This is a genomic window from Aeromonas eucrenophila (assembly GCF_000819865.1).
Lineage (GTDB): Bacteria > Pseudomonadota > Gammaproteobacteria > Enterobacterales > Aeromonadaceae > Aeromonas > Aeromonas eucrenophila.
Genome location: NZ_CDDF01000001.1, coordinates 418167 through 471774, shown reverse-complemented (window position 1 = coordinate 471774; position 53608 = coordinate 418167). Strand labels below are relative to the sequence as shown.

The window sequence follows — 53608 nt, the reverse complement described above, 5'->3', positions numbered from 1 at the left end:
CTCTCAAGCACAGATACAGTTTCCACAACGAGTTATCACCAGTAGAGTGTGACAAAAAACTTTGAGAGACTCCAAAGCATCTAATTATCTGGGTTTATTTAAACATGACATAAATGGGGCCTCTCAAAGTACCACACTAATTAATATAGAGGTATTAGTACCAGTTAATATTAAAGCATTAGTATTGATTGATGTGGAAGCATTAAGATGTTGTTAATGTGAAAGCACCATCACTAACTAATGTTAAAGCATCCTCGCAAATTGATATTGGTAAGGGCTACAGTTCAGCTAGACTGTTTTAGTGAGATAAAGAATCACATAATGAGAATGTGATGTTGGTGAGATGGATGTTATTCCGTTTTGTAATTAATTTTTTTACATCCTATCTAGTCGGTGCTGAATCAAATGAGATTAAACTTCTCGTAAAACGAACTGATTGAATTTTTGAGGCTTAACCTTCCCGGTCAGGATGGCCTATAAAGGGAGTGAGAAATGAAATTTCTCGGAGCACATAATGAACTCACCACTGCACTGTTCAGTGCTAGGCCAGTGTTTGCAACGTTGATCCTGTTTAGCTGTGTCATCAACTTATTGATGTTTGCCCCTTCGATTTATATGCTGCAAGTTTATGATCGCGTCTTAGCGAGCCAGAATACAACCACTCTTTTTATGCTGACGTTACTGATAATTGGCGTCTATCTCCTTATTGCTATGCTAGAGGGTGTACGCGGTTTGGTGATGATTAGGATCGGCAATCGATTAGAACAACAACTAAATAAACGAGTATTTGGTGCTGCCTTCGAGCGTAACCTTCACCAAGGCCAAGGTACTCCTGCTCAGGCTCTTTCAGACTTGACCAGTGCCCGTCAGTTCTTGGCAGGTAATAGCCTGTTTGCCTTTTTTGATGCCCCCTGGACTCCACTCTATTTAGCCGTTGCCTTCTTGATCCATCCCTTGCTGGGCTGGCTCACATTATTTGGTTCCAGCCTGCTGGTTATTTTGGCCTTGATAACGGAAAACCTCACCAATAAGCCCTTGGCTCAAGCCAATAAATTGTCGATGGCGGGCAGCGCCTTGATTAATAACCAGTTACGTAATAGTGAAGCGATCGAGGCGATGGGAATGTTATCTGCCATGCGCCAACATTGGTTAACCCTGCAGCGTCAGGTGCTGGGTCTACAAACAATGGCTTCGGATCGTGCCGTGTTTGTGAACAGTATTACCCGCTTTGTTCGGGTATTGCTGCAATCCCTCGCATTGGGAGCGGGAGCCTTGCTGGTGATAGAGGGTGAGATCACGCCTGGCATGATGATCGCCTCCTCTATCATTCTTGGTCGCGCCTTAACACCAGTGGAACAGGTAATATCGAGCTGGAAATTGTTGCTGCAATTTAGAGGAACTTGGCATCGCTTGCTGACCCTTCTCAATGACTATCCCGCTCGCCCTGCACAGGTATCCTTACCGCGACCGAATGGGAATCTCTCGGTTGAAGGGGTCTTTGCCACGGCCCCTGGCGGTGGGCCAGCCATCTTGCGTAACTTCAATTTTACTCTTTCTGCAGGTGAGATACTCGGGATCATTGGCCCTTCTGCCTGTGGCAAGTCGACTTTGGCAAGGTTGTTGATGGGGATATGGGCTCCTCAGTCCGGGACGGTTCGGCTTGATGGCGCCGATATTTATCAGTGGGATAAAGCCGAATTAGGCGCATCCCTTGGCTATTTGCCGCAAGAAGTTGAGCTGTTCGACGGCACAGTCGCGCAAAACATTGCTCGTTTCGGAGAATTGAATAGTGAGGCGCTGGTTGCCGCAGCCAAGTTGGCCGGGGTGCATGAGATGATCCTGCGTTTTCCACTTGGATATGAGACCCCTCTGGGCGTCGGTGGTTGCTTGTTGTCAGGCGGGCAGAAACAGAGAATCGGGTTAGCGCGGGCACTCTATGGTGATCCTGCACTGATAGTCCTGGATGAGCCCAATGCTAGCTTGGACGATGTGGGGGAAGCGGCCCTGATCCAAGCGATCCAGAGATTTAAGCAAAAAGGTCACACATTGGTGTTGATCTCTCACCGGCCAACCATTCTGGGCGTCGTGGATAAAGTCTTGCTGCTCAGTGATGGCATGATGAAAGCATTTGGTACTCGCGATGAAGTGTTTGCTGCACTGCGAGAGGCCAGCATGTTGCGATCTGTTCCCGTACAGGGGGCTGATATCACCACGGAGATTACCCAAGCAGAAGTAGACAGCATTAATATTCAGAAAAAAGCTGTACGAACAGGGGAGTCATCATGAAAGAACTCGCGGTAAATGATTCACTGTCGCTGCAAGAGACCTCTTCACCACTTGCAGATTGGCAAGGGGAAGTTGACGTCCAGGTGATGCGGCCACTGCTGATCGGATTATTCGTTATTGTGATAGGGCTGGGTAGCTTCTTATTTTGGGGCGTTATAGCGCCATTGGATGCTGGTGTTGTTGCAAATGCCACTGTCACGATAGCCAACAATAGAAAAACAGTGCAGCACCTTAACGGCGGCACAGTAAGTGATATTTATGTGAAGGAGGGGGATCTGGTTGAACGTGGGCAACCTTTACTGCAATTGGATAAAACCCAAGTGCTTGCACGTCAGAATGCCCTCGAGGCCCAATATCTGGTGGCGAAGACGATCGAAGATCGCTTGTTGGCTGAACGGGATGGCCTTCCTGAGGTGCAATTTGATCCAAAAACTATTGCTCGGTTTAAAGATAATCCACGCTTGGCTGATGCCATCAATTTACAGCAGAAGGTATTTGCAGCACGACGGAATGCAAATGCAGGAGAGGCATCTATTTTGCAAGAAACATTGCAAGGTGCATTGGCACAAAGTAGCGGTCTGAGCCAAGTACAATATTCACGTAAGCGGCAATTAATGTTGATAGAGCGGGAGTTAGACGCGATTAGACGTTTGAGTAAGAATAACTACTACCCCAAAATGCAACTACTCACACTTGAGCGCGAATCTGCAGATATCAGTGGCAAGCTCGCTGAAGATATCGTTAATATTGGTCGTATATACAGTCAGATAAATGAAATAAAGCTTCAGCTATTGCAGAGAGCTAATGAATTCAAGCGTGATGTTGTCACCGAATTGACCGCACAGCAAAAGGAAGTTGCAACATTAGAGGATGAACTCGATTCAGCAGATTATGATGTGGACCATACCACGATCCGTGCTCCTATTGGTGGTGTTGTTTTAGGGTTACACGTGACGACGGTAGGAGGGGTGATCCAAGCTGGAGGAGCCTTACTTGATGTGGTACCTGGCGATCAACCACTACAAGTGGATGCGATGATACCTGTACAATCAATTGATAAAATGGAATCAGGCCTGCCAGTTAGTATTAGTTTTCCTGCATTTAATCATGCCCAGACTCCTATTATCCCAGGTAAAGTCATCACAATATCAGCAGATAGAATGATTGATGAAGCAAGTCACCAACCTTATTATTTAGCTCAGATTGGGGTCACCGATGCGGGAATGAAATTATTAGGAACCCATCAAATAAAGGCTGGTATGCCTGCTAGTATTACCATTAAGACAGGGGAGAGAACACTGCTTAGCTATCTTTTGAAGCCCTTGCTAGAACGATTTGATAAATCATTTAAAGAGCAATGAGATGGAGGTCTGTCAATGACAACGAAAGGTTATATATTTGTCTGGTAACGGAGTTAAACTGATTTTTGCCATCTCAGGCTACTGATTGGATCATTCTAGAGAGGTTAATATGGACTTTTCACATAAAGACATGGAAGATAAAAAATCGCTGACTCCAATTGAATTAGATGGTGGTAATGAGAGACGTGAAGAGCACTCAGTATTAAATCGCTCAGTAACCAGGCGAGAATTATTGCACTCAGCTGGCTTGCTATATGCCACATCGGCATTGGTGAATCATAATCTAGCTCAGGCAGGAAGTGATGATGATGATGTCACGACGGCACCTATTTTACCACCAAGTCCAGCAACTGCTGGGTGGGGGTACACCTTGCCTCGACATATCACCTATTTAAAACCCCGTGATCTTTCTCCTATACCTCAAGAAACAGCTAATATTGCAGGGGGCGAAGCGGGTCGTCTTCCTCATCCATTTTGGGCCCAGGTTACGCATGCACAAAATCTTGCAGATTTTAAGTCTAGATATTATGAATTGTTTGCAGTTCAATTTAATTGGGTATTTCATCCTAACTATCCAGCGCAACCAATATGGGGCTATCAGGATAGCGCTGTATTAACAAAGTCACCGGAGATGCCCAGTGTCATAGTTGCGGCATATTATGGGCATCCTCTTCTTTGTCGGATATGGAATAAATTACCAGCAGGGCATGTCGGTTTCGGTGCACCCTATATATCCACCCACCTGCATAACTTGCATACTGGTTCAGAAAGCGATGGTTTTCCTGGTGATTGGTATAGTTCAACAAAGTACGGGCCAACATTAACCAAGGCCGGTGGTTTTAAAGACCATCTGTATCTCAATCTTAAAGCAGATTTTACTAACACAGTAGATTGGCCACCTTTTGGATCCACTGGGTTGAGCCTTGGAGATCCAACGGAAGCCTTGGGTACTTTATTTTACCATGATCATACTGAAAACTTTACCGGCCCAAACGTCTACCGTGGTTTATCCGGATTCTACTTGTTATTTGATGAGCTGGATTCAGGGAATGAGAAAGATCCTAACAATGACGCTCTCCACCTGCCGAGTGGTGATTATGATTACCCCTTCAACATTTGTGACCGACACTTTGATGATAAAGGAAAGCTCCTGTATGACCAGTTAAATCCAGAAGGAACATTGGGGGATAAAATTGTTATTAATGGTCGCATAAAACCAGTGTGGCGTGTGAGCCCGCGTAAATATAGAATGCGTCTTCTAAATAGTGGACCAAGCCGATTTTATAACTTGGCAGTTGTTAATGCAAAAAATGTAATTCAACCCTTCGTTTATATTGCCAATGATGGCAACCTTTTGCCAAAACCGATCAGGGGTGTAAAGAATGTATCTTTAGGTGTTGCCGAGCGAGCTGATATCGTCATGGACTTTAAAGGATATCCTAACAAGACGGAGCTCTTTTTGGTTAACCGACTAACGCAAACATCGACTCGCAAGCCGGATAAGGTGGTGTTACCTGGTGAACGCATAATGAAAATTGTCATTGATTATGACATGGGCATTGTTGATGACTTTAGTGAAATTAGGGATTATTTAAGACCTCTTCCTGCGGATAAATTTGCATTGTCAGAGGAAGAAATCAAACGGTTGAATATACCAGTGCGGCGTTTCGAATTTGAGCATAAGAGTGGATTATGGGTTATCAATGATAAGATATTTGATGTTACAAAACCCACAGTAAAAGTTAAAAAGGGAACGGCAGAAGTGTGGGAGTTGGTGAATGACTCTGGCGGTTGGGAGCACCCTATTCATATTCACTTTGAAGAGGGTCGAATATTAAGCAAATTTATTGATGGGGTGAAAGTACCCATCCCCCTTCACGAGCAAGGACGTAAAGATGTATATGTATTAGAACCAAACTCGATCACTCGAGTGTATTTAGAATTTCGAGACTGTACCGGAAAATACGTCATGCATTGTCATAATTTGATTCATGAGGATCATGCCATGATGCTTCGTTGGGATATTGTAGAGGGCTCATAGCAGACTATTGTTAACTCAACATAGACCTTTTCAATAAGTAGGGTATACGTATATGGACATCAATGTTAATAATCGTCGGCATTTTATCCTGGGTTTGGGTGCGACAACTGTCGCAGCCACGATCATGGCTAGTTTTCCTGTTGCGGCCAAAAAAGAAAAAAAAGAAGTAGTTGAAGTAGTGCTTGACGTGCCCAAATTTGGTCCAAGCAATATACCTAATGCTCCTCTGTGGACACATGAAGGCAAAGAAATAAAATTTTATGACGATGTAGTGAACAATAAAATTCTTCTCATTAATATGATGTATGCCGACTGTATGGATAGCTGTCCATTAACCACAAGCAATCTGATGCAAGTGCAACGCTTAATTGCTAAAAAAATGCAAGGCATACCAATTCAAATGTGTTCAATAACGCTAAGACCAGAAGAAGATACAGTTACTCATTTATCACATTATGTGAAGCAGCACCATATACCACCAGGTTGGTTATTTCTGACAGGTAAACCTGAGATGATAAAATTGGTACGCTATAGCATGGGGTTCTATGATCCCGATCCTGCCCTTGATGGCCTCAGCACAAGTCATACTGGAATGCTAAGAGTTGGCAATAATAGGCTGTCACGCTGGAGTATGGCACCCGCGCTAGCCAAGCCAGACCAGATACTTAAATTAATAGAGCAGGTGACATAATGACCATCTGTCGGGTTAGAGGAAATGGTATAAAAGTGGGCCCTGTTCCAAAGATCATACAATCAAGGAAATTTTCACGGCTCTTTGATCCAGGTCATCAACCATCAGCGGCAGAGCAGGCAGACCTACATCAGCTCGAACTTGTTATATCTAGGTATTCCTTGGCCCAGATGACTGCCTGCAATCGGTTCTTTACGTTGAGCTTCTTGAAAACATTATAGAGATGAGATTTGATAGTATGTTCGCTGACGTACAATTTACTGGCTATCTCAACATTGGAGGCACCCGTCATCAGGCAGCGAATGATCTCGCACTCGCGGGTTGTGAGCAGATTTTGGTTGGTCTGAGCGAGAACCATTCCCTGCCGATAGTAATTGGTTAGCTCAGATAGCAGGTGGCGCGGGATCCAATACTCACCTTGCACTACCTTTTTGAGGCCTGCAGCTAGGCGATCCAGGGGGTCCTGATGAAAGAAGAGACCGCTGGTATTTGGCCACATGAGCAATAGATCGAGATCCGCGCTGGCCGGTGCATTGAGTAGCACCGTGTTGGTTAACTCAAAGGTGGTGATATGCCGATTCCAGCTAAGCAGCTGGCTGTATTTGAGGTAGTCAAGATCGATCAAAAACAGGCTGCAACCCTCGATCTCCAATAGTTGATTGGGGTGATTGATCAAGCCTATTGGTGTGCCGAGCTGAGCTGCCAGGTACGTAGTTAGGGTCGTCGCCTGAACATTAGCTTCGGTTACCAGTATCAATGGAGTCTCTATTTTCATAGGAATCGTCCTTGAACGGTGTGCCTATCGGTTTAAGTTAGTCTTTCTGGGCTGTTGTGGGCCATAACGTAAACCTCGCACTTATCACTTATGTAGTATGAAAAAGGCATGAGGCATTGTTCAAATCAGCATAGAACAGTATTTCTTGATAATAGAGTAGACGGGGGGATTTGTGAGGACGTTGTTCAGTATGCAAGTATCAACTCGTAATGTAATGATCTTAAACAATTTAATATTTTTTATTGAGGGATTGCACTCACTTGTCCCTCTTAATACGGGTAGAGTAGCTTCCGTATTGCCTCTACTGGGAGAACCTGAACAGCTTCGACTGAGATAGCTGGCATACTACACGACATAGCCATCCATTTCTCCTGGTGATAGAGCCAATTGATGGCAACTACATATTTAATATATTGAGACTGTTTTTATAGCGACAACCAGTTGTCAAGTGACAGTCCCGATTGATAGCTCGCGCGCTACGCCTACAGGAGGGAGTGGTTGAATCGTCTTTCCCGGCGGCCCTACCAGTGATAAGGCGACGCAGGTGGAGCCTCTCGGCAGATCGCTCTCCTTATAAGATAGGAAGTCAATGATTGGTACAGATGTTAATTAATAAAATTAAGGAATATCAGCTGTCTTCATGATATATCACAATGAAAATTCAATTGTTGTTGAGAAGTTATGTTATTCGTATTTGCGCACCATTGCTGTAGTCAATATGAGTGCATTATCTCTGCCTGATATTAAAGTATTAGTGCTTGCTGAGGTGAAAGTATTACCGGTATTTGATAGGAAGGCATTGCCATTAATTAATGATAGATAAGGATATAATACGGCTAAACTATTTATAAGTGTTTCTGTAAATGAGTAGTTAGAGGCTTTCTTGGTTTCTTTTGGTGTGACTTAAGGTAAGTGGCATCAGTCGTTACCAATAATTTAAACGGTGTAGACCGATTGCACTGATACTGTAGTAGTATATTTTTTTAAAAATACTCCTGTCAAGTGACAAAAGGCATCTGTGTATTACACTGTAGTTAGTGTGTATAAAATAGGCTCTAGACTGAAAATAAAAACATACTCACTTGGTTATCTCTTTCTGTATTTTCATTTTTTGAAAAAAATGTAATTTTACCATTACTCGTTGAACGGTTAACTCTCGGTTGTCAATATATGTGACTTTATAATTTTGTGTAGGCTTGTTTGAGTATTGAAAGATTTGCGTGTTATAGAACTTTGAAACTATGAAAATATCGCTCCAGCTGGAGCCAATCATTATGTTGGCAATGAAAGACGATATTTTTGATGGAGTAGGATATGTCGATCATTTTTATATTTTGCATAGAGGTGAAGCTATTTAGAACGGTTGCTTTTATTTCTTGCCTCCATGGTCCCCCTGAGATCTGATTAGTTCTGCCTGAATTGTCCAGTGAGTGACTCATTGTGCGAGCTCCAGGCGTCGATACGGGCTAACGGCTTCATCAATCTCGTATCTGCTATTGCCAAAAGGCTGAACCAACACGCTGCGGAAGTCAGCGCCTGATGGGGTGCGGGCAGGATATTTTGTTGTTCCTTTCCTTCCCCCAGATAGATCAAGGGAAATGAAAATGGCCAACTTCAATATGTCGGATCTGGAATTCATCCTCCAGCAAATCCTTATTGCAGAAGCGCATGCCGACGGCGCTGAACTCAGCGATTTGCTACCCAACAGCCAGGTGCCATTCGGTCTGCGTACCGTTGATGGCAGCTACAACAACTTGGTCGCCGGACAAAGTGAATTTGGCGCTGCGGATAATGATTTCCAGCACTTGCTAGATCCCTCATTTCTAGCGGGCTACGACGCAGCAGGGAATGTGGTTGACCCGCAACCACGGATTATCAGCAACCTGATCGTTGATCAGACCGCTAACAACCCGGCTGCGGTGGCGGCGAATGGCGGTGCTGCGTCAGTGCTTAGCCCGGGGCTGGATGGCGTTTTTGGTACCGCTGACGACAAGCCAGTGTTCTTCATCCCTAACGTATCGGCGGATGTTGGTCTGACGGCAGGTTTCAATCAATGGATGACCTTCTTCGGCCAGTTCTTCGATCACGGCCTCGACTTAGTCACCAAGAGCAACACTGAGACAGTATTTATTCAACTGCAGCCGGATGATCCTCTGTTCGTGCAGGGTAGCCCAACCAACTTCATGGTTCTGTCGCGGGCGGTGCGCACCGCGGGTGCGGACGGTGAAATTGGCACTGCCGATGATGGGCAGACCAACACCACCTCGCCGTTTGTAGACCAAAGCCAGACCTATAGTTCACACCCCTCGCACCAGGTGTTTCTGCGCGAGTATGTCCTTAATGCGGCGGGTGAGCCTGTGGCGACTGGCAGGTTGATCACCAATCACGTTATCAATGCAGATGGAACGCTGGGTGCCGAAATTGGTGGTATGGCCACTTGGGCTGTGGTTAAGGCACAGGCCGAGCATATTCTCGGTATCCACCTGACAGATCAAGATGTGTTCAACGTCCCACTGCTGGCGACCGACGCATACGGTAACTTCCTGAAGGGGGCCAACGGCTTCCCGCAAGTGATGATGACCGATGGCTCTGTTGTCGAAGGCAGCCTCAGTACACCGGTCAGCCTGGCCAACTCCGTACATACCGGCCATGCCTTCCTCGATGATATTGCCCATAATGCTGCGCCCACAGCAGGCCTGGCAGCCGATGGCGACAATGTAGTAAACACTGGCCCATTGGCTGCTGGCACCTATGACAACGAACTGCTCAACGCCCACTACATTGCCGGTGACGGGCGGGTGAATGAGAACATCGGCCTGACCGCCGTGCACCAGGTGTTTCACTCCGAGCATAACCGCCTGATCGAGCAAACCAAGGACACCCTCCTTGCCTCCGGCAATCTGGCCTTCCTCAATGAGTGGCTGGTGGATGACGTGGGCAGCTTCCCAACTACACCCGCCCAAATCGCAGGGTTGGTGTGGGACGGCGAACGGTTATTCCAGGCCGCCAAGTTTGGCACCGAGATGCAATACCAGCACCTGGTGTTCGAAGAGTTCGGGCGGACAGTGCAGCCGCAGATCGACGAATTCCTTGCCCCCAACGGATATGACACCTCAATCAACCCGGCCATCCTCGCCGAGTTCGCCCACGTGGTGTACCGCTTCGGCCACTCAATGTTGACCGAAACAGTCGATCGCTTCGACCCAGACTTCAATCCGCTCCTTACCGACCCGGCTAATGCAGACTCGCAACTTGGCCTGATCGCTGCCTTCCTCAACCCGTTGGCGTTCTCGGGCAGTGGTTCATCACCGGACGAAGCGGCTGGAGCGATCATTCGCGGTGCCACCCGCCAGCTGGGCAACGAGATCGACGAGTTTGTCACCGAAGCATTGCGTAACAATCTGCTCGGTTTGCCGCTTGACTTGCCAGCATTGAACTTGGCACGTGGTCGCGACACCGGCATCCCCACGCTGAACGAGGCTCGCCGGGAATTCTATGCCTCAACCGGGGATAGCCAGCTCAAGCCGTACATCAGCTGGGTAGACCTGATGGACAGCCTCAAGCACCCCGAATCACTGATCAATTTCATTGCAGCCTATGGGATACACGACACTATCACGGCCGCAACCACGTTGGCAGACAAGCGTGCGGCAGCCCTGGCGCTGGTATTGGGGGGGGCGGGGTCACCAGCTGACCGCTTGGACTTCCTCAATAGCACCGGCGACTATGCGATGGTCAATGGTGTCACTACCACAGGGGTGGACGACATAGACTTCTGGGTTGGTGGCTTGGCAGAGGAGAAAATGCCATTTGGTGGCATGCTGGGGTCGACCTTCAACTTCGTGTTCGAAACCCAGATGGAGGCGTTGCAAAATGGCGACCGCTTCTACTATCTGTCACGCACTGCGGGCATGAACTTCGGCACCGAGTTGGAGAACAACTCTTTCGCCAAGTTGATCATGCTCAACAGTAACGTCACCCATTTGTCGAATACAGTGTTCCTGACACCGACCTTTACTCTTGAAGTCGATCAGAGCAAGCAGTTTACGGGTTTGGGGGCGGATGGTCGCGCCGATCCGACGGGTGGCATCATGATCAACGGCGTTGAAATCGTACCGTTGGTGATCCGCGACAACCCCAATACCGGCGGTCCAGATAACAACTACCTGCAGTACACCGGGGAAGACCATATGGTCCTGGGCGGTACCGCTGGCAATGACACCATCATCTCAGGTGACGGCGACGACACAGTGTACGGCGACGCTGGCAATGACCGTCTCGAGGGCGGTGCCGGGAACGATGCCGTACTGGGGGGGGACGGTGATGACATCATCACAGACTCTTTCGGAGATAATCGCCTCGAAGGCAATGCAGGTAACGACGTCATCATTGCCGGCAGCATGTTGGTCGGCGGCGCCGGTAACCTGATCCTCGGCGGCGATGGGCAGGACTTTATTATTACCACCGAAGACATCACTACCACCTTTGGCGGCAGGGGGGATGACTTCATCCTCGGCGCCAAGACCAACCTGCCACCGACCGGCAACGAAGGCGATGACTGGATCGAACATGGCACCCAGGATGGTGCGCCTGGTGACAATGCTGCTCCCTTACTGACTGACGACGTGATTGGCAACGATATCTTTGTCGGCGGTGGTGGTTTCGACGAAATGATAGGAGAGGGGGGGGACGACATCTTTGTTGGTAGCGATGCCCAGGACAAAATGGATGGCATGTCCGGCTTCGACTGGGTGACCTACAAGAACGACAACGTCGGTGTCACCGTCGATTTGTCGTTGGCTGCGCTGGCCCAGCCACACGGCAACGCGCCAAATCAAAATGCCGGGGTGTTCAATCCCGTCGGGGCCTCGCCGGCCTCGATTCTTGACCGCTTCGCCGAGGTGGAAGGTTTGTCTGGTTCGCGGTTTGGCGATGTACTCAAAGGTGATGATGTCGATGCGGCCACTATCGTCAACCACGGTGGGGCCACCGGTAGTGCGTTGACCAATGTGGCGTTGATCCGGGGGCTCATGGAGTTCCTGACTGAGGCAGGCTTGCCGACGACCGGTTTTGCCACCGGGAACATCATTCTTGGCGGTAATGGCAGCGACCTGATTGAGGGGCGCGGCGGCGATGATCTGATCGACGGTGACAAATGGATCAACGTCAGGATCGCCGTTTACGCACCTGGTGACGTTAATCATACCGGCCCTGAAATCGCCAGCTTCGACAGCATGACCGACATGATCCCGGCGATGATCAATGGCACTTACAACCCAGGTCAACTCAAGGCGGTGCGGGAAATCCTGCCCGGCACCTCGACAGGTGGGGCTGCGTATGACACAGCGATTTATTCCGGCGTGCAAACTAATTACACGGTGACGCAGACTCGTGGCGCAGGCACTGCCAACGATGCGACGGATGATGTTTGGACGGTGACCGACAACGTTGGCAATGAAGGTACCGATACCTTGCTGCATATCGAGCGTTTGCAGTTTGCTGATGGCCAGCGGGTGCTGGCGGCCGGGAACGCACAACCGAACGGCTCACCGACCGTCATTGATCGAAACGGTGGGGCGCTCAGAGTGGGTGATACCCTGACAGTGTCGATGCTAGGTGTGCTCGATGTTGACAACGTAGTAGCGGTGACTCCGGGCAATCCAGGTAATCCGACCGGGGCGGTCACCTCGTCGGTGTCCTACTACTGGCAGTTCGAGGCCACTCCAGGTAGCGGGGTGTTTGAGGATATCATTCTGCTGCCAGCCGGTGACTTGGCGTTCCAAAGTGCCGACGGCACCACGTTTAAAGTCTCTCCGGATCTCCTTGGCTTGTCGCTGCGGGTCAAGGCGATCTATCAGGATGCACATGGCACGACTGAGATGCTGTTCTCCGAGCCAACCACTGCCGTCGTTGCCGGTGCGACAGTCGTACCGACTGCGCCGATACCGGTGGTCGATGCCACAGCGGGTGGAGAGGGCCTGAACATGGTTCGCTCCGACCTCAACTTCATTCTCGCTCAGATCAAGATTGCCGAAGCTGAGGCGGCTGGTCAGGATATTCTGTCGCTGATCCCGAATATTCGTGCGCCTCTCGGGCTGCGCCATGTGGATGGTAGCGGTAATAACCTGATGAATCTCAACGGCACCGATAACACCGAGTTTGGTGCTGCCGATAATGTCTTCCCGCGGCTGACCGATCCGGTGTTCAATCAGGCGCAAGGTGCACCTGCCGGTTTCTTTGGTCCTGGCTCGCCAGCCATTCCAGGGTCCTCGTATGCGCAAAACAGCGGCCCCGTGTTTGACTCCGAACCGCGCACCATCAGCAATCTGATCGTTGATCAGACATCGAACAATCCAGCGGCTTATACCGCAGCTTACGACCCGGGTGCAGACGGTGTGCTGAACTTTGGCATCGTGGGGACGGGTAACGATGACGTGCTCAAGGATGGTGTGCGCATAGTGGCCAGCCCAGGCATGGATGGTCAGTTCGGGACTGCCGATGACCGCGATGTGTTCCTGTTTGAGAACACAGCACCTGATGCAGGATTGTCTGCACCATTCAACTCCTTGATGACGTTCTTCGGGCAGTTCTTCGATCATGGTCTGGATCTGGTCACCAAGGGCGGCTCAGGGACGGTATATATTCCGCTGCAACCGGACGATCCGTTATATGTGGTGGGCGGCAATACCAACTTCATGGTGCTGACCCGTGCGACTAACCTGCCGGGACAGGATGGGCTGCTTGGCACGGCCGACGACATTCACGAACACACCAACACGACCACGCCGTTCGTGGACCAAAACCAGACTTACAGTTCGCATCCGTCACATCAGGTGTTTTTGCGTGAGTACAAAATCGGCCCTGACGGTGACCCACATGCGACCGGTCGGTTGATCACCAATCACGAGATCAACGCCAATGGCACGCTGGGTGTCGAAATCGGTGGTATGGCAACCTGGGCGGTGGTTAAAGCGCAGGCTCGTGAAATGCTCGGGATCAACTTGACCGATGCCGATGTCGGAAACGTGCCGCTGCTGGCAACCGACGCCTACGGTAACTTCATCAAGGGACCAAATGGTTTCCCGATGGTGGTCATCCGCACTGGAAATGGTGCGGACGGACTCGCAGGAACGGCCGACGACATCACGACAGAAGTCGAAGGCAATCCAGCCAGTCCGATCAGTCTGACCAACGCGGTACGCACCGGTCATGCCTTCCTCAACGACATAGCACACAATGCGGAAGTGGTGTTCACGCCGGGTCTTGGTGCAGACGGTGTCGCCAACACGGCTGACGATCTTGCTCCTGATGGCGATACGGCTACCGGAAATGCCGTGCCAGTGGGGCCGCAAGGCAACAATCTGGCCTACGACAACGAACTGCTGGATGCGCATTACATTGCGGGTGACGGCCGGGTTAATGAGAATATCGGTCTGACCACGGTGCATGCGATCTTTCACTCCGAGCACAACCGTCTGGTCGCGCAGACCAAAGACACTGTGCTCGACTCGAATGACTTGGACTTCATCAACGAATGGTTGTTGGTCGACGTCGGCTCGGTGAGCGAGGCTCTGGCCAATGCTGCCACTTTGCAGTGGGATGGAGAGCGCTTGTTCCAGGCTGCCAAGTTCGGTACCGAGATGCAGTACCAGCACCTGGTATTTGAAGAGTTTGCACGGACTATCCAGCCCAACGTCGATCTGTTCTTTGCGCCGACTCAGGTCTATGACGTCAACCTCGACCCTTCTATCGTCGCCGAGTTTGCCCACACCGTGTATCGGTTTGGCCACTCCATGCTGACCGAGACTGTCGATCGCTACGACATTGATTTCAATGTGGTCAACGATCCGAACAGTGCAGCTCCTGATCAGCAACTTGGCCTCATCGCAGCCTTCCTCAACCCGCTGGCCTACGTGGCCAGTGGCGATAACCCAGAGGATGCGACCAGTGCGATTATCCGTGGGGCCACTCGCCAAGCTGGCAACGAAATCGATGAGTTCGTCACCGAGGCATTGCGCAATAACTTGCTCGGCCTGCCACTGGATCTGCCGGCGATCAACATTGCTCGCGGCCGCGACGTGGGGATCCCCTCGTTCAATGCGGTGCGTCGTGAGATCTACAGCCAAACCGGTGACACCCAGCTCAAGCCGTACACTAGCTGGGCCGATTTGGTACAGCATCTCAAGCACCCTGCATCGCTGATCAACTTCATTGCGGCCTATGGCATACACGCCGCATTGCAGGCAGCTGATGTCGATACCCTGGAGGAAAAACGCGCCGTTGCCTTGGCTCTGACCGTGGGTGGTAGTGCGGTGATCAATGGAGGGACCCTTACTGAACGTGTGTTCACCGCGACTCCCGCCGATCGCCTCGCATTCCTCAACGGCACCGGTGACTACGCCAGTTTGCCCAATGGTGTGACCGTCACGGGGGTCGACGACATCGATCTGTGGATCGGTGGTCTGGCCGAAGAGAAAAATCCGTTTGGCGGCATGCTCGGCTCCACCTTCAACTTTGTGTTCGAAAACCAGCTGGAAAAACTGCAGGACGGCGACCGCTTCTATTATCTGGAGCGGACTTCCGGTCTGTCGATGAATGCCGAACTGGAAAGCAACTCGTTTGCCAAGTTGATCATGGCCAACAGCTCGGCCACGCACTTGCCGGGTCTGGTGTTCTCCGACCCTGGACTCTATCTGGAAGTGGACAGCACCAAGCAGTTCAACGATGGCTTGGGTAACGCCGATCCGCTGGGTCCAAACGGCGAGCAGGTGGTCTTTCGCGACAACCCACTGACCGCCGGGACGGACACCAACTACATCCGCTACGCCGGCGACCAGCACATTGTGTTGGGCGGTACCAATGGTGCCGATATTCTCATTGCCAGTGAGGGGGATGACACAGTGTGGGGGGATGGTGGCAACGATCGCATCGAAGGCGGTTACGGCAACGACCAGCTGCGCGGTGGGGCGGGTGACGACATCATCACCGACATGGGTGGTGACGATAATATCCAAGGTGGCGACGGCAACGATGTGTTGCACGGAGGCAACGGCGTCAACCTGATCATTGGTGGTTTTGGCAATGACTTCATCATCACCGGTGAGGATGCTTCCGAAGCCATTGGCGGCCAGGGTAATGACTTCATCCTGGGCAGCAAGGCCAACGAACAGGACATGGGCAACGAAGGTGACGACTGGATCGAGAAAGGGACTTCAGACGGCGCACCAGGCGACAACTTCGACCCGCTCGGCAACGATCCGGTGATCGGTAACGATGTGTTCATCGGTGGCAACGAGAACGACAAGTTCAACGGCGAGGGTGGCGACGACATCATGGTCGGCAGCCTTGGTTTCGGTGACCGCTATATCGGTGGTTCGGGCTATGACTGGGCGACCTTCAAGGATCTCACTCAAGGCGTGACCATCGATTACAGCGACCGCTTCTTCGATGTGCCGCCGATGCCGGGGTCAGGTGCTTCGGCATTAGTGCGGTTCGACATCATGGAAGGTCTGTCGGGATCGTCGCATGGAGACTTCTTGCGCGGCGACAACGAAAATGCCACGACGCTTCCCACTGCAGGGGCACAGGGCAGCGTGCTGACCAACATCAGCCTGATCAATGGTTTGGCAGACCTGCTACCAGCAGGGGCGACCTTCTTTGATGGCGGCAACATTATTCTTGGTGGGAGCGGCAGCGACCTCATCGAGGGTCGTGGTGGAGACGACATCATCGATGGTGACAAGTGGCTGAACGTACGCATCAGCGTACGGCAGAACGCGAATGGTACTGGTGAGGAAATCGCTTCCTTCGACAGCATGGAGCCGATGGTACAGTCGATGTTGAACGGTACTTACAACCCGGGCCAACTGGTCATAGTGCGGGAGATCCTGACCGGTAATGATCGCTATGACACTGCGCTGTTCTCTGGTACTGCGGGGGAATACGACGTTGTTCAAGATGGCGATACCATTATCGTGACTGATTCGGTGGCTGGGCGTGATGGCGTTGATCGCTTGACCGGTATAGAGCGCCTGCAGTTCTCAGACTTTGCGATATCGGGATTTGGCACCGCCGTGAACAACGACCCGACGAGTCACCTGGCGATCCTCGATGCTGCCACCGGTGTGCGTAACGATACATCGGTTGCTGGCCAACTGCTGCGGGTCAGTGATCGGGCCGTGCACGATCTGGACAATGTGAGTGGGACCAATCCAACCGGCGCTATTACCGGTGCGGTGTCCTATTACTGGCAGGTTGAGAACGTGGCGGGTTCGGGCGTCTATGAAGACATCACCTTTGTCGCCGCCGGTGAGGTCTCGCGGGCAACCGGTAGTACCTACCGGGTGGCGGATGATGTGGCGGGTCTGAACATCCGCGTCCGTGCTGTGTATCAGGATACCAAGGGCACGCTGGAGATCGTTGATTCGGCGGCGAATACCGCACCGCTAGGGGCGATCATCACCGGGGTGGCTGAGCAGAACCAGCTGCTGACTCTTGACCCGGCGAACATCATCGAACTGGATGGTTTAAGCAATGCTTTGGCCAGCAACGGGTTCAGCTATCAATGGCAGGCCGACAGCGGTGATGGATTTGCCAACATTGTGGGGGCGACAACCAGTAGTTTGGCGCTGTCACAGGCGAATGTTGATCAGTTGATCCGTGTGATTGTCAGCTATGTGGATGATTTCGGTGTGGCGGAAACCGTTGAGTCTGACTTGGTCGGGCCGGTGGCCAACGTCAACGATCTGCCAACGGGGATATTGCGGATCAGTGATACGACGCCAGCGCTGGGGCAACAATTGGTCGCGCTGCCTGCTGACATTGCCGATGTAGACGGACTGGGAACATTCAGCTTCCAGTGGCAGCAAGGTATTGGCAGCACATTCACTGACATCGATGGAGCGACCGCCGAAACCTTCACCACTGGTTTGGCACAGGCAGGTCTGCAGCTACGCGTAGTTGTGAGTTATATCGACGGCTTCGGTGCGCAGGAAACGGTTATTTCTGCGGCAACGGTAGCCGTGTCAGGTGTCGTGCTGACCGGTACAGACGCGCCTAATATCCTGACCGGTACCGCGGGCAATGATGTGCTGATTGGCCTGGGTGGAAATGATGTGCTGAATGGTTTGGCGGGCATTGACCAGCTGTTCGGCGGTGCCGGTGACGACATTCTAGACGGTGGTCTGGGTGCTGACTTGATGGACGGTGGTGCTGGCAATGACACCTTTGTGGTCGATAATGCTGGTGATTCTGTCACCGAGGCGCTGGGCGATGGTACCGATCTGGTACGAACCAGTCTGGCAAGCTACACGCTGGCTGCCAACGTTGAGAACCTGACCTACACCGGGCTAGGGAGTTTCAGCGGCACAGGTAATGCGCTGGCCAACACCATCACCGGTGGGATCGGTAACGACGTCCTCAACGGTGGAGATGGTGATGACACTCTCAACGGTGGTCTGGGCACAGACGTGATGAACGGTGGGACAGGTAACGATACCTATGTCGTCGATGTGGCCACGGACGTGGTGGTCGAGGGGGTGAATAGCGGTACTGATACCGTACGAACCAGCCTGGCGAGCTATGTGCTCGGCGCCAATGTCGAAAACCTGACCTACACCGGGTTAGGCAACTTCAGCGGTACCGGTAATACGCTGGCCAATATCATCACCGGCGGAGCTGGCAACGATGTGCTCAATGGCGGTGCGGGCGCAGACAGGTTGGTCGGTAACGCCGGTAACGACACCTACGTGGTCGACGTGGCCACGGATGTGGTGGTCGAGGGTGTGAATGGCGGTACTGATACCGTGCAGACGGGTCTGGCGAGCTATGTACTCGGCGCCAATGTCGAGAACCTGACCTACACCGGGCTAGGGAGTTTCAGCGGCACCGGTAATGCGCTGGCCAACATCATCACCGGCGGAGCTGGCAACGATGTGCTCAATGGCGGTGCGGGCACAGACAGGTTGGTCGGTAACGCCGGTAACGACACCTACGTGGTTGACGTGGCCACGGACGTGGTGGTCGAGGGTCTGAATGGCGGTACTGATACCGTGCAGGCTGGTTTGGCGAGTTATGTACTCGGCGCCAATGTCGAGAACCTGACCTACACCGGGTTAGGCAACTTCAGCGGTACCGGTAATACGCTGGCTAACATCATCACTGGCGGATCTGGCAACGATGTGCTCAATGGTGGTGTGGGCGCAGACAGGTTGGTCGGTAATGTTGGCAACGACACTTACGTTGTCGATGTGGCCGCGGATGTGGTGGTCGAAGGCGTGAATGGCGGTACTGATACCGTACAGACTAGCCTGGCGAGCTATGTACTCGGCGCCAATGTCGAGAACCTGACCCGTACAGGAGCTGGTAACTTCAGTGGTACCGGTAATGCGCTGGCCAACATCATCACCGGCGGTGCTGGCAACGATGTGCTCAATGGCGGTGCGGGCGCGGACCGGTTGGTTGGTAACGCTGGTAACGACACCTACATCGTTGACGCGGCCACGGACGTGGTGGTCGAGGGCGTAAATGGCGGTATTGATACTGTGCAGACGGGTCTGGCGAGCTATGTACTCGGTGCCAATGTCGAGAACCTGACCCGTACAGGATCTGGCAACTTCAGTGGTACCGGTAATGCGTTGGCCAACATCATCACCGGCGGAGCTGGCAACGATGTGCTCAATGGCGGTGCGGGCGCGGACCGGTTGGTCGGTAACGCAGGTAACGACACCTACGTGGTCGATGTGGCTACGGACGTGGTGGTCGAGGGTGTGAATGGTGGTACTGATACCGTGCGAACCAGTCTGGCGAGCTATGTACTCGGCGCCAACGTCGAAAATCTGACCTACACCGGGTTAGGCAATTTCAACGGCACAGGTAATACACTGGCGAACAGCATCACTGGCGGAGCCGGTAATGACGTCCTCAATGGTGGTGCTGGCAATGATATCCTGAATGGGGGGGCAGGAAATGATACTGTCACTGGTGGCGCGGGTAACGACACTATGGATGCCAGCAGTGGTAATGATATCTTCCTGTTTGCTGCAGGCTTCGGGACCGATAGGATCACTGGTTTTGATGTCAACGCAGCGGGAGGCCAGGATCGGATCAATATTGCCGCGTTGAACATCACAGCGGCGACCTTTGCCAGCAGAGTCACCATCATTGATGCTGGTGCGGATACCTTGCTCAACTTCGGAGGTGCTGATTCTATCCGCCTGGTCGGTGTAGCCGATGCAACAACCGTCACTGCAACAGACTTCCTTCTGTCTTAGTGAGTACTGTTACAGGGAGTGTGAACCACGAAGGGGGAGGGCAGTCGATGCCCTCCCTTTTTATGGCAATTAAGTCATAAGTGGCTAAATTTTATGGAAAATTATGTCGGCTTATGGTGCAAGCGACAATCAATCAGTTATCCCTCCAAGAGCCCTTGATCACCTACTTGATGAGGACGACAGGAGCGCTCGCAATAAATTGCTGCCTCAGTCTTCAAGCCATCGCGTACCAACGTCACCAGGCCTCCCCGTGATCGCCGTAACCATGGCTGATATCTCATTATGCCCGAGACACTCTGACAGCCGTAGCGAGCCATCGCCGCTACCTCGATTACCTCATACCTCACTGCCAGCCAGGATCCCGTCAGGCTCCAAATAGTCAGCGTTCTGACAGCCTTCTTGTTATCAGACAAGCCACAGCTTCCCCTTGCGGATAAACACCAGCGAACTGTCACTCGTCTCGTCACCTCAGCCGAGCGCGGCTCTCCCGTTGGCATGGGCGATGCGTAACTCGTCGGCGCCGAGCAAAAACGCCGGGTTGTCGGTCAGACGTTCGACCGCAAGGTCGATGAAGCGACGCACCCGGGCGGGTTGGGCCGCGCGGCTGCCGTAGTAGAGAAGCAGGCTGTGTACATCTGTCATGTGCTCGAGCAGCAGGGGGACAAGCCTCCCGGCACGGATGTGCGCCGCCGCCGTCGGCCCGGCAATCTGGCCGATGACTTCACCCGCCAGCACAGCCCCCAACTCCACAGTCTCGTCATTGGTGGAGAACGCCGGGCGCACGAGGTGCTCTTGCATACTCTCGCCCATTTTCACATGCCAGGGGATGAGGCGACCGGAGCCGGCGTGCCGAAACAGACTGCAGCGATGCAGGTTGAGATCGTGCAGCGTCAGCGGGACGCCGTGTCTGCGCAGATAGCTGGGGGAGGCGCAGATGATCAGCTGCAACGGGAACAGCCGGCGTGCGATCAAGCCGTCCTGAGGGGAGATGCCGATCCGCAGCCCTACGTCGACCCGCTCCTCCACCCAGTTACCGATGCGATCGTCGAGCTGCACGTCGGGCTGCACCTCGGGATAAAGCCGGCAATATTCGTCTAGTACGGAGCCTATGACCAGCTGAACCACAGAGCGCGGTCCCACTATCCGCAGCGGACCGGCAAAATCCTCTCGCGTCTGCCGCGCCGCCGACAGCGCCTGCTGCAGGGCCAGCAGGGCAGGTTGTGCCGCCTCCAGAAAGCGTTGCCCCTCCTCGGTCAGCGACATGCTGCGGGTGGTGCGATGAAACAACCGCACCCCCAGATAGGTCTCCAGTTGCCGCAGCGCCTTGCTGGCGGCCTGGGGGGAGATCTGCTGGGCCTCGGCCGCCTTGCTGAGGCTGCCCAACTCGACCGTCCGCACGAAGGTGGTGATGGAACGCAATTCGCTGATCATGGTTGTTTGTCACGTATTTACATCGTTTAGTTGTAACTGATTCATCTGTTTGTCGTCTAGTTCGATGTTGGTCACGCCTCTATAGTGCCTTCCATCGAGATGCCACCCGGCATCCACCCTGCGAGGCAGCAAGATGGACAACTTCAGTTTTTACAACCCGACCCGGATCGAATTTGGCACAGATAAAGAGCGGCTCATCGGCGAGATCCTGGCCCAATACGGCATCAAGAAGGTGCTGCTGACCTATGGCAGCGAGCGCATCAAGGCCGACGGCCTGTTTGACGTCGTGAGCGCCAGCCTCGGCAACCACGGCATTCGCTTCGTCGAGTGCGGCGGCATCGTCAGCAACCCGCTGCTGTCCAGGGTCCGCGAGGCCATCGCACTGGCGCGTGAGCACAGTGTCGATGCCATCCTCACTCTGGCGGCGACCGGCAGCGAGATGAACAGCGGGGCCGTGGTCACCAATGACGATACCAGGGAGAAATTTGCCATCAATTCGGTGCATACCTTCCCCAAGCTCTCCATCGTCAACCCGGCGCTGATGCAGACGGTGTCACGCGACTATCTGGTCTACTCCGCGGCCGACATCATAACCCACTCCATCGAGGGCTATTTCACCGCCACCGTACAGCCGGCGATCCAGTCCCGCCTGGTGGAGTCGGTGATCGCGACCGTGCTGGAGACGACCGAGGCCCTGCTGGCGGATCCGACCGATTACAACGCCCGCGCCGAATTCGCCTGGGCGTCGACCCTGGCCCTCAATGGCCTGACCTACGCCGGCACCTCGGGCTTTGGCTACCCCAACCACATGATCGAACACTCGCTCTCCGCGCTGTTCAATGTGCCCCACGGCGCCGGCTTGTCGGTGGTGATGCCCGCCTGGATGAAGTGGTATCAGGGCCAGCATCCGGCTCAGTTCGAGCGCTTCGCCGAGCGGATCTTCGGCCTGCAAGGCGCGGAAGAGGGGATAGCGGCGCTGGAGCAGTGGTTTGACAAGATTGGTACGCCCACCCGGCTGTCCCAGCTCGGTATCACTGAGGCCGAGCTGCCTGCCATCCTCGACAACCTGGCAGGCAATGCCCGCTGGTTTGGCCTGGCCGAGACCTATACCCGGGATGTGCTGACCGAGATCTTGCGCAAGGCGCTGTAGCGTGATGCCGGAATGCGCGTTGGGGCCGGTGCAAGCACAGGCCCCTTTTTCTGACCCCAGAAGGAGAATGCTTCATGAGCCCGACCTCGAGCCTGGGTGCCGACGGCCAGCTGGCCCGCCACCCACACCGGGCAACGCAGTGTGGCAACCCGGTGAGCGCAGCATGAATACCGCCTCCGTTACAGAGCATCGCGGCGCCGTGCTGGCGATCATCATGGCGAGCTACCTGATGATCGTCATCGACATCTCGATCGTGCTGACCGGTCTGCCCCGCATCCAGGCCGCGCTGGGCTTCACCCCGGCGGGCCTGTCGTGGATCCAGAATGCCTATACGCTCGCCTTTGGCGGCTTCCTGCTGCTGGGGGCGCGGGCGGGGGACATCCTCGGCCGGCGGCGCATGTTCATTGTCGGCCTTGGGATCTTCACCCTGTCCTCCCTGGCCATAGGCGCCGCCCAGTCAGCAGAGTGGATAATAGGCTTTCGCGCCGTGCAGGGGGTTGGCGCCGCCGTGCTGGCTCCCTCCACGCTGGCGCTGATCTCGACCCATTTCGAGGAGGGGCACGAGCGCACCCGTGCGCTGGCCTGGTACGCCGCGGCGGCCGGCATAGGTGCCACCGTGGGGCTGGTGCTAGGGGGCCTCCTGGCCGATCTGATCTCGTGGCGCGCGGGTTTTCTGATCAACCTGCCCATCGGCATCCTGCTGATGGTCGGCAGCCTGCGGTATATCCGCGAGACGCCGCTGCACCCTGGCCGCTTCGATCTGAACGGGGCGATCGGCTCCACCCTTGGCATGTGCCTGCTGGTGTTCGGCATCGTCGAGGCGGCCGAGGCGGGGTGGTCCTCTCCGCTGACCTGGGGTTGTATCAGCGCCGGGTTGCTGCTACTGGCAGGCTTTCTGTGGATGGAGAGGCGCGCCGAACAACCCTTGCTGCCCTTGAGTCTGCTCGGGGATGCAAGGCGCAACGGTGCTTACCTGGCGCGCCTGCTGTTTCTGTGTGCCATGGCCGGGTTCTGGTTCTTCAGCGCGCAATACCTGCAGAGGGTGCTGGGCTTCTCGCCCATGCTGGCGGGACTGGCCTTCGTGCCGGTGACCCTGCCCCAGTTTGTCAGCTCCACCTCTGTGCCTGCCGCCGCGCGCCGTGTCGGCCAGCGCACTCTGCTGCTCGGCGGCCTGTCATTGTGTCTCATTGGCGTGTTGTGGCTGGGACTCGCGGCCACCCAGGCTTCCTATCTGGGGGGCGTGCTGCTACCCATGATCCTCATCGGCCTGGGGCAGGGTTGGGTGCTGGGGCCGCTGATGATTGCGGGGGTGGCTGGCGTCGAGCCTCGCCATGCCGGCGCGGCCTCCGGCCTGCTCAACGTGGCGCATCAGCTCGGTGCTTCGCTTGGGCTCGCCATCTTGGTGGTGGTCTATGCCGGTGGCGATGTGCCCCTGCAGGATCCCGCCGGCATGGCGCTGCACACTGGCCTGGCACTGGAGGGCGCCGCCCTGTTCCTCCTCTGCGCCCTGATGGTATCGGCTCGTTACATCCGGTTTGAGGCGCAAGTCTCACCACTCAACGCCCGCTAGCCCCTGAGCCTGCGCGGAGCCCGTGCACGGCGGGAGCCATGATGCTAAAAAGGAGCGATGTTTATGGGAAATCAATCGACGCTTTCACGCCAGACCCCGCCACGCCGGGGCCGGCACTGTCTGTTACTGCTCATGGGAGGCCTGATGGCCGGCATTATCTCGTATGTACTGAAACCGGGCCTGCCCGAGCACGGGGAGTCGCCGCAATACCGCGGTGGCCAGTTCAGCAACCCGGTGGCGCCCCCTGCGCGGGGTTTCTGGGAAGGGGTCGGGCTCTGGCGGGACTTTCTCTTCGGCAAGCCGGCCGATACGGTGCCGGATCGCGCCATTCCGGTGCAAGAGATGAGCCTGGCGGGGTTATTGGCGGCCCCCGACAACAGCGTGTGGCGGCTGGGACATTCCAGCCTGCTGCTCAAGCTGCACGGCAAGTTCTGGCTGACCGATCCCGTGTTCAGCGAGCGCGCCTCGCCGGTGCAGTGGGTCGGCCCCAAGCGCTGGCACGCGCCACCCATTGCCCTCGAGGCGTTGCCACCCATCGAGGCGGTGATCCTCTCCCACGACCATTACGATCATCTGGACCATGCCGCCATCCTGGCGCTGCAAGAGAGGGTCGGGCACTTCATCGTCCCGCTCGGGGTGGGGGCGCGGCTTATCGCCTGGGGAGTACCGACCAACAAGGTCAGGGAGCTGGACTGGTGGCAGCACATGACCCTAGATGGCATCGAGCTGGTCGCGACCCCGGCCCAGCACTTCTCCGGCCGCGGCCTTGGGGACGGCAATCAGACCCTGTGGGCCTCCTGGGTCATTCGCGGCGAGGGCTTCAACCTCTTCTTCAGCGGCGACAGCGGCTATTTCGATGGCTTCAAGGAGATCGGCAAACGCTATGGCCCCTTCGACATGACCTTCCTCGAGACCGGGGCCTACAACCAGCGTTGGGCCTATGTGCATATGTTCCCGGCGCAGACGGCGCAGGCGTTTCACGATCTGCGGGGCAAGTGGCTGTACCCTGTCCACAACGGTACCTTCGATCTTTCCATGCACCGTTGGGATGAGCCTCTCGAGCAGATCAGCCGCCTGGCTAAGGAGCAGAACATAGCGTTGACCACGCCCCTGATGGGAGAACCCCTGAGCTTGCTGGCGCCCCATGGGGGCAGTGCCTGGTGGCGGGATTGACGGGCGCCGGGCACCGGTAATGGCAGACGGGGCCGCTCCATCTGTCTCGTGGCCCCTATGCCCCTCTCTGAGGCTGAATGATGGAGCCCGTTGGCCGGCGGGTTCTCGTAGATTTAGCCCGGTCGCGCCGCCGCCAACAGGTAATCCACGAAGGCGCGTACCCTGGCAGACAGGTGCCGGTTCTGCGGATAGAGCACATAGAAGGGGCGTGAGCGCCCTCCGAAGGGCTGCATGACTTCGATCAGCCTGCCCTGTGCGAGCGCGTCTGCCGCCACGAAATGGTAGATCTGAAACAATCCTCCCCCGGCCACCGCCCACCCCAGGCCAGCCAGCACGTCCTCCAGCACTCGCTGGCGGCTGCTGAGGCTGAGGTCCCGCGACTCTCCACCCTCGTCTCGAAAGATCCAGGGGAAGGGGCGCCCTGAGCTGGGGGCGATGAACTGGATCAGATCGTGCTGCTGCAGCGCGGCCAATGACTGGGGAGGGGGGCGGCGTTTCGCATAGGCTGGGGAGCAGAATACCCCGACGCTGGCGTCCTCCAGCTTGCGGGCGATGAGCGACGAGTCCCGTGGCTCCCCCAGACGAATGGCCAGATCGTAGCCATCCTCCACGAAGTCGATATTTCTGTTCGACACATTGAGCTCCACCTCGACATCCGGGTAGGCCTCCATGAAACCGGGCAGCAGGGGGACGAGGCGGTGGTGGGCATAGACGGTCCCCACGCTGATGCGTAGCAGACCCTTCGGGTAGCGCTGCTGGCCGGTGATGGCCCGCTCGGCTTCGGCAATCTGATCCAGCGCCTGCTGGCACTGCTCTTGGTAGAGCTCCCCGTCCGGGGTGAGCCTCACGTTGCGGGTCGTGCGGTTGAAGAGCCGCACCCCGAGCCGGGTCTCGAGCCGCTTGATGGAGCGACTCACCGAGGCCGGTGTCACCCCCAGCGCCTCCGCCGCCGAAGTGAAACTGCCCAGCTCCGCCGCCTTGCAGAAGAGCTCTATGCTGCCGAGCTGGACGGGTTCGAATGCGTGGGCCATCTGTTCTCTCGTGTAAATAAACAAGTTCATTAGTGTCAGTTTATCCACGTCAAGTGAATGAGTAAATTCCTCAACCAAGGCGGCGCTATGGGTCTCCGCCTGTTTAACCAGAGGAAGTGCAAGATGAAGAAGCTTATCAACACCGTATTGGCGTCGCTCCTGATGACGGCGGCGGTCGCCCAGGCGGCGCCCAAGGGGGAAGTCCTTATTCTGCTCTCGAGCGAGACCGAGCTGCCGCTCAAAGGCGGCAAGCACTTCGACTCCGGCTTCTATCTCAACGAGCTGGGGGTGCCTGCCAAGGCGCTGCTGGACGCGGGCTATGCCCTGACAGTGGTGACGCCGAAGGGCAATCAGCCTAGGCCCGACAAGGGATCCATCGACCCCCAGTATTTTGGAGGGGAGGCGACACAGATGCGGCATATCGCGTCTCTGGTCGAGGGAGTGATTGAGGCCGACAGGGTCAAGTCCCTCGGGGAGGTCTTGCAGGCGGGGCCAGATCGTTATGCTGGTCTGTTCATTCCGGGTGGCCATGCGCCCCTCATCGATCTGGCCAAGGATCCCGAGGTCGGCACCTTGCTCAGGCACTTTCACTCTGAAGGCAAGCCCACGGCGGCGATCTGCCACGGCCCCATCGCGCTGCTGGCGGCGCAAGACAACCCGGCGGGCTTCGAGCAGCGGCTGGTGGCGGGTCAAGCGGCCAGCGCCAGCCACTGGATCTACGCCGGTTACAGGATGACCATCTTCTCCGATGCGGAGGAAGCGGCGTTTGAAGGCTCGCTCAAGGGGGGGAAACTGCGCTACTACCCGGCCAGGGCGATGGCTCAAGCCGGTGGTCAGATGCAGTTTGCCGCCGAATGGACGCCGAAGGTCGTCATCGATCGTGAGCTGATCACCGGCCAGAACCCCTTCTCCGACCATGCACTGGCGAACGCCTTCGTCTCGGCCCTGGATAAGCGCGCCGGGGCGAACTGAACGGTATGTGCGCAGCCCGGACCGCGATGGAAGGGGCTGCCATTCTCTCTTGAGGGGTCGGTCGTCCTGAGGGGATGAGGTGCCGCCAGGCGAGGGAAGGAGACCCCGGTCAGTCAGAGCCTAATATGGGATTCGTTCAGGGTTGAAATTACGCATCACGCCCCCTACACTGCCCGCCCCAAACAGCCTGGTAGAGAGGAGGATAGAAGATGAGAAGAGTGATTCTCACACCCTTGCTGGCCCTTGCCATGAACGGATGCGGTGGTGGAGAGGGCGGGAAAGACGATGCCATTCCCCCCACGACAACAGAGTATTTCGAGGCATCCACCCAGAGCACCCAGGGTGGGCAGTTGAGCCCGGCCAGCCTGCGCCTGAGCGCGGGTGAGCAGGGCAGTTTCACCGTAGCGCCCGACGCAGGCTATGTGTTGGCGCAGATTGCGGGTTGTGAGGGGACGCTGGACGGCCTCACCTATACCACGGGCCCCATGCGCGGGGATTGCCAGATCTCGGCGAGTTTCAGCCAGGAGACGGCCCCCGTCTATTTCGAGGCCAGCACCCAGAGCAGCCAGGGCGGGCTGCTGAGCCCGGCCAGCCTGCGCCTGAGCGCCGGTGAGCGGGGAAGTTTCACCGTAGCGCCCGACGCCGGCTTCGTGCTGGAACACATAGAGGGCTGTGAAGGCACCTTGCAGGGTCACGACTACATCACGGGCCCCATGGGCGCCGATTGCCAGGTGTCGGCCCGCTTCATCAAGCATGCCGCCCATGCCATTGCCCGCGAGGATCACGCCCTCGCCAGCGATGTGGAGCTGATCGCCCATGCCCGTGGCGCCATCGCCGACAGCGAGGCGCGTCGCACCGAGCTGGTTCGCACCCTCTATCAGGGTTTGGGTGCCATCAGCTGGAACCCGAGCCACGACTCCATCACCTTCTCCAGCTTTCAGCCCGAGAGTACCGTGACCCTGCTCCCCTCCAACATCAATGGCAAGGGGGAGAGCGAGATCCGCGGCCTGGTGATGGTCTCCGAGCAAAACGACTATCGCCGGGCTGCCATGGGGGCGAACCTGTTTGCTGTGGATCGCACGCCCCAGAGCGAGGCGCTGCTCAAGGGGCTGATCGGTTGGCTGACCCGAGGAAGGGATAATGATGACGATGGGCTTCGCATCCTGACTGCCCAGGTGCCGAGCCGCGCCGACAGCTGGTATTTCCCCCATAACGAGGGGATCCGGGACTGGCTCAAGGCCATGTATCCGGACGCGCACAGCATCAACCAGGCCGATGAATGCGATTATCAGGCCCTCGGCGCCTGCATCGACCGCATGACGCCGGATCTCATCGTGATAAGCGATCTCGATCGCCAGGGGCTCGGATATCAAGGCATAGCCCAGGCCATCACCAAGGCGAAGGCCGCCGGGATCCCGCTGCTGCTCTCCAACTACCGGCGAGAGGCGAGCCCATTGCTGGCGCCCCTCTATCTGGAGATGGGGCTGGTGACCTGGGGCAACTACTGGTCGAAGCTCAAGGCCAGCAATCTGGCGGCGAGCACCATCATGGCGCCCGATCCTCAGCTGATGGCGGTCGATAGGCTGCTGAGCAACCTCAAGGAGGGGCATTTCAGCACCCAGTGGCTGGACGCCTGCGGCGGCAACTTCCTCAATTGCGGTGGCGTTGATGAGTTCAATGTGCAGTTCAAGAACGGCGCCGACTGGCTCAGAAATGCCGCCATCACCCTGGACAAGGCGGGGAGCAGTCCCTTCGCCCGCGACGGTTTGGCGCTGTTGCCGGCCAGCCTGCTGCTGGCCGACAAATACCGCGCCGCCATCGATTACCCCATCGCCTGGGATGAGCATCAGGCCTGGCAGCGGGCGATGTTTGCCGACTGGCTGGTAAGCTATGCCCGTGTTCGCAACCCGGCCCAGCCCGATCTGGGGGAGTACGTCGTCGATCGCAGCCAGGTGTTCAAGGGAGATCAGGCCCATTATGCCTATCCCGCCGTCATCAGCGACAGCCGCCGCATCTCGGTGCCCTATTCCGGGCAGTGGACCTCGACGGGCTGGTATGCCCTGCCGGGGCAGCGTATCACGCTGAGTCGCACGGATACTGCGGATGTTTCCGCTACCGTTCGGCTCAATTACCACAGACCCAACACCAACAGGGCCTATGAGCAGAAGGTCTATCGGGCGCCGCTGGAGCTGGCCAGCGGGCGGCTTTCTCTGAACAAGGGCGGCAGCGTCAGCTTCACCTCGCCCTATGGGGGGCCTATTTACCTCTATCTGGAGGGGGGAGCCGGGGCGCTGCAAGTGGAGGTGAATGCCACCGGTGTGACTCGCCATCCGGCCATCCTGGACTTCAGTGATGAGCAGCAGATCCGGGACTTCAACGAGCGGCTGGAGCAGACCGAGCTGCCTCATGTCGATCTCAGGGCCGATGGCGCCGAGCAGCATCTGCGTCGGGATCGCTTCACCGGGGCCATCGGGGGCGCCATTGCCGACACCGATGCCCTGTTGGAGAGCATCTCCCGGGATCACATCAACAGTGTCTACACCCTGGCGGGCTTCAAGATCCAGGGCAAGCGCCTGGAGGAGTCGCTGCCCGCCGAGGTCAGGAATGCCTGTGTCGCGCTGCTGGGGGATCAGTGTCTCGATGAGTCGCTGCATACCCGCACCATCATCCAGCATGCCAACTACGACCAGAATGCCCATTGCGGGGTCGGCTGCAGCGGCAACCCCTGGGACTCTTCCGGCAGCATCAGCCCGACCGGTTGGTTGGACAATCACGAGCTGGGACACAACCTGCAAACCCAGCGCCTGAATGTGCACTATGCCGCCGCCAGCGATGCCGACAACTGGAGTGGCTACGGCAGCCGGGCGGGGGAGAACTCCAACAACATCTTCCCCTATGTGGTGAAGTGGCAGGCCCACTATCTGCGCGATGGCAACCAGGCGCCCATCAAAGATGGTCACATGAATCACAAGGATCTGTTCTACGCCTTCATGTCCGACGCAGCCGGGGTGAAGGACAAGAGCGGCAACCGGGTGGTGCTGGGGGCCAATTGCAAGGTGCTGGATGCGGGGGAGAGCCGCTACGAGGCGCCCTGGCAGAGCAATGCCTATGCGGTTCACAACGGCTATCGTATGGCGTTCTATATCCAGATGGCGCTGCGCGCCCACGGCATGACACTGGCGGACGGCACCCGTCTGAGCAACGGCTTCAATATCTTCACCCTGCTTTACCAGTATTCACGGATCTTCGGCGCCGTTGCAGACAACGAGAGCGACTGGCGTGCCAACAGGGACAGACTCGGCTTTGGCCTCTTCCCCTTCCAGGGACATGCCGTCTATGGCGGCAAGCGGGTGCGAGATATACCGGGCAACGACTTCATGCTGGTCGCCCTCGGCAGGCTCACCGGCCTGGACTGGCGCAGCCACTTCGATCTGCTGGGTCTGCGCTACTCGACGCTTGCAGCCGCTCAGGTGGAGGCGAACCAGCCCTCCGGCGTCCTGCCCATGGGGATGTACGTGCTGGAGGACGATCTCCCGCCCGTCACCATGAGCGAGGGGCTGACATTCCTGCCCCTCTCCGAGACGGATGGCAGCACCCTCTGGCCTCGCAACCATGGCTCACCGGCCAGCTGTCCCATTCCCTGATAAAGAAAAAACGCCCTCAGGGGCGTTTTTTTATTGGCCAGCGCAGGCTTGTCGGCCGCAGAAGGCGGGCGGTACTCGCGTTGAACCTGGTAGCCTGCATCAAGGGGTGACTCACTCCTTCAGCAGGCCGAGAAAGGCCTTCATGGCCGGGGTGACGCTGTGCTTGCGGGTGATGAAGGCGGTGGTGCCGGCCGTCACGTCGGTGAGGGGCTGGCAGGGCACCCTGAACAGTTGGTGGGCGGTGGCCGCGATGCCGGCGCTGACCACGGCGGTGCCCAGACCATGGCGCACCGCGTTGACCAGGTGGAACAGGGAGTCGGTCTCGAGCACGACCCTCAGGCTCAGTTGCTGGCGGGCGACGGCCTCGTCGAAGTGGTGGCGAAACTGCATGGTCTTGCTCGGCAGGATCAGGGGCAGGGGCTGTAGATCCGCCAGTCGCAGTGGCTCGCCAGTCTGCGGCCCCGTGCCCAGCACCGCCATGGCGTTGGGGTGAGAGAAGTGCAGCGCGAGGGAGCGGCGCTGGTGGTCGGTGAGCAGCTCGTCGAAGCCGAGGCCAATGTCTAGCTGGTGCAAGTCCAGCTGCGCGAGTAGGGCGGCGTGGGTCATCACCGACAGGCGCAGCATGACGTTGGGAAAGGCATCATTGAAGCGCTTGAACAGCGGCATGATGTCGACACTCGACTGCGGCACTATGCCGATGCGCAGGGCGCCGGACAGTTGGCCCCCGAACAGGCTCAGCTCCTGGCGCATCGAATCCTGCTCGAGCAGCATGCGCTCGGCATGGCGCAGCACCACTTCGCCCGCCTGGGTCAGCGACACGAACTGGCTGTTGCGCACCACCAGCTCGGTGCCGAGGGACTTCTCCAGCGCCGTGATGCTGGCGGAGAGGGTCGGCTGGGTGATGAAGCAGGCCTTGGCGGCCTTGGCGAAGTGACGGTGCTGCGCCAGCTCATAAAAATACTGCAACTGTTTGATATTCATAGAAGACAGGGGAAAGGCAGCCAACGGGGGCTGACAAACTTAATCAATCGACTCGCCGGTTGCAATAGAAGTCGTCTATCGACGAATAGATTTGTTTCATTGGTTTTGGTTACCCGAGTTATCTAAACTTGAGGCCCGAATACATTTTATAAGCGCCTCGCATGGTTCCTCTCAATTCGCGGTTGCCCAGGTTGGATGAGCTGGTGGAAGAAGTGGCCGTCTCCATCAACATCAACGGCATCAACCACGCCGTCATGATGACCACCCCCGACGATCTCGATGACTTCGCCATCGGTTTTCTGTTTGGTGAGGGCATCATTCAAGGCAACCACGACGTGCACGACATCCAGATCACCCCCTCGGAATACGGCTTCGTGCTTGATGTTACCATCGCCAATCGCTGCCTCGCCGTGCTGAACCAGCGCAAGCGCCGCCTCACCGGCGCCACCGGCTGCGGCATCTGCGGGGTCGAGGCCATCGAGCACGCCTTGCCTGCCTTGACGCCTCTGTCTCCCCAGCGACCTCCCAAGGCCGACAGCCTGCTCAACCTGCGCGAGCGGATCGCCCCCTGGCAGCGCAAGGCGCGCCTGAGCGGGGCGCTCCATGCGGCGCTGGCGCTGGATGAAAGCGGCGAGATCCTGGCCTGCCGGGAAGACATCGGCCGTCACAATGCGTTGGATAAACTCATCGGCATGCAACTGCGTCAACCCAGGCGCTGCACCACCCTGGCCATCACCAGCCGCTGTGGCAGCGAACTCATTCACAAGGCGGTGCAATTTGGTGCGGCGCACCTCATCAGCCTCGCATCCCCCAGCCAGCTCGCGGTGCGACTGGCCCAAAAATACCACCTGAACCTCATCCATGTGCCCAGGTTTGATGCCCCGGTTTACTATTCCCATGCCGGCACCTCAGACCAGATCGGAGAACGCAATGTCCAGCCATATTGAGAAACCGGCCAAGGCCGGCGGATTTTCCTCCCTGCAGTCCACCTTCAAGCAGGTGCTGCGCAGCCAGAAGACCCGCCAGAACATCAAGAACCTGCTGCGGGTCAACCAGAGCGACGGCTTCGACTGCCCGGGCTGCGCCTGGGGTGACAACAAGCAGGGGGCCTTCCAGTTCTGCGAGAATGGCGCCAAGGCGGTGGCCTGGGAGTCGACCGGCAAGACGGTGGGGGCGGACTTTTTCGCCGAACACTCGGTGCGCCGCCTCTCTAGCCAGAGCGATTACTGGCTCGAATATCAGGGCCGGCTGACCGAGCCGATGCGCTACAACCCGGCAAACGATCACTACGAGCCGGTAAGCTGGGATCAGGCCTTCGGGATCATCGCGGACAAGCTCAGGAGTCTCGCCAGCCCGGACGAGGTGGAGTTCTATACCTCGGGGCGCGCCAGCAACGAGGCCTCCTACCTCTATCAGCTGTTCGGCCGCCTCTATGGCACCAACAACTTCCCCGACTGCTCCAACATGTGCCACGAGGCGAGCGGTGTCGGCCTTATCCAGTCCGTCGGCGTGGGCAAGGGCACAGTGGTGCTGGAGGACTTTGACGAGGCCAAGGCGATCTTCGTGTTCGGCCAGAACCCGGGCACCAACCACCCGCGCATGATGAACGCCCTGCGCAAGGCGGCGCGCCAGGGTTGCCAGATAGTCACCTTCAACAACTTGAAAGAGGTGGCCCTCGAGCGCTTCGCCAGCCCCCAGAGCCCGGCTGAGCTGTTGACCCCGGCCGCCACCCGCATCAGCCATCAGTACCTCACCCCCAAGCTGGGCGGCGACATGGCGGCGGTGCGCGGCATGGCCAAGTACCTGCTGGAAGAGGAGGAGGAGCGCATCGATCTCGCCTTCGTCGCCCGGCACACGACCCGGTTTGATCAGTATGTGGCCGAGGTGAAGGCAACCGATTGGTCGCAGATCGAGGCCCAGTCAGGGTTGAGTCGTGACGAGATCACCCAGGCGGCGCAGATCTTCGTGCGCAGCAGCAGCGTGATCAGCTGCTGGGCCATGGGGATCACCCAGCACAAGCACTCGGTCGATACCATCCGCGAAATCGTCAACCTGCACCTGATGTGCGGCCAGCTCGGCAAGCCGGGGGCGGGGCTGTGCCCGGTGCGTGGCCACAGCAATGTGCAGGGCAACCGCACCATGGGGATCAACGAGAAACCCAATGCCGCCTTCATCGACCGGCTGGAGCGCCGCTTCCCGGTGGGGCTCAAGCGCACGCCGGGTCACAACGTCTATGAGGCGCTCAAGGCGTTGCACGCCAGCAGGAGCAAGATGATCGTCTGCCTCGGCGGCAACCTGGCCGCCGCCGCGCCGGACACCGACTTCACCTACGAGGCGCTGCGCAACAGCGAGCTCAACGTGCAGATCAGCACCAAGCTCAACCGCAGCCATCTGATGGTGTCAAAGGATGCGCTGATCCTGCCCTGCCTCGGCCGCACCGAGCTCGATGTGCAGCGCGCCGGCATCCAGAAGATCACGGTGGAAGATACCTTCAGCATGGTGCATGCCTCCACCGGCATGAACGAGCCAGTTTCTCCGCTCTGCCTGTCCGAGATAGACATAGTGGCGCGCATGGCCGAGGCCACGTTGGGCAGCGAGCGGGTCGACTGGCTGGCCCTGCGGGACGATTACGCCAAGTTGCGGGATCTCATCGCCGAAACCATCGCGGGCTTTGAGGACTTCAATCGCCGCATCGAGGAGCCCTGCGGCTTCCACCTGGAAAACGGGGCGGCCAAGCTGCGCTTCAACACCCAGAGCGGGCGCGCCGAGTTCAGGGCCAGCCGATTGCCGGATTCCATACTGCCGGAGTGCACCAGCCACGCCGAGCAGATGGTGGGCGAGCCTGTGCTGCTGCTGCAGAGCCTGCGCTCCCACGATCAGTACAACACCACCATCTACGGCATGGACGATCGCTATCGCGGCATCAAGGGACGGCGCAACGTGGTGTTTATGAACGAGGAGGACGCCAAGAGGCTGGGCTTCGCCGAGGAGCAGCAGGTGGACATGGCAGCCATCTGCAACGACGGCCGCGAGCGAATGGTCAGCGGCTTTAGCGTGATCTTCTACGAGATCCCGCGGGGCAACATCGCGGCCTATTACCCGGAGACCAACCCCCTGGTCGCCATCGACAGCGTAGGGGAGGGATCCTTCACCCCGACCTCCAAGTCGGTGCCCGTGCTGGTGACAGCGACCCGGGCGCCGGTGACCAGCCTCGCCGTCAATCTGTAAGCTTTCAGTCCCTCCAGACCCCTGCCCAGGCAGGGGTTTTTCTATGGATAATCCTCATCTGAGCCAATCTGTCAGCGAAGCTGTAGGCGGGCTGTATGGCTAACCAGCTTTAGGTAGAAGGGGGCTGAGTATGCCGATATCCTTGGCGCCCTTTTCCGGCCGCAGGCGACAGATGCCCTCGGCCGATAACCTGAAATGGACCGCGCCTGCCGAGCCGGGCGCCCCGGCGCCGCCGGTTCGCCGACGCGATCCCGTGTGGACCGCCAAGATGCTCAACTCAACCTTACCCCTCCTGACCGGCCTGGCACTGACGCTGGCCGCCTTCCCCCTGTACGCAGCTATCCCTACTGGTGGCGAGGAGACGACAGAGGCCAGCCAGGATGGCAAGGAGAGCAATCCGACGGAGAAGAAGGCCGCGCGTTCACCCTGGCTGTTTGTGCCCCTGCTCAGCTCCAGCCCCAAGCTGGACACGGCGGCAGGCATGATGGTGGGCTATCTGCACCAGTTCGATGAGAAGTCGCGCCCGTCGCTGTTCACCGTCTCGGCCAAGTACACCACCTCGGAATCCCTGATCGCCAGCGTGTTTGCCAAGACCTCCTTCGGGGCGGATCACCACCGCATCGTCGGTGGCGTGATCTCGGGTGACATCAACAACGACTACGAGAATTACCTGGGCTCCGGCCACGCCCTCGAGACCAACGACAACTTCAACTCGGCCTTCTTCCGCTATCTCTATCGGGTGGAAGGGGACTGGTTCGTCGGCGGCATGGCGGCCTACTCCAACTACGAGATAAAGGGCCAGGATGCCCAGTCTGAGCTTATCCTCGACGAACTGGGGCTGGCGGGCTTCACCTCCGGCGGCCTGGGGCTGGTGGTGCAACATGACTCCCGCGACAGCGACTTCAGCGCGACCAAGGGCTGGTACCTGAACGTCAACAACCTGGCCTATCGGGAAGAGCTGGGCGGGGAGCAGGACTTCGACATCTATCGGGTGGATTATCGCGGCTACTGGAGCCACGGCGACGGGCATGTGCTGGCCTGGCGAAACCGCAACCAGTTCTCCAACGACGCGCCGAGCGGCTCCTATTCCCCCATCTATCTGCGTGGCTACACCCCGGGGGAATACCTGGCCCAGCACATGTCGGCGGTGGAAGTGGAGGAGCGCTACAAGCTGGCCGAACGCTGGACCCTGACCGCCTTCGCCGGGGTGGCTTGCCTCTACGGTGACGCGGTGAACGGGGAGTCTCTCGATTGCGGCGACAGCGACAACGTCTACCCGGCCTGGGGGGCGGGCGTGCAGTACCTGCTCAAGCCCGAGGAGGGCATAGTGGCCAACCTCGAGTACGCCATGGGCAAGGACAACAACTCCGGCATCTACCTGAAGATGGGTTACAGCTTCTGATATAACGCGGCCCCTGATGGGGCCGCATTTCAATCCGCCTCTGTCACCACCACGCGATTTCGACCCTGGCGCTTGGCCTCATAGAGCGACTCATCCGCCTGCTTGAGCACGGTCGCAAGCGCGCTCTGCTCATGGCCGGGCCAGTGGGCGACCCCGAGGGAGATGGTGATCCGTCCCGCCGTCGCCATCTCATGGCTCGCCACCTTCAGACGCAACCGCTCGGCGATGAGCGCGGCCTGCGCCAGGGTGACATTGGGCAGCAGCAGCAGGAACTCTTCGCCGCCGCTGCGACACAGGGCGCCATCCGGCCTTACGTCCTGTTGCATCAGCTGCGCCAGGGCGACGATCACCTCATCCCCGACATCGTGGCCGAAGTTGTCGTTGATCTGCTTGAAGTGATCGATGTCGAGGGCGATGACGCTAAGGGGCTTGGGTTGCAGCAGGTACTCATCGAGAGACTGTTGCATCGCTCGCCGGTTGAGCAGGCCCGTCATGGGGTCGGTGTGGCTGTCGTTGTGCAGCTTGTCGATCTTGGTGTTGAGCAGGCCCAGCCCCTTGAGGATGGCCTGTTTCAACTGGGCGGCCTCGAAGTACCAGGCGCGGATGCCGGAGATGTTGGAGATGGCGCCCTGCTGATCCATCAGGCTGGCCCGCTTGGCGAGCTGGCGCAGGGGCCGGGAGATGAAGGTGGCCGAGAGCCAGATGATGAAGAGGATGAAGAGGGTGGTGGGCACCATCTGCATCAGCACGCCGGACATCTGCTTGTCGAGCCCCGCCAGGGTCGCGCTGCGGGGACGCTGGGCCACTATGCCCCAGCCTGCGCTGGCGACCGGCGCGAAGCCCGCCAGCATCTCGACGCCCCGCGAGTTGAGCACGTCGAGTGCCCCGTTGTCCCCCGCCAGCACCTCATCGACCGCGGCATTGCCCTCGATCCTGTGGCCGATCCGCTTGGGATCCGGGTGGTAGATCAGGGTCTTGGCCCGATCGACCACGTAAAGATAGGAACCGTCCTGGTAGTAGTGCTGGCCGAGCAAGCTGGAGAGCACGCTGGTGGACTGCAGATAGATGGTGCCGGCCACGTAGCCGAGGTAGCGCTGGTCGGCCGCGAACACCGGGTAGGAGAGGCTGATGAGGTAGTTGCCGGAGAGGGAGACGAAAGGATCGGTGATCAGCGGCTTCTTGCTCGCGATGGCGTCGAGGACGCTCTGGGAACTGAGCTTGGCGCCCTTGACCTGCAGCGTCTCGGGGGAGACGGCGACTATGGTGGCGTCGTCGTTGACGATGACCACGGAGTTGAAGGTGCTGGTCTGCAGGCGCAGGCGGTTGACCTCCTGCTCCATCCCCCGATCATCTTTGGCAGACAGCAGCGGCGCCAGCAAGGTGGCGCTGTAGGCGAGCTGGCCCTGGGCCGAGGCGATCATGCTGTCGGTGGAGGCCGCCAGCTTGGCGGCATAAACCCGGTTGGACTCCAGGGTGTTGGCGATCAGCAACTGTCTCTGAGCCTGATAGACGGCGTAGAAACTGTTGCCGAAGGTGGCGAGGACGCCGAGGACGGCCAGGGCCAGGATGAGGCGATGCAGATCGAACTTCGGCAGCCAGCGAGGTTGCATGAGGCGAACATTCCTTGTAGGTCGGCGTCAGTTGATACCTTGACGCCAGAGGCAGTGGATAATTCTACTGGGGTTAAGGGTTCAAAAGCTACCGCAAATCGGGTCAAGTGCCGGCCAAATCGGTTCGCAAACCTTCCTGCTACGGCAGCCTTTGGCTGGTGGAAACAGTGGCTGCACCAGCGCCATGGACCCCGTCATAAGGCCCCATCAGGCGCGGGATCCTTCAATTCATCCACCGTCTGCCAGAAGGCCTGGGTGAGGGGGTTGTCATCGCCGGGTGGACGGATGAGGCCTATGGTCCAGCTCGCCTCGGGCTCGGTGAGGGGCAGGGAGATCACATCCGGGTGCTCTATGGTGGTGGAGGAGGGCACCAGGGTCCAGGCGATGTCCGCGGCGGCGGTGGCGATGCCGGCGGCGAAGTCGTTCACATACTGGATGTCACGAAACCGCAGCCCGCTCTGGGCCAGGTAGTGGACGAACTGATCGTGAAAGGAGGGGGCCTTGTCCCGGCGCAGTATGGCCAGCGGCCTGTCCACCAGATCCCCAAGCCCCTTCACCCCGGCGTAGCTGGCGGGCAGCACGGCGATGAAATGGGCGCGCACCACCGGCAGGCAGTGCCAGCCCTTGGGGGCGGGCAGGCGGCAAAACCCCAGATCCAGCCTGCCCTCGGCGAGCGCCAGCAACTGGTGATGGGTGGAGAGATCGTTGAGCTCGATGCGCACTCCCGGGCGCGCGGCCCGCAGACGGGCGATGGCCGCGGGCACCAGCAGCTTGGTGGCGACCCCGAAGCCGATGCGCAGGGTGCCGCCGTTGCCCGCCAGCACGTCCCGGGCACTGCGCCCGAGCTGCTCGCTCTGGGCCACCAGGGCGCTGGCGTCGGCATAGAGTGCGCGCCCGAGCAGGGTGAGCCGGGTGCTGCTGGCGTTGCGCTCAAACAGCTCGCCGCCCCATTCCGCCTCCAGCCGCCTTATCTGCTTGCTCAAAGCGGACTGGGTGATGTGCTGGCGCGCCGCCGCCTGACCGAAGTGCAGCACCTCCCCCAGGGTCACGAAGGCCTTCAGATCTCTTAGCTCCATCCCGTCTCCTTCTCACTTCATGCGTGCCCATCATTCCCGATAGGAATTTTGAATGGCCAAAATTGTCATTGGACGGAATTTTAGAACTGTTCGATGCTTATGCCAATTCATTCGGGGCGCCCATGTGATCGGCACCCGTTCATTCGAGGTGGCCAGCGCCATCGCAAGCAGAAGGAGACAAGCCAGATGCATCATCCCAAGATCAAAGACTTCCCCAGCGATTTTCTGTGGGGCGCCGCCTCCGCCGCCTATCAGGTGGAAGGGGCCTGGCAGGACGATGGCAAGGGCCCCTCGGTGTGGGACGTCTTCACCAAGCTGCCGGGCAAGACCTTCCAGGGCAGCAACGGTGACGTGGCGGTGGATCACTATCACCGGGTGGAGGAAGACGTGGCGCTGATGGCCGAGATGGGGCTCAAGGCCTATCGCTTCTCGGTGAGCTGGCCGCGCATCTTCCCCACCGGTCGCGGTGAGGTGAACGAGGCGGGTCTGGCCTTCTACGAGCGGCTCATCGACAGCCTGCTGGCCCACGGCATCGAGCCGGTGCTGACCCTCTACCACTGGGACCTGCCCCAGGCGCTGCAAGAGGAGTTCGGCGGCTGGGAAGACAGGCGCATCATCGACGACTTCGAGCACTACTGCGTGACCCTGTATCAGCGCTTCGCCGGCAAGGTAAAATACTGGGTATCGCTCAATGAGCAAAACTATAACCTGACCAACGCCTATCAGTTGGGGACTCATCCGCCCGCAGTGCAGGACCGCAAGCGTTTCTTCGCCGCCAACCACATCGCGTTTCTGGCCAACGCCCGGGTCATCAAGGCGTTCCGCCAGCACGTGCCGGGGGGGCTCATCGGTCCGAGCTTCGCCTATTCCCCCGCTTATCCGGCATCCTGCGCCCCGAGCGACATGCTGGCCTATGAGAATGCCGAGGAGTTCACCAACCTCTGGTGGCTGGATGCCTACTGCTTCGGTCGCTACCCCCAGGCGGCGCTCGCCTATCTGAGGGGAACCGGTGAGGCCCCCGAGATCCTGCCGGGGGATCTGGAACTCTTGCGGGAGGGGACGCCGGATTACATCGGGGTCAACTACTACTACACCCTGACCTTCACCGACAACCCGATCGGCGGTCAGACCATGCAGCGTATCAATACCACGGGCCAGAAGGGCACCACGCCGTCCAGCGGCGTGCCGGGTCTCTACAAGACCACCCCGAACCCGCACCTCGAGACCAGCAACTGGGACTGGGCCATCGATCCCACCGGGATGCGCATCGCCCTGCGTCGCCTCTCGTCCCGCTACGGCCTGCCGCTGATGATCACCGAAAACGGCCTCGGCGAGTTTGACAAGCTGACCGCGGACGGCCGGGTGCACGACGACTACCGCATCGCCTATCTGCAGAGCCACCTGAAGGCCTGCCAGGAGGCGCTGCAGGACGGGGTCGAGCTGCTCGGCTACTGCGCCTGGTCCTTCACCGACATCCTGAGCTGGCTCAACGGTTACCAGAAGCGCTACGGCTTCGTCTATGTGGAGCGGGACGAGCAGGGCGGATCGCTGCGCCGCATCAAGAAGGAGAGCTTCCACTGGTACAAGAGCGTCATCGCCTCCGGCGGCAAGACGCTATAAGGCTCGCGTGAGCGGGGAGGTGTTCCCCTTGCCACCATGTCAAAAGGCCCCCTCGGGGGCCTTTTGTTGTTTGTGTTGCTGCTGGAACTGGGGGATTGCGGCGAAAGAGGCCTAGATAAACATGCCGCCGGAGGCCTCGATGCGCTGGGCGTTGATCCAGCGGCTGTCCGGGGAGAGCAGGGCGGCGATGACGCCGCCGATGTCGTCGGGCTGGCCGACTCGGCCAAGGGCCGTCTGGCTCGCCACGAAATCGTTGAGGGCCGGATTGTCACGCACGGCGCCGCCGCCAAAGTCGGTCTCGATGGCGCCGGGGGCCAGCACGTTGACCGCGATGCCGCGCGGGCCCAGCTCTTTGGCCAGATAGTGGCTCAGCACCTCGATACCCCCCTTCATGGCGGCGTAGGCGGCGTAACCCGGCAGGGCGAAGCGGGTGAGGCCGGTGGAGAGGTTGAGGATGCGCCCGCCATCGGCGATGAGCGGCAACAGCTTCTGGGTCAGGAAGAAGGTCCCCTTGAGGTGGATGTTGAGCAGGGTATCGAACTGCTGCTCCGTGGTCTGCTCGAAGCTGGCGTGGATGCCGATGCCGGCGTTGTTGACCAGGAAGTTGAACTGGGTGCGTTGCCACTCCCGGACGAGCAGTTGGCGTACTTCCTCTGCGAAGGCCGGGAAGCCGGCGCTCTCGCCCACCTCCAGCGCCAGGGCGTGGGCCTGTACCCCGAGGGCACGCGCCTCGGCCACCACGGCGGCGGCCTCGTCGGCCTGGCTGCGGTAGGTGATGATGAGATCGACCCCCTTGGCGGCGAGGGCCAGGGCCGCGTGTTTGCCGAGGCCGCGGCTGGCACCGGTGATGAGGGCGATGGATCTGGTCATGGTGTGACTCCTGTCTGGGGATGAAGGGGGTGTGTTGAACTTACCTCTTCACTCTATTGGTGCTTTCATGCGGGATAAAGATGGTGATAATGAATGCACTGTTCCGTTTGAAAGGATAATAGCCCATGGATCAACTGGATGAGATGCGGCTCTTCATGCGGGTCGCTGAACTCGAGAGCTTCAGCCGCAGCGCCGAGCAGCTCGGGATCCCCAAGGCGACCCTCTCCGCCGCCATCCGCCGGCTGGAGGAGCGAATGGGCACCCGCCTGCTGCAGCGCACCACGAGGCGGGTGCAGCTGACCACGGACGGTCAGCTCTGTTACGCCCGCTGCCGGGATCTGCTGGCGGACATGGAGGAGTTCGGCGGCCTGTTTCGCCAGGAGGGGCAGATCTCGGGGCAACTGCGGGTGGACATGCCGAGCCGGATGGCGCGCCACTTGGTGATCCCGGCGCTGCCCGCCCTGCTGGCGGCCCATCCGGAGTTGCAGCTGATGCTGAGCAGCACGGACAGGCGGGTCGATCTGGTGCGCGAGGGTTTCGATTGCGTGGTGCGGGTCGGGGCGCTGGAGTCCTCCAGCCTGGTGGCGCGTCCCCTCGGCCAGTATCGCCAGATCAACTGCGCGAGCGCCGGCTACCTGGCCGCTCACGGGGTGCCCCAAAGCCTGGCGGATCTGAGCCGTCACCGGTTGGTGCACTACGGCTCCGGGCTGGGGCGCAGCGAGCCCGGTTTCGAGTATCTGGCCGAGGATGGCAGCCGCGCCCTGTTGCCCATGGCGGGGGCGCTCACGGTCAACGACAGCGAATCCTACCTCGCGGCGGCGCGGGCGGGGCTTGGCATCATCCAGATGCCGCGGGTCGGGGTGGAGCCGCTGCTGGACAGCGGCGAGCTGGTGACCATCTTGCCCCGCTGGCAGGCGCCGCCGCTGCCCATTCACGCCCTCTATGCCCATCGTCGCCAGTTGGCCCCCAGGGTGCAGCTGTTCATCCGCTGGCTGGCAGAGTTGCTCGAGACGGCCCTGGCCGCCGAGTCAGACGCGGCTGCGCCTTGAGCGGTACTGGCTGGGGGACTGGGCGAAGGCCCCCTTGAAGAAGCGGGTGAAGCTGCTCTGGCTGGCGAAACCGAGCCGACCGCCCACCTCCTGCAACTGCAGGCTGGAGTCCTGCAACAGCCGGCAGGCCTCTTCCCGTCTCACCAGCTCCAGCAGGGCCGAGAAGTGGCAACCCTCCTCGCGCAGGTGGCGATTGAGGGTCCAGCGGGTCAGCCCGAGGGCGTCGCAGATCCCGGCCAGCAGGGCGCGCGGATCGGCGCTCCCCTGCCACAGCTGCTGCCGGATCAGCCCCATCACCTTGTCCCGATAGTGGAGGCGGGGACGCAGCAGGCTCATCTGACTGTCGAGCTCCCCCAGCAGCAGGGGCTGCAAGGGGCCGTTGTACCCCTCGTAGGCCTGATCGAGCAGGGCGGCGGGGAAGCGCAGCTGATAGCCATCGCCGAGTTGCAGCCGCCCTTCGAGCCAGGCGGCCAGCTCGCGCCACAGCCTGGGGCGCACCGGGGTGGGTAGCACCAGCTGGCCCTGGCCCGGGTGATAAAACTGGAGCAGGGCATAGAGGTGGCAGAGGTTGGCCAGGCTGCTGAGGGCAACCACGTCCGGGTGATCGGACTCCGAGTAATAGCTGAGCCGGGCCCAGCCATCCTCCTCCTGCAGAGTGATCCGGTCGCACTCGCCGATGAGCGGGCGAAAGGAGAGGAAATAGTGCAGCGCCTGGCGCCAGCTGGCGGCGTTGCAGCACAGGCTCGCCAGCGGCAGAAAGTCCGCAAACAGGCCGGTGAGGGAGGGGGGCGACCAGCTGTGGCTCATGTCCGCATGGGGGGCGACCTGGGCCAGCAGCCGAAAGTGGCGCTGGGCATCGATCCGTCCCTGGGGCAGTTGCAGCTCCTCCCGGGCGATGCCGGCACTGAGCAGCAGCTGGCTTGGGTCCCGTCCCTGCTGCTGCCAGTGGGTGATGCAGTGCAGGGCTATCCGGTTTGAGACAGTTTTCACGGCGAAATCCTTGTCGACGGTGGTCCACCATCATCTGCCAGTCGGTAGAAATTGCCGTGAGCCAGGCACGGATAATTGTTTCATTTATGTAACCAAGGGTAACCCTGCAAGCCTTTTCACAGTTTTGAACACTGCTCCCAACCGGCAATTTCCTGCACCCGGCGGACAAGTTGGGGCGGTCGATTTTGCATAGAGTGGCCTGACCTACACACAAGGAAGACCACAATAATGAAATACCATCGTCTCGCCATGACCATAGGCGCCCTGCTGCTGGCGGGTTGCAATGACAACGACTCCGCCTCCAAACCGACCCAGCCCAGCCTGGGTCACCGCACCGTCAGCCTGCTCGAGCAGGACGGCTTGCAGTTCAAGGATCTGGACGGCGGCGGCACCCTGACCCCCTATGAAGACTGGCGCCTCGGCGCCGCCGAGCGGGCGCAGGATCTGGTGGGCAGACTCTCCCTTGCCCAGAAGGCCGGCCTGATGATGCACGGCACCCTGGTGCTGGACGGGGATGGGCGGGTCAACCTCGACGCCATGGCGAAGATGCTGCAACAAGACGGGGTCAACACCTACATCACCCGCATGGCCGGCGATCCGGCGGCCATCGCCGAGGACAACAACCGGCTGCAGGCGCTGCTGGAAGGGGTGGGGCTCGGCATTCCCATGACCGTCAGCACGGATCCCCGCAACCACTTCACCCATGATCCCAACGCCACCAGCATAGGCGCCGGCGCCTTCTCCCAATGGCCCGAGACTCTGGGGCTGGCCGCCATCGGCGACGCCGCCCTGGTGCAGCGCTTCGGCGACATCGCCCGCCAGGAGTACCGCGCCGTCGGCATCCACGAGGCGCTCTCCCCCCAGGCGGATCTCGCGACCGAGCCGCGCTGGGGCCGCATCAACGGCACCTTCGGCGAGAACAACCAGCTCGCCAAGTCCCTGGTCAAGGCCTACATCGAGGGCTTCCAGCAGGGGGACAAGGGCATCGGCAAGGAGAGCGTCGTCACCGTCGTCAAGCACTTCGCCGGGGCCGGTCCCCAGAAGGACGGGCTGGATGCCCACAACCCCTGGGGCAAGGAGCAGGTCTATCCGGGGGGTCAGTTCGCCTACCATCTGGTACCGTTCGAGGGCGCCTTCGAGGCCAAGGTGGGGGCCGTCATGCCTTACTACGCCCTGCCGGAGGGGCTGACCTACGAGGGTCAGGCCATCGAGGAGGTGGGCTTTGGTTTCAACCGCCAGATCATCACCGATCTGCTGCGAGGCCACTTCAAGTTCGACGGCGTGGTGCTGAGCGACTGGGGCATCATCAATGACTGCGATACCCGCTGCGAGGAGGGGCTGAGCCAAGCGCAGCTGGATGCCGGCGTCAGCCCCTGGACTGTGCCCTTTGGCATGTCATGGGGAGTGGAGAAGCTGACCAAGGCCGAACGTTACGCCAAGTCCATCGCCGCCGGGGTGGATCAGTTTGGCGGGGTGGAGGATCCGGCGCCCCTGCTGGCGGCGGTGCAGAGCGGCCTGGTGACGGAAGCGGCCATTACCTCGTCGGCCGAGCGGATCCTCGAGCAGAAATTCGAGCTGGGGCTGTTTGAGAACCCCTATGTGGACGCTCAGGCGGCAGTTGCCCTGGTGGGCAAGGCCGAGTTCCAGCAGGAGGCTCAGGCTGCCCAGGCGGCGTCCCACGTCCTGCTCAAGAATGAGGGCGCATTGCTGCCCCTCAAGGCCGAGGGCAAGCGGGTCTACCTCTATAACGTCAATGCCGAGGTGGCAACGGCCAACGGTTATACCGTGGTGACAAACCTGGCAGAGGCGGATCTCGCCATCGCGCGGGCCAACGCGCCGGGCGAGCAGGATCCCCGCTTCCCGTTTGGCAGCATCCACTTCGGTCAGCTCGGCTTTGCCAGCAGCGATCAGCTGGTGCAGGAGACGGCCCACGAGGGGGTCTATCATGGCGGCGACGACTTGGCGGCCATCCAGGCCATAGAGCAGGCAGGGGTGCCCCTGGTGCTGTCGGTCTATCTGGACAGACCGGCCATTCTGACCGAGGTGGCCCCGGCCGCCAAGGTGCTGCTTGCCAACTTCGGGGCCCTGGATCAGGCGCTGTTCGATGTCATCAGCGGCAAGGCCAAGGCCCGTGGCAAGCTGCCCTTCGAGCTGCCCTCCAACTGGCAGGCGGTGCTGAACCAGGCCTCGGACGTGGCGAGCGACTCGGTCAACCCCCTCTATGCCTATGGCGCAGGTCTGGCGTATTGAGTCTCCCAAGATCACGAGATGATGAACAAGGCGCCTGCGGGCGCCTTTTCTATGGGGGTCATCGAGGATACCGGTTTGGCGCTAGGGGCAGGCTTGGGCATAATGGCGACCCACAGAGGAGATCCTATGAAATTTATCGGTGCCCACGTCAGTGCGGCCGGCGGGGTGGAGAACTGCATCGCCCGCGCCCAGGCTATCGGGGCCAACGCCTTCGCCCTGTTCACCAAGAACCAGCGCCAGTGGCAGGCGGCGCCCCTGTCGGACGCCAGCATCCGCGCCTTCAAGCAGGCCTGCGACAAGGCAGGCTTTCGCCCCGAGCAGATCCTGCCCCACGACAGCTACCTCATCAACCTGGGTCATCCCGATCCCGATGCCCTGGCCAAGTCCCGGGATGCGTTTCTGGACGAGATCAAGCGCTGCGAGCAGCTCGGCCTCTGTTACCTGAACTTCCACCCCGGCAGCCACCTCAAGCAGATCCCGGAAGCTGCCAGCCTCAAGCTCGTGAGCGAGTCCATCAACTGGGCGCTGGAGCGCAGTGAAGGGGTGAGCGCCATCATCGAGAACACCGCCGGCCAGGGCACCAACCTCGGCTGGTCGTTCGAGCACCTGGCGACCCTCATTGAGGGGGTGGAAGACAAGAGCCGGGTCGGCGTCTGTTTCGACACCTGTCATGCGTTTGCCGCCGGCTACGATCTGCGCACTCCCGAGAGCTGCGCCGCCGTCTTTGCCGAGTTCGATCGCATCGTGGGTTTCGAGTACCTCAAGGGGATGCATATCAACGGCGCCAAGTGTACCTTCGGTAGCCGGGTCGATCGCCACCACAGCCTGCGCGAGGGCAACCTCGGTGAGGCGGTGTTCCACCACATCATGAACGACGCGCGCTTCGACGGCATTCCGCTGATCCTCGAGACCATAGACGAGTCCATCTGGGGCGACGAGATCAACTGGCTGCGCAGCCTGGCCAAGGGCTAGGGAAGACGCTGTTGCTTGGCAATGCAAGGGAGAAAAAGATGCAACCACAGGAGATGCCGGTAACCCTGCGCTGGGGGATCGCCGGGGCGGGGGCCATAGCCCGTCGTTTCTGCCACGACGTGAACCAGCACGGCCGTGCCGGACGGGTACTGGCGATCGCCGCCCGTGATCAGGGGCGGGCGCAGGACTTTGCCGATGAGCAAGGCCTGCCGCTGGCCTTTGGCAGCTATCAGGCGCTGGCGGCGAGCCCCGAGGTGGACGCCGTCTACGTGGCGGTGATCCACCCCGAGCATGCCGAGCTGATCAAACTGATGTTGCTGGCAGGCAAGCACGTGCTGGTGGAGAAACCGGCGGTGACCAAGCTTAAGGACTGGGATGCCCTGACAGCGCTCGCCCGCGAGCGCGGTCTCTTGCTGCAGGAAGCCATGAAGGTGATGTGCTTCCCCGCCATGCGCGAATTGCTGCAACGCTTGCCCGCGCTACCCGCCTTGCACTCCCTGCGCGCCGCCTTCGGCTCGGCGCCGCCCCGGGAGGGCAAGCTGTTCGATCCGGCTCTGGATGGGGGCGCCGCCTGGGATGTGGGGGTCTATCCGCTCTGGCTCTATGCCGCTTTCTGTGAGCGGTTGGGATTGGCCGCCGGGGAGCCCGAGGTCAGTTTGCTGCGGGCCCCCGGCGAGGTGGATCTGGTGGCGCACTTTGCCTTTGGCGGGCCGCTTTGCGCCGAGCTCGGCGCCTCCATCATCGAGGACCTCGACAAGGCCGCCTACCTGAGCGGCGGTGAGGGGAACGAGCGCTGGGAGCTGGTCATCGAGGGCAAGTGGTGGAATCCGCAAGCGGTGCGCTGGCTCGCGGGCGAGCCCCTTGCCGCCTGGCCAGGCGACATAGTGCTGCCGGTGGAGGGGGGCGGCATGCAGCACGAGGCGGATCACTTCGCCCGCTGCGTTGCCGAGGGGCTGCTGGACTCCCCCTGGGTGCCCCAGGCCCTGACGCGCCGGGTACTGGGCTGGGTCGAGGCTGGGCTGGCATCGGCTCACGATAGAGAGATGTGATCACCTCGGTAGGCATCAGCTTGATCAACAGAGGGCGCCACGGTGCCCTCTGTGTTATCCGGCATCTGGCCAGGGCGGGCGATGCGCTCAGGCGTCAGGCAGGCTCTGTTTGCGGCAGAAGGCCAGGAAATGGCGCAGAGCGGCGGAGTGGTACTTCTGCTTGTGCCAGACGAGGGAGAGCTGACGGGGGAAGCGGCGGTTGAGGGTGAGGGCGACCAGTCGACCGCTCGCGAGCCTATCCGAGACCGCGAGACGGGAGACGAAGGAGAGGCCCAGACCGTGCTCCACAGCCAGCATCGCCGCCTCCAGGGTATTGAACTCGAGCCCTGCCCGCCAGCGCGTCAATTTGGGCTGGAGCTGCTGCTCGAACTGCTCGCGGCTGCCGGATTGGGGCTCGCGCAGCACCCAGGTCTCACCGGCCAGCTGGCTCAGGGGCAGCTCGAGCCGATCGGCCAGAGGGTGATGGGGCGGCGCTATGATCAGCATCTCGTCCTCGAGCCAGGGCTCGCTCAGCAGATCCGGGTGGTGGTTCTCCCCCTCGATCAGCGCCAGATCCAGCTCGAAGTGGGCGAGGGCGTGGCACAGCAGGTGGGTGTTGGCGATGGTCACTCTGGGCGGCAGCCCCAGCTCATGAGCGCTGTCGGCCAGCAGGCTGGGCAACAGATAGTTGCCTATGGTCTGGCTGGCGCCGAGCCGCAGCTGGCCGCTTGGCTCGGCATCCGGGCTGAACAGCTGCTCTATCTCCTGCATCCGGGTCAGCAGCTCCTCGGCGGCCGGTTGCAGCAGGCGCCCCTCGTTGTTGAGTTGCAACCTGGGGTGCACCCTGTCGAACAGCGGGGTGGCGAGCTGGCGCTCCAGCTCCTGCAACGACTGGGAGACGGCGCCCTTGCTCAGGAAGAGTTCGTTGGCCGCGCCGCCCAGGTTGCCGTGGCGGGCTATGGTGGCGAAGACCTTGAGTTGCTGCAGTGTCAGCTTCATGTGTTTAGTTTTCCTTAACGCTTAATTCAATTCATTTAGATATCGTAAACGATAGTCTCCCCTTATCCTATGCCCATCGTCATCAAGAAGAGGGTATCAAGCATGATCGCACGCACCCGCCGCTCCCTGGCCTCAGCCCCGACCCCCATGGCCGGGCTGGCTCTCGGGATCGCCAGCCTCGGCTGGTGTTGGGAAAACGCCGGTCAGTTCGATGGTCGTCTGCAACTGCTGGGCGCCGCCATCGCCGCCGCGCTGCTCCTGATCCTCACCTGCAAGTTCCTGTTGCACCCGCGCCTGCTGTGGCAGGATCTCGCTCACCCCGTGGTCGGCAGTGTGGTGCCCACTTATGCCATGGCCACCATGGTGGTCTCCAAGGCCGTCGGCATGCTGGTGCCGGCGCTCGGTCAGGGACTCTGGCTGTTCGCCGTGGTACTGCACTTGGTGTTCCTCGCCACCTTCATCTGGCACAGGGCGAAAGAGTTTGAGCTCCACCACATGGTGCCGAGCTGGTTCGTGCCGCCGGTCGGGATCATCGTGGCCGACGTGGCCTACCCGGGTGGCCCCTTCGCCGGGCTGGCCGAGGGCCTGCTCTGGTTTGGCATGATCTGCTACGGCCTGATGCTGCCGCTGATGCTCTATCGCCTCATCTTCAGCCACGAGGTACCGGACGCGGCCAAGCCGACCATCGCCATCCTGGCGGCGCCCGCCAGCCTGTCTCTCGCCGGGTACCTGACGGTGAGCGAGGAGCCCTCCTTGCTGCTGGTGGCCACCCTGCTCGGGATCGCCATCCTGATGACAGGCATCATCTACCTGGCCTTCATCAAGCTGCTGCGTCTGCCGTTCTCCCCGGGCTTTGCCGCCTTCACCTTCCCGCTGGTGATCGGCGCCACCGCCCTGTTCAAGGTCGGCCATCTGCTGGCGCAGTGGCCAGAGGCGGCTCACTACGCACAGCAGATCAATCTGCTGGCTCACCTCGAGCTCGGTGCGGCCACCCTGATCGTCGGCTATGTGGCGCTGCGTTACCTGATGTTCTTCCTGCCGCTGAGCCAGCGGGACGTGCTGAGTCAGCCGCTGCATCGTTAACCCGGTCACAAGCCATGAACAAGACACCCCGCCTGGCGGGGTGTCTTGCATGAAAGCCCCGTCAAATCGGGACCTGGCGGGAAAATACTCCCTCATGACAAGCGCTGACCGACGGTGCCCCTGTCAAGGTGAGAGTCGGCTCAAATACTCGCTCATTAAGGCGATATTAAGGTGGTTTTCACTGGTATTACCTGTCAGGATGGCCGCAATTGCCCACTGCCACCGTTCAATCGTATTCATGTCCTCTCAAGATCCCGTGTTTGACTCCTCTTTTCAGCCCCGTTTGTTGCACCCGCGCTACTGGTTGAGCTGGTTCGCCCTCGGCGCCCTCGGTGTGCTCGCCTTCGTGCCGCCGCGCTGGCGTGACAAGCTGGCCGACCTGCTGGCGCCCCTGGTGCTGAAGATCTCCAAGAAGCAGGTCTATATCGCCCGCACCAACCTCGCCATCTGTTTCAAGGAGCAGAGCGAGGCGGAGCGCGACGCCATCCTGATGACCTCCATCCGGGTCGGCCTCAAGAGCCTGCTCGGCTTTGGCGAGTTCACCTGGCGCAGCCCCGACTACCTGATGAAGCGCATTGCGGTCAGCGGCTGGGAACACATCGAAGCCGAGCAGGCCGCCGGTCGGCCGGTGATCCTGGTGGTGCCCCACAGTTGGCCCATCGATGCGGCCGGTTACTACTTCTCTCAGCAGGGGGTGCCCATGTGCACCATGATGAAGAGCGCCCGCAACCCGGTGTTCGACTGGCACATCAACCGCGAGCGGGCCAAGAACGGCTGCCGCGTCTATGAGCGCAGTGCCGGCATCAAGCCGGTGATCAAGGCGGTCAAGTCCGGGCTGAGTTTCTTCTACCTGCCGGATCAGGATCACGGCCGCGAGGCGAGCATCTTCGCCCCCTTCTTCAATCATCCCAAGGCGACCCTGCCGGCCTTGCCCCGGCTGGTGAAGCTGACTCGTGCCAAGGCAGTGCCCGTGCTGGCCTGCTATGACGAGGCGGCCCACTGCTACCGGCTGGAGATAGAGGCCCCCTTCGCCGACTACCCGAGCGAGGATCTGCTGGCGGACACCTGCCGCATGAACGATTGCGTGCAGCAGCAGCTGACGCGCCACCCTGGCCAGTACATGTGGTTCCTCAAGATCTTCGATACCCGCGAGGATCAGGAGGGGGAAGACGGCCTCTACGAAGAGGGGATCCGCCGCATCCGCAAGGGGCTCTCGCCCCATCCCTGAACCCCTGCTTAACCCCGAGTTGCAAATGGCCCCAAGTGGGCCATTCTTTATTTCTAACTAGTCTGATCAGTGACTTGGCGCGGCCTCTCGGGGGCCTCAGGGTAGAAAAAAATGTCAGGATCACTAAAATAACGGTTTGTTTTGACGATTCGATGGCGACCATGTCCGCACAAGATCCGGTGTTCGACACCTCATTTCATCCCGGTATGCTCAACCCACGCTGGTGGGGTAGCTGGCTGGCCCTCGCACTGCTCTCCCTGCTGGCCTGGATCCCGGTCAGGTATCGCGACCGACTGGCCGATGCCATGGCGCCGCTGCTGCTGCGCTTCTCCAAAAAGCAGGCCTACATCGCCGAGACCAACCTCAAGATCTGTTTCCCCGCCCTGGATGCGGCTGGGCGCGAGGCCTTGCTGCTCAAGTCCATCCGCACCGGCCTCAAGACCTTCATGGGCTTTGGCGAGCTGACCTGGCGCAGCAAGGCGTTTCTCAAGGGGCGAATCAAGGTGCGCGGTTGGGAACATATCGCCGCCGAGCTGGCGGCCGGGCGCCCGATGATCTTCGTGGTGCCCCACACCTGGGCGGTGGACACCATTGGCCGCTACCTGACCGATGAGGGGGTGCCCCTGTGCACCATGATGAAGAGCCCCAAGGATCCGGTGTTCGACTGGTATATCAACCGGGAACGCAGCAAGGGTGGTCGGGTCTATGAGCGCAGCGTGGGCATCAAGCCGGCCATCAAGGCCCTGCGCGGCGGCGACAGCTTCTTCTACCTGCCGGATCAGGATCATGGCCGGGAGGCGAGCATCTTCGTGCCCTTCTTCGGCCACCCCAAGGCGACCCTGCCGGCCCTGCCCAAGCTGGTGAAGCTGACCGGCGCGAGAGCGGTGCCCATCCTGGCCTGCTATGACGAGGATGAACACTGCTACCGGCTGGAGGTGGAGCCGCCGTTCGATCCCTATCCCACGGCGGATCTGGTGGCGGACGTCAACGCCATGAACCGCATGGTGGAGCGCCAGCTCGGCCGCTTCCCGGAGCAGTACATGTGGTTCCTCAAGATCTTCGAGACCCAGGAAGATCAGCAAGGGGAGGACGGCCTCTATGAGGAAGGGATAAGGCGCATCCGTCAGGGGCTGCCACCCGAACCATGAACCGGCGGCCCGTCTGGCCCTGATGGCGACGGGCATAAGAAAGCCTCGTTTGTTCCCTGTTTTTGCGCCGTCCTGCCGAGTTGGGCCGGGGCTTGCAGGGGATACTGGTGTGACAGGGCGCAAAGAGAGTAAAACAGGCCGGTGGAGGACGCTTTTGTCCTACGCAAACAAGGTGCAAACAAGGTGCAAACAAGGTGCAAATAAGGTAAAAGGGCGGTCATGAAAATTCCAAATCGAATCCAACCTCTGGTTGATGACGGCCTGGTCGACGATGTCATCAGCCGGCTGATGAGCGGCAAAGAAGCCGACGTCTATGTGGTGCGCTGCGGCGACGAGATCCGCTGCGCCAAAGTCTATAAAGAGGCGGCCAAACGCAGCTTCAAACAGGCCGTGGTCTATCAGGAAGGGCGCAAGGTGCGCAACAGCCGCAGCGCCCGCGCCATGGAGAAAGGCTCCAAGTACGGTCGCAAGCAACACGAAGAGGTGTGGCAGAACACAGAGGTGGATGCCCTGTTCAAGCTGGCCGCCGCCGGTGTGCGGGTGCCGCAACCCTATGTCTGCCTCGATGGCGTGCTGTTGATGGAGCTTATCACCGACGAGGAGGGCAACGTAGCGCCTCGCCTCAACGACGTGGCACTCTCCCCCGAGCAGGCCCTGGCCGATCATGCCAAGGTGATC

Annotated in this window: 31 protein-coding genes (1 of these 31 running past the window's edge); 22 read left to right on the top strand and 9 right to left on the bottom strand. The window is 59.2% G+C overall.

Annotated elements, in window-relative coordinates; genetic code table 11:
- Positions 1 to 492: 492 nt before the first annotated feature.
- From BN1124_RS01905 to BN1124_RS20590, 4 genes are all read left to right on the top strand, one after another.
- Positions 493 to 2286: a type I secretion system permease/ATPase gene (locus tag BN1124_RS01905; protein ID WP_082041398.1), complete on the top strand. Its 1794-nt coding sequence runs from the start codon at positions 493 to 495 to the stop codon at positions 2284 to 2286.
- The gene (locus BN1124_RS01900) at positions 2283 to 3647 is read left to right on the top strand and encodes an HlyD family type I secretion periplasmic adaptor subunit (protein ID WP_082041397.1); all 1365 of its coding nucleotides are present in this window, start codon (positions 2283 to 2285) and stop codon (positions 3645 to 3647) included. The genes BN1124_RS01905 and BN1124_RS01900 overlap by 4 nt, the downstream gene beginning before the upstream one ends.
- A gap of 109 nt (positions 3648 to 3756) precedes the next feature.
- A complete protein-coding gene (locus tag BN1124_RS01895) occupies positions 3757 to 5688 on the top strand; it encodes a multicopper oxidase family protein (RefSeq protein ID WP_197066153.1) in 1932 nt (643 codons plus the stop codon).
- Between the two features lie 52 nt (positions 5689 to 5740).
- Positions 5741 to 6379 carry an SCO family protein gene (locus BN1124_RS20590; protein ID WP_082041396.1) on the top strand — a complete coding sequence of 213 codons (639 nt, stop codon included), beginning with the start codon at positions 5741 to 5743 and terminating at the stop codon, positions 6377 to 6379.
- 130 nt (positions 6380 to 6509) lie between these two features.
- Here BN1124_RS20590 and BN1124_RS01890 read toward each other — a convergent pair whose 3' ends face one another.
- Positions 6510 to 7154 (bottom strand): LuxR C-terminal-related transcriptional regulator, encoded by a 645-nt coding sequence (locus BN1124_RS01890; RefSeq protein ID WP_042638542.1) that lies wholly within the window; start codon positions 7152 to 7154, stop codon positions 6510 to 6512.
- Between the two features lie 1604 nt (positions 7155 to 8758).
- Here BN1124_RS01890 and BN1124_RS01885 point away from each other — a divergent pair.
- On the top strand, positions 8759 to 20425 hold the full coding sequence (locus BN1124_RS01885; RefSeq protein ID WP_082041395.1) for a peroxidase family protein: 11667 nt from the start codon (positions 8759 to 8761) through the stop codon (positions 20423 to 20425).
- A 468-nt stretch (positions 20426 to 20893) separates the two neighbouring features.
- Here BN1124_RS01885 and BN1124_RS01880 read toward each other — a convergent pair whose 3' ends face one another.
- Entirely contained in the window at positions 20894 to 21856 is a 963-nt protein-coding gene (locus tag BN1124_RS01880) for a LysR family transcriptional regulator (protein WP_082041394.1), read from the bottom strand.
- A 133-nt stretch (positions 21857 to 21989) separates the two neighbouring features.
- Between BN1124_RS01880 and BN1124_RS01875 the strand changes: the two genes are divergently transcribed.
- The 3 genes from BN1124_RS01875 (at position 21990) to BN1124_RS01865 (ending at position 25749) form a co-directional block, all read left to right on the top strand.
- Complete coding sequence (locus BN1124_RS01875; protein WP_197066152.1) at positions 21990 to 23006, top strand: iron-containing alcohol dehydrogenase; 1017 nt, start codon at positions 21990 to 21992, stop codon at positions 23004 to 23006.
- A 163-nt stretch (positions 23007 to 23169) separates the two neighbouring features.
- Positions 23170 to 24576, top strand: a complete 1407-nt coding sequence (locus BN1124_RS01870; RefSeq protein WP_042638538.1) for an MFS transporter — start codon at positions 23170 to 23172, stop codon at positions 24574 to 24576.
- A 144-nt stretch (positions 24577 to 24720) separates the two neighbouring features.
- Entirely contained in the window at positions 24721 to 25749 is a 1029-nt protein-coding gene (locus BN1124_RS01865) for an MBL fold metallo-hydrolase (RefSeq protein ID WP_042638536.1), read from the top strand.
- A gap of 113 nt (positions 25750 to 25862) precedes the next feature.
- Here BN1124_RS01865 and BN1124_RS01860 read toward each other — a convergent pair whose 3' ends face one another.
- Positions 25863 to 26780, bottom strand: coding sequence for a LysR family transcriptional regulator (locus tag BN1124_RS01860; RefSeq protein ID WP_052445573.1), 918 nt, complete (start codon positions 26778 to 26780; stop codon positions 25863 to 25865).
- A 123-nt stretch (positions 26781 to 26903) separates the two neighbouring features.
- On the opposite strand from BN1124_RS01860, the gene BN1124_RS01855 reads away from it, so the two are divergent.
- Positions 26904 to 27752 carry a type 1 glutamine amidotransferase domain-containing protein gene (locus BN1124_RS01855; RefSeq protein WP_042638532.1) on the top strand — a complete coding sequence of 283 codons (849 nt, stop codon included), beginning with the start codon at positions 26904 to 26906 and terminating at the stop codon, positions 27750 to 27752.
- Between the two features lie 209 nt (positions 27753 to 27961).
- Positions 27962 to 31396, top strand: a complete 3435-nt coding sequence (locus BN1124_RS01850; RefSeq protein ID WP_042638531.1) for an ImpA family metalloprotease — start codon at positions 27962 to 27964, stop codon at positions 31394 to 31396.
- Positions 31397 to 31507: 111 nt separating this feature from the next.
- Here BN1124_RS01850 and BN1124_RS01845 read toward each other — a convergent pair whose 3' ends face one another.
- Positions 31508 to 32377 (bottom strand): LysR family transcriptional regulator, encoded by an 870-nt coding sequence (locus BN1124_RS01845; RefSeq protein ID WP_042638529.1) that lies wholly within the window; start codon positions 32375 to 32377, stop codon positions 31508 to 31510.
- A gap of 161 nt (positions 32378 to 32538) precedes the next feature.
- Between BN1124_RS01845 and fdhD the strand changes: the two genes are divergently transcribed.
- The 3 genes from fdhD (at position 32539) to BN1124_RS01830 (ending at position 37007) form a co-directional block, all read left to right on the top strand.
- Positions 32539 to 33324, top strand: coding sequence for a formate dehydrogenase accessory sulfurtransferase FdhD (fdhD, locus tag BN1124_RS01840; protein ID WP_042638527.1), 786 nt, complete (start codon positions 32539 to 32541; stop codon positions 33322 to 33324).
- A complete protein-coding gene (locus BN1124_RS01835) occupies positions 33308 to 35605 on the top strand; it encodes an FdhF/YdeP family oxidoreductase (RefSeq protein ID WP_042638525.1) in 2298 nt (765 codons plus the stop codon). The genes fdhD and BN1124_RS01835 overlap by 17 nt, the downstream gene beginning before the upstream one ends.
- A 172-nt stretch (positions 35606 to 35777) precedes the next feature.
- Positions 35778 to 37007: a BamA/TamA family outer membrane protein gene (locus BN1124_RS01830; RefSeq protein WP_231553581.1), complete on the top strand. Its 1230-nt coding sequence runs from the start codon at positions 35778 to 35780 to the stop codon at positions 37005 to 37007.
- A gap of 29 nt (positions 37008 to 37036) precedes the next feature.
- Here BN1124_RS01830 and BN1124_RS01825 read toward each other — a convergent pair whose 3' ends face one another.
- Together BN1124_RS01825 and BN1124_RS01820 are read right to left on the bottom strand one after the other, a co-directional pair.
- On the bottom strand, positions 37037 to 38617 hold the full coding sequence (locus tag BN1124_RS01825) for a sensor domain-containing diguanylate cyclase (RefSeq protein WP_042638523.1): 1581 nt from the start codon (positions 38615 to 38617) through the stop codon (positions 37037 to 37039).
- Positions 38618 to 38811: 194 nt separating this feature from the next.
- Positions 38812 to 39693 carry a LysR family transcriptional regulator gene (locus BN1124_RS01820; RefSeq protein ID WP_042638521.1) on the bottom strand — a complete coding sequence of 294 codons (882 nt, stop codon included), beginning with the start codon at positions 39691 to 39693 and terminating at the stop codon, positions 38812 to 38814.
- Between the two features lie 186 nt (positions 39694 to 39879).
- Between BN1124_RS01820 and BN1124_RS01815 the strand changes: the two genes are divergently transcribed.
- Positions 39880 to 41313 carry a glycoside hydrolase family 1 protein gene (locus BN1124_RS01815; RefSeq protein ID WP_042638519.1) on the top strand — a complete coding sequence of 478 codons (1434 nt, stop codon included), beginning with the start codon at positions 39880 to 39882 and terminating at the stop codon, positions 41311 to 41313.
- 111 nt (positions 41314 to 41424) lie between these two features.
- On the opposite strand, the gene BN1124_RS01810 is transcribed toward BN1124_RS01815, so the two are convergent.
- Entirely contained in the window at positions 41425 to 42183 is a 759-nt protein-coding gene (locus tag BN1124_RS01810) for an SDR family NAD(P)-dependent oxidoreductase (RefSeq protein WP_042638517.1), read from the bottom strand.
- A gap of 125 nt (positions 42184 to 42308) precedes the next feature.
- Between BN1124_RS01810 and BN1124_RS01805 the strand changes: the two genes are divergently transcribed.
- Positions 42309 to 43232 carry a LysR family transcriptional regulator gene (locus BN1124_RS01805; RefSeq protein WP_042638515.1) on the top strand — a complete coding sequence of 308 codons (924 nt, stop codon included), beginning with the start codon at positions 42309 to 42311 and terminating at the stop codon, positions 43230 to 43232.
- Here the strand turns inward: BN1124_RS01805 and BN1124_RS01800 are convergent.
- A complete protein-coding gene (locus BN1124_RS01800; protein WP_042638514.1) occupies positions 43212 to 44222 on the bottom strand; it encodes a helix-turn-helix transcriptional regulator in 1011 nt (336 codons plus the stop codon). The genes BN1124_RS01805 and BN1124_RS01800 overlap by 21 nt on opposite strands.
- A 228-nt stretch (positions 44223 to 44450) precedes the next feature.
- Here BN1124_RS01800 and BN1124_RS01795 point away from each other — a divergent pair, with 228 nt between their 5' ends.
- The 3 genes from BN1124_RS01795 (at position 44451) to BN1124_RS01785 (ending at position 48493) form a co-directional block, all read left to right on the top strand.
- Positions 44451 to 46472 (top strand): glycoside hydrolase family 3 protein, encoded by a 2022-nt coding sequence (locus tag BN1124_RS01795; protein WP_042638511.1) that lies wholly within the window; start codon positions 44451 to 44453, stop codon positions 46470 to 46472.
- A gap of 126 nt (positions 46473 to 46598) precedes the next feature.
- Positions 46599 to 47444, top strand: a complete 846-nt coding sequence (nfo, locus tag BN1124_RS01790; protein ID WP_042638509.1) for a deoxyribonuclease IV — start codon at positions 46599 to 46601, stop codon at positions 47442 to 47444.
- Positions 47445 to 47482: 38 nt separating this feature from the next.
- Positions 47483 to 48493 carry a Gfo/Idh/MocA family protein gene (locus BN1124_RS01785; protein WP_042638507.1) on the top strand — a complete coding sequence of 337 codons (1011 nt, stop codon included), beginning with the start codon at positions 47483 to 47485 and terminating at the stop codon, positions 48491 to 48493.
- A gap of 87 nt (positions 48494 to 48580) precedes the next feature.
- Here BN1124_RS01785 and BN1124_RS01780 read toward each other — a convergent pair whose 3' ends face one another.
- Entirely contained in the window at positions 48581 to 49471 is an 891-nt protein-coding gene (locus BN1124_RS01780; protein WP_042638505.1) for a LysR substrate-binding domain-containing protein, read from the bottom strand.
- A gap of 102 nt (positions 49472 to 49573) precedes the next feature.
- On the opposite strand from BN1124_RS01780, the gene BN1124_RS01775 reads away from it, so the two are divergent.
- The 4 genes from BN1124_RS01775 to BN1124_RS01760 all read left to right on the top strand — a co-directional run.
- Positions 49574 to 50554 (top strand): TDT family transporter, encoded by a 981-nt coding sequence (locus tag BN1124_RS01775; RefSeq protein WP_042638503.1) that lies wholly within the window; start codon positions 49574 to 49576, stop codon positions 50552 to 50554.
- 238 nt (positions 50555 to 50792) lie between these two features.
- Positions 50793 to 51782 (top strand): lauroyl-Kdo(2)-lipid IV(A) myristoyltransferase, encoded by a 990-nt coding sequence (gene lpxM, locus BN1124_RS01770; RefSeq protein ID WP_033131956.1) that lies wholly within the window; start codon positions 50793 to 50795, stop codon positions 51780 to 51782.
- A 152-nt stretch (positions 51783 to 51934) separates the two neighbouring features.
- The gene (locus tag BN1124_RS01765) at positions 51935 to 52930 is read left to right on the top strand and encodes an LpxL/LpxP family acyltransferase (RefSeq protein ID WP_042638501.1); all 996 of its coding nucleotides are present in this window, start codon (positions 51935 to 51937) and stop codon (positions 52928 to 52930) included.
- 219 nt (positions 52931 to 53149) lie between these two features.
- Positions 53150 to 53608 carry the 5' portion of a PA4780 family RIO1-like protein kinase gene (locus tag BN1124_RS01760; RefSeq protein ID WP_042638499.1) on the top strand. The gene runs 402 nt beyond the window's last position, so 459 of the gene's 861 nt are visible here — the first part of the coding sequence; it begins with the start codon at positions 53150 to 53152; its stop codon lies off the right edge, out of view.

Coding starts and splice junctions, on each gene's coding strand:
- BN1124_RS01775 (WP_042638503.1), top strand. CDS start 49,574: ATGATCGCACGCACCCGCCGCTCCCTGGCCTCAGCCCCGACCCCCATG.
- BN1124_RS01825 (WP_042638523.1), bottom strand. CDS start 38,617: ATGCAACCTCGCTGGCTGCCGAAGTTCGATCTGCATCGCCTCATCCTG.
- BN1124_RS01780 (WP_042638505.1), bottom strand. CDS start 49,471: ATGAAGCTGACACTGCAGCAACTCAAGGTCTTCGCCACCATAGCCCGC.
- BN1124_RS01885 (WP_082041395.1), top strand. CDS start 8,759: ATGGCCAACTTCAATATGTCGGATCTGGAATTCATCCTCCAGCAAATC.
- BN1124_RS01835 (WP_042638525.1), top strand. CDS start 33,308: ATGTCCAGCCATATTGAGAAACCGGCCAAGGCCGGCGGATTTTCCTCC.
- BN1124_RS01900 (WP_082041397.1), top strand. CDS start 2,283: ATGAAAGAACTCGCGGTAAATGATTCACTGTCGCTGCAAGAGACCTCT.
- BN1124_RS20590 (WP_082041396.1), top strand. CDS start 5,741: ATGGACATCAATGTTAATAATCGTCGGCATTTTATCCTGGGTTTGGGT.
- BN1124_RS01820 (WP_042638521.1), bottom strand. CDS start 39,693: ATGGAGCTAAGAGATCTGAAGGCCTTCGTGACCCTGGGGGAGGTGCTG.
- BN1124_RS01850 (WP_042638531.1), top strand. CDS start 27,962: ATGAGAAGAGTGATTCTCACACCCTTGCTGGCCCTTGCCATGAACGGA.
- BN1124_RS01865 (WP_042638536.1), top strand. CDS start 24,721: ATGGCCGGCATTATCTCGTATGTACTGAAACCGGGCCTGCCCGAGCAC.
- BN1124_RS01870 (WP_042638538.1), top strand. CDS start 23,170: ATGAATACCGCCTCCGTTACAGAGCATCGCGGCGCCGTGCTGGCGATC.
- lpxM (WP_033131956.1), top strand. CDS start 50,793: ATGTCCTCTCAAGATCCCGTGTTTGACTCCTCTTTTCAGCCCCGTTTG.
- BN1124_RS01765 (WP_042638501.1), top strand. CDS start 51,935: ATGGCGACCATGTCCGCACAAGATCCGGTGTTCGACACCTCATTTCAT.
- BN1124_RS01905 (WP_082041398.1), top strand. CDS start 493: ATGAAATTTCTCGGAGCACATAATGAACTCACCACTGCACTGTTCAGT.
- BN1124_RS01815 (WP_042638519.1), top strand. CDS start 39,880: ATGCATCATCCCAAGATCAAAGACTTCCCCAGCGATTTTCTGTGGGGC.
- BN1124_RS01860 (WP_052445573.1), bottom strand. CDS start 26,780: ATGGCCCACGCATTCGAACCCGTCCAGCTCGGCAGCATAGAGCTCTTC.
- BN1124_RS01890 (WP_042638542.1), bottom strand. CDS start 7,154: ATGAAAATAGAGACTCCATTGATACTGGTAACCGAAGCTAATGTTCAG.
- BN1124_RS01895 (WP_197066153.1), top strand. CDS start 3,757: ATGGACTTTTCACATAAAGACATGGAAGATAAAAAATCGCTGACTCCA.
- BN1124_RS01875 (WP_197066152.1), top strand. CDS start 21,990: ATGGACAACTTCAGTTTTTACAACCCGACCCGGATCGAATTTGGCACA.
- BN1124_RS01785 (WP_042638507.1), top strand. CDS start 47,483: ATGCAACCACAGGAGATGCCGGTAACCCTGCGCTGGGGGATCGCCGGG.
- BN1124_RS01855 (WP_042638532.1), top strand. CDS start 26,904: ATGAAGAAGCTTATCAACACCGTATTGGCGTCGCTCCTGATGACGGCG.
- nfo (WP_042638509.1), top strand. CDS start 46,599: ATGAAATTTATCGGTGCCCACGTCAGTGCGGCCGGCGGGGTGGAGAAC.
- BN1124_RS01805 (WP_042638515.1), top strand. CDS start 42,309: ATGGATCAACTGGATGAGATGCGGCTCTTCATGCGGGTCGCTGAACTC.
- BN1124_RS01845 (WP_042638529.1), bottom strand. CDS start 32,377: ATGAATATCAAACAGTTGCAGTATTTTTATGAGCTGGCGCAGCACCGT.
- BN1124_RS01795 (WP_042638511.1), top strand. CDS start 44,451: ATGAAATACCATCGTCTCGCCATGACCATAGGCGCCCTGCTGCTGGCG.
- BN1124_RS01830 (WP_231553581.1), top strand. CDS start 35,778: ATGCCCTCGGCCGATAACCTGAAATGGACCGCGCCTGCCGAGCCGGGC.
- fdhD (WP_042638527.1), top strand. CDS start 32,539: ATGGTTCCTCTCAATTCGCGGTTGCCCAGGTTGGATGAGCTGGTGGAA.
- BN1124_RS01810 (WP_042638517.1), bottom strand. CDS start 42,183: ATGACCAGATCCATCGCCCTCATCACCGGTGCCAGCCGCGGCCTCGGC.
- BN1124_RS01880 (WP_082041394.1), bottom strand. CDS start 21,856: ATGATCAGCGAATTGCGTTCCATCACCACCTTCGTGCGGACGGTCGAG.